Raw genomic sequence first — 56,132 nt, forward strand, 5'->3', positions numbered from 1 at the left:
CATTGCATTCCCGGCGCGATCGCGCCGCGCGATGTACCCTCGCCGCGCCTGGCGCCCGGCGAAGGCAGGCCGCTGCGACTGGGCTTCATCGGCGTCCATGATCCGATCAAGGGTCTCGATACGCTGGCTGCGGCCGCCCATCGCCTGAAAGGACAGGCGGTCGAGTTCCTGATCGCCGGAACCGGGCAGGGCAACTATGCGGCCGCACTGCCCGAACATTTTCCAGAGGAGAACACGCGCTTCCTCGGTTGGGTGCAGCCCGACGCGTTCTTTCCCCAGATCGACGTACTCGTGGTGCCCTCTGTCTTCCGGGAACCCTTCGGACGCGTCGTGATCGAGGCCTTCGTCCACGGCGTTCCCGTCATAGGAGCACGGTCGGGCGGCATTCCCGAAACGATCGAGCCCGGCATCAACGGCGCCCTGTACGCGCCTGGGGACGATGGCGCATTGGCGCAGCACATCACTGAACTCGTGCAGAACCCGGAGCGTATCGCCACGCTTTCCCAGGGAGCCCTCGCAGCGGCGCGGCGCTACGCGCCCGAACGCATCGCTTCGTCCTATGAGGCCGTCTTCGCCGAGTTGCTGCGCGGTGCGCAGCCGGGACGCGTGCCGGTGATTCAGGACGCAAGCCCGTGAAGGCCCTGTGGAGATTGTCCAAGCGGACGGAGGCCAGGCGGTTCGTGTCCGCCTTCTCGTCGCGATTCAGCAGCACCTTGCTGAGCTTCCTTGTCCTGCTGACGGCGAGTCATTTCCTGTCCACGCAGGAATACGGCCTCTATGTCTTCCTGTTTTCGATCGGCAGTGCGCTGGGCCTGATCGCGGTTCTGGGACAGCAGATTCTTGTGGTGAAGCGCTACCAGCACCATGAAGGGTCCAGCCATCGACTGAACCAGGCGCTGGTCGGCGTCAATGCGCGCTGGCTCGCGCTTGGCTGCGGGCTACTGGTGGTTGCAGCCACCGTGTTCTTCATCTTCGCGGATGCGTTTCCGGAACCGTATCGGCATCTCTGGGTGGCCCTGGCCTTTGCAGCGGTCTTCGCGGTCAGTGAGTATCTGCAGAACTATTTCCGCATTCACGGGCGGATCAACCTATCGCTGGTGCCCCGTGAGATCGTCTGGCGCGGAGCCTCGATCCTGTGCATCGCCGCTGCGGGGCTCATCGGCTATAGCGCCGATGGCGAGGTAGTCATGGGCATCGTCACGGTGTTGCTGGGGGCCACGACTTTGTATCAAGTCGTCGCCTTCACGCGCGGCGAAGGCTGGGGCTGGCTGGCACGCCACGATGACGTATCGCGCGAGACCCGTGGGATCTGGCGCAAGGAGAGCCTGTATTTCATCGCCAATGGGATCCTGAACTCATCATCGGCCTATCTGGAAACGATCCTGATCGGCGCGGTGTTGGGGCTGGACAAGGCCGGCTTCTACTTCGTGGCCCTGCGGATAGCGATGCTTCTGACCTTGCCTGTCGCGGCGATCGACACCGTCGGCATCCCCATGATCGCCGCCCGCTTCCAGAAATCCGACAATGCTGGCGCCCAGATCTTGATCGGGCAGCTGTCCTTCGCCAGCTTCTGCATCTCGCTTCTGGGCGCCTTCGCCCTGGTGATGATCGCGCCGTTTGTCCTCTCGATCTTCAATGCGGATTTCGCCCAGCATGCCGATGTCCTGACGGTCCTGTGCGTGCTGTCGGTTTCGCAGGCCTTTTTCGGGCCCGGTTCCTGGCTGTTGATGATCGGCGGCGGCGAGCGCTTCTTCCTGATCGCGCGGGCGGTGATCTTCGTTTTCTATCTGGGACTGCTGTACGGCCTGGCCCAGATTGGTGGGCTGATGGGCATCGCGATCGCCGGGCTTTTCATGACGCTGGCGTCCAATCTGGCCGCCTGGCACTGGATCAAGCGCAAATATGCGATCGACAATATGGCAACGGCGTTTTTCAGACCCTTTATCTTCACGGGGTCGAAGAAGCCAGAGCCACTGCGGCCCGAGCCCGACGGTGGTCGCGCCGACACCGCAGCAAAAACGGTTGTGCATTGAATACGTCGAGGCGGAGCAGGGATATGGGCGCGGCGGCGGCCGAACGGACACCGGTCATGGCACGACGGCAGGATGCGGCGTCCGAGCTTCCGATCGCGCCGGTGTCGTCTCCGATGGCCGCTCCATCATCTCAGGGAACGCCCGCATCTCAGGGCACGCCCGTCGCCTTCTCGGGCACGATGGGCATGCTTTACCCAGGCGCCGCGTCGGTGGCCGTTCTGATGCTGGCTCCGGTCGGCTACGAGGAGCTTTGCCTGCGCAGCACGTGGCGGACACTGGCTGAAGCGCTGTCCCTGGCCGGCATAGCCTGCCTGCGCTTCGACTATCCCGGTGTCGGTGATGCGCTCGATGTCGTCGACCCGTCCGGCCTCGACGACTGGGATGAGACCGTGTGCGCTGCCGCCGGTCTGCTGAGGCAGGCCAGCGGCTGCTCGCGCTTGATCCTGCTGGGACAGGGCCTTGGCGGAACGCTCGCCCTGCGTCTGGCTGGCGCGTTGGCTCCGGTCTCCGGCTGCGTGGTCATGGCGCCGGTCGTCAACGGCAAGCGCTATTTGCGCGAATTATCGGTCTGGACGCGCATCGTTGCCGACCGCATCGGGATCGGCATGGATCCCGACGATGATACGGGCTGTGCCGTGGCGGGCCTTCGGTTGCCGCCGTCGCGCCTCGCCGCCATCGGAAGGCTGAACTTGCTCGACACCGACAGCCGTCCCTGTGACGAGGTGCTGCTTTTGTCCCGTTCTGGCCATGCGGGCGATGCGGCACTCGCAACACATCTGGCCGCACGCGGCACCGCGGTGACGGCCTTGCCCTATCAGGGCTACGAGATGCTGACGACCGATCCGACCGGTGCCAGGCCGCCTTTGCCGACGATCGCGGCCATCGTCGCTTGGGTCGCGCAGCGCGCATGCGCGCCGGAACAGACCGTTCACGCACTCGCTACGGCCAAGCCTAATGAGGGGCGGGTCGCGAAGCTGTTCGGGCCGGGCTTCATCGAGAGCCCCGTCCGGTTCGGTCCGAACGGATCTCTTTTCGGCGTGGTGTGCGAGCCCGAAGGCCGCTCTTCCCGCTCGTCGATCGTGTTCGTCAATGCCGGACGCGACTACCATATCGGCTGGGCTCGCGTCACCGTCGCGCAGGCTCGTGCGTTCGCGGCACGAGGCATCGCGTCGCTGCGCTTCGATACCAGCGGCATCGGCGACAGCCTGCCCGATGAAAACGGTCCCGAGGAAGTGCTCTATTCCGAAGAACAGGTCGCCGATGTCCGGCTCGCCCTCGACGTCATGGATACGCGCGGCTACCAGGATCCGATCCTGATTGGGCGCTGCAGTGGGGCCTATGCCGCCTTCAATGCCGCGGTCGCGGATCGGCGGGTCCGGCAGCTCGTGATGGTCAACAACGAGCGCTTCGTCTGGGACCCTGACGAAAGCGTCGAAGATGCGATCCGGTACGCCCATCGGAGCGTCGGCGACTTCGGCGCGACGCTGAAGCGGAACGGCGGGCTGCGCCGGCTGCTCACGGGGCAGCTTCGCATCGGGCCGGCCGGGCGCTATCTCCTGTTCCGGCTCCTGAAGCAGGTCTCGATCCGGCTCGCGCCTGTGCTGGGCCGCTTGACCAAGCACGGCCGGCTGCGCCGCGAATGCCAACAGCGCTTCGGCGTGCTGGCGGCCCGCCAAGTCGATGTGGCCTTGATCTATGCCGAAGGGGATGTCGGCATGGCCGAGTTCAACACCTATTTCGGCAAGACCGGCGAGGGGCTCTCGGCCTATCGCAACGTGTCATTCGCAACCATTCCCGACGCCGACCACAACTTCACCCATCTCGGTGCCGCGCTTCGGCTGCGGGCCAAGCTGCTGGAGACGGTCAAGCCATGAATGTCTCGACGAGACGGTGGGGCGTCGGCCTGCTGCTAGCGGCCGCCGGCCTGCTGGGCGCCGCAATGCCTGCGCCAGGCGCGGAGACGTGCCTGCGTGGCGTCAATCTCTCCGGCGCCGAATTCGGCGCGGTGCCGGGGCGGCCGAACACCGATTACACCTACCCCGCCGAGGCGGCGATCCGCCGGCTCGCCGGACTGGGTATGACCTCCTTCCGGCTGCCGTTCCGCTGGGAGCGCATCCAGCCCAAACTCGACGGTGAACTTGATGCGGCCGAACTCGCCCGCCTCGACCAAAGCATCGATACGGCCAAGGCCGCGGGTCTGGTCGCGATCCTTGACCTGCACAATTTCGGCTATTACGCCGGCAAAAGACTTGGCTCCCCGACCTTGCCGGCTGCCGCGCTGGGCGATGTCTGGCGGCGGTTGGCAACGCATTATCGCGACCGGACGAACGTGGTGTTCTCGATCATGAACGAGCCCTACGACATTCATAGCGCCGAATGGGCGAAAACCCAGAACGTCGCCATCGCCGCGATCCGCAAAGCCGGGGCGAAGCAGATGCTTCTGGTCACCGGAACCGCCTATGGCGGTGCGCATAGCTGGACGTCGGATCTGCCGGTCGGCAACAACAGCCGCGACCTGCTGGCGATCGAAGATCCGCTGAAGCGGTTCGCCTATGATTTCCACCAATATCTCGACGCCGACTATTCCGGCCGCCAGCCGGAATGCTCGGCGGCGCAAGGCGCTCTCAAGGCCATCGACGACGTCGGCGCCTGGCTGAAGGCCCATGGCCGGCAAGGTTTTCTGGGTGAATTCGCGGCCTCTGATCGGCCCGAATGCGTCGTGGCCTTCAAGCAGATGATCGCGCGGATCGATTCGCGTCCTGAGCAATGGGTCGGCTGGACTGCGTGGGGGGCCGGGCCGTGGTGGCCGCCCGACTATGTCTTCAACCTTGAGCCGACGGCGGCGGGAGAGCGCCCACAGATGAAGGCGCTGATCGAACACTTGAAAAGCAGTGGGCCCCGAAACGCCATGTGTGAGCGGGAAAGGCGGCCATGACCCTGCAGCCGCAGCAGTCGGCGGCATCGACGATGTGCGAGGGAACGCGCATCGTCCATGTGGTGCGTCAGTTCCTGCCCAATCGCGGCGGGCTGGAAGACGTCGTCGCCAATCTCTGCAAAGAGCAATTGCGCGTGGGGTTGGCTCCCTCGGTCGTGACGCTCGATCGGCTGTTCGCCCGGCCAGACGTCCTGTTACCGCGCGAAGAGGTGATCAACGGCATCCCCATCCGACGCATCCCGTATTTCGGCTCGTCGCGCTATCCGCTGGCGCCATCGATCTTTGCCTGTCTGGGAGATGCCGAGGTCGTTCATGTCCATGCCGTCGACTTCTTCTTTGACGCCTTGGCGATCGGCTGGCTGCTCCATCGAAAGCCCTTGGTCGCGACGACCCATGGCGGCTTCTTTCATACCGCTGACTTCTCCGCCCTTAAGAAAATCTGGTTCAACGGCCCGACACGGCTATCATCGCGCGCCTATCGCGCGATCGCAGCTTGCAGCGCCAACGACGCCCGGATGTTTGAAAGCGTTGCAGCCGGAAACGTCCATCTGATCGAGAACGGCGTGGACCTCGACAAATTTGCCGATGCGTCCAGTCCTGTCCCGGTGCGACGGATCGTCAGTATCGGGCGCTTCTCCAAGAACAAGCGTCCCGATCACCTCATCGCGACGATGGCCGAACTGCTGCGCTCGGGAGATGACTGGCATCTCGATATGATCGGCGTGGCGTCCGACTGGTCTGAGTCCGAGCTCAGCGACGCGGTCACTCAAGCCGGGCTGGCAGACCACATCGATCTGCATTTCGAACTTGAAGATGCAGCCGTGCGCGTTCTGATGAGCCAAGCGTCGTTATTCATCTCGGCCTCGGAGTTCGAGGGCTTCGGCTTGGTAGTGATAGAGGCGATGAGCGCCGGACTGATGCCAATCGTTCAACCGAATGCGGCGTTCACGGCCCTGGCCAAAAAGCATCCGGTTATCCGCCTCGCAAATTTCGCCGACCCGGTTGAGGCAGCTGAGACGATCGCCGATGCGTTCAATACGCTATCGAATGGCAATGCAGCGCTGGCGAGCACCAAGGCGGAGCTTTCGGTCTATTCATGGCGCCATGTCGCCCAGAGCTATCAGTCAATGTACAATTCTGTGTTGCGCCGGACGGATAGAAGCGATTTGCCGGTTGGCGATGTGAAAATTGGCCCTAAAACCTGACGCAATAGCTCCAGTCTTCTTGCTGCGATGGCGCGGTTTGCCTGAATGCGGTTGAGGGCCCGCTGTTCCGAAGGCCGTCATCTTTTACTGTAATTTCAACGGATCGCATGGCGGCAGCCCATGTGCCGGCGCAGACCGCTTGTTCGACCAACCCTGCCCTGGCCCCGGCCATGATCGCGCGGGCGGTGGTCGCTGGCACCAGACCGCCAATCGATCTCGACCCGTCCGACATCAGCGGAATCACGATCCGCCAAGCTTGGCCCCAATCGTGCCGACGGCGAGTCGGCCGTCGGCGTGTCGTATCTCAAATGCGCGAGCCTGGATCGCGTTGGCGACGAAGACGTCTTTCGGGTTCAGCACGCCCGGAATGCGAAAATCGGCCGACGGCATGGGCATGGTCGCGGTGAACTCGCCGGCGACTCAGGCATCGACTTGGGCACGGTAATGGCGTCGGCCGGGGCCTTTCGGCGTCGTTTCATTCCCAAAGCAAAACGGCCACCCCGGAGGGTGGCCGCAAGTCCTTGCGTAACAAGGAGGAAAATGGTGGGCGCGACAGGGATCGAACCTGTGACCCCTACGATGTCAACGTAGTGCTCTCCCGCTGAGCTACGCGCCCGTCTGCCGCGTCGGGATATCGTCGCGGCCGCCGGAACAGGGTGTCACCGTTGCCGGCTGACCATGTTGCGAGGTGTGCGGCTATAGCGGCTCATGCGGCGCCTTGCAAGCCGCTTGAGCTGCAAAAACGTCAAGCCGCCAGAAGCTTTTCGACCTCGCTGACGAGCTCGCGCAGATGGAAGGGCTTGGACAGCACCTTGGCATCCTTGGGCGTCTGCGAATCGGGGTTCAGGGCGACTGCCGCAAAGCCGGTGATGAACATCACCTTGATGTCGGGATCGAGCTCGGTGGCGCGCCGCGCCAATTCGATGCCGTCCATCTCCGGCATCACGATGTCGGTCAGGAGCAGCTCGAAGGGCTCTTCGCGCAGGCGGTTATAGGCCGAGAGGCCATTGTCGAACGAGGCCACGTCGTAGCCCGCATTCTGCAAGGCCTTGACCAGGAAGCGGCGCATGTCGTTGTCGTCTTCAGCGAGAAGTATCTTCGTCATGGGCCTGCTATGTCCGTCCCGAAAGGCCTGTCTCAGGATGAAGGCCGCCGGGCGCGGCGGTTTCCATCCGGTCGTATTGTCTGGCGCCTGCGCCATATCCCGGGCCGGCGAGCAGCCGGGTTAGCCGGCCGGCTGCAGGCTTGGAACCATGTCCTTCTATAAGGCATGCGCATGGTAAACAACGCGTGAATCCGGTCTTGGTTAAACAGCCGCGCGGGTAATGCTTCTACAGCGCCGTTTTGTGTGCTTCAGTTCGGCGACATGAGCGCTCCAACCGCCTTCTTCAAAGCCGATCCCGAGGATGTCGTCGCCGAGATCGAGCGGCCCTTCACGCTGCATCAGCCGGCGCTGCAGGTCGTGCCCGTGGTGGTCGACGTGCCCCATGCCGGGCGGCGCTATCCCAAGGCCTTCGTCGAGCGGGCGCGATTGCCGCTGCGCAGCCTGCGCCGCTCCGAGGACGCCTATATTGACCTGCTCTTCGCCCAGGCGGTGGCGCTTGGGGCCCCGCTCCTGGTCGCCGAGTTCCCGCGCGCCTTTCTTGACGTCAATCGCGAGCCCTATGAGCTCGATCCGCGCATGTTCGACGGCCGCCTGCCTGCCTTCGCCAATACGCGCTCGATGCGGGTCGCGGGCGGGCTCGGCACAATTCCGCGAATCGTCGGCGATGCGCATGAGATCTATTTCGGCCGCATCCCGGTCGAGGAGGGGCTGGCGCGGATCGATGCGCTCTACCGGCCCTATCACGCCGGCTTGCGCAGCCTCATCCAGCGCACGCATGGCGCCTTCGGCACCTGCATCCTGGTCGATGCCCATTCGATGCCGTCGAGTGGGCTCGACCGCGACGGGCTCGCCAAGGCCGACGTCATCCTGGGCGATCGCTTCGGCACCAGCGCCTCGGGCTATATCGTCGACATCGCCGAGGAGGCCTTCCGGCGGCTGGGCCTGAGCGTCACGCGTAACCGGCCTTATGCCGGGGGCTTCATCACCGAGCATTACGGCGCGCCGACCTCGGGCGTGCATGCGCTGCAGATCGAGGTCAACCGCGCGCTCTACATGAACGAGGCGACGCTGGAGCCGCATGCCGGCTTTACGGAGCTGGAGCGGGGCGTGACCGCGGCGATGGCGGATTGCTTCGCGCGCTGGAGCGGCTGGCTCGACGAATGGCGCGAGGCGGCTGAATAGAGCATCGGCTACGAAAGCGGGGTGTGGTTTTCGGAACAGGCCGAAGCGAGACAAAAATCCCCGGCGACCGGATTGCTTGCGGCCGCAACCCAGAAAAAAGGGCCGCACACTTGCGTGGCGGCCCAAGTCTAGGGAGGAAACGCCCAAGGAGGGCAACGAAGGCTTGAGGTGATCGCCCCTTCGCAGTGCACAATATGACGGTGCAGCGCAAAAACGCAAGTGGTTTTGCGTAAAGTCTTATGCGCCATGCGTCAGGCGCAAGAAGGATGGCGAATTGCCGGCCGGTTCTCTTGTTTTCCAATGATTCCGCTTGCATGACAGGCTCGTGCCGCACGGCCACGGTCGGGTGCAATGCTGCGCGGCAACAAAATAATGGGAGGCTGGTATATGAGCACTGTCGATTTCGGCGCTTTCATTGCCGAACTGGCGACACAGTCCGGCCAGGCGATTCTCCCGTTTTTTCGCGCCCATCATGCCACCGAGGACAAATCGCTCGGCGGCGTGTTCGATCCGGTGACGGAGGCCGACCGGGCCGGCGAGAACGTGATGCGCCATCTGATCAAGCGCAGCTTCCCCGCCCATGGCGTGCTCGGCGAGGAGTTCGGCAATGAGAACATCGACGCCGAATATGTCTGGGTGCTCGATCCGATCGACGGCACGCGCGCCTTCATCTCCGGCATTCCGGTCTGGGGCACGCTGATCGGGCTGACGCGCGGCGGCGTGCCGGTCTATGGCATGATGCACCAGCCCTTCACGGGCGAGCGCTATTCCGGCGATGGCCGGCAGGCGCGCTATGAGGGGCCCAACGGCCCGCGCGTTCTGCGCACGCGCCAGATCACGAATCTCGGCGAAGCGACACTGATGACCACCTCGCCGGCGCTGTTCAAGGGCGCGGAGGCTGAAGCCTATGCCCGGGTCGAGAGCCAGGTGCGGCTGCCGCGTTATGGCTGCGATTGCTATGCCTATTGCATGCTGGCGGCCGGCCATGTCGATCTGGTGATCGAAGCCGGCCTCAAGCCCTACGACATCGTCGCGCTGATCCCGATCATCGAGGGCGCAGGCGGCATCGTCACCTCATGGGATGGCGGCAGCGCCGCCGGGGGCGGCACGGTCATCGCCGCCGGCAACAAGACGCTGCATCAGGCCGCGCTCAGCCTGCTCGCCGGGTGAGCCGGCCGCGGCATTGTCCTCGCCGGGAATGAAGGCGTCGAAGGCTGCCCAGAACTGGGCACGGATCTCGTCGCTCTCCATCAGGAGCTCGTGGCGCGCGGTCGGCAGGACGAGCGCGGCGCCGGTCTTGAGCCGCGCCGCGAAACGCTCGATCGCCGGGGTGGAGACGATCGGGTCCTGGCCGGCGGCGATGACCAGCGTCGGCACGCGAATCTCGCGGGCGGCGGAGGGCGCGTTCAAGCGCGCCATCAACTGGAAGGCCGCATGCACCCAGGCGATCGTCGGGTCGCCGATGCACAGATGCGGCGCGCCGGCCGAGAGCGCGCTGTTGCGGGCATAGCGGGTGGGGTCGCCGGTCAGCCGGTTGCCCTCGAAGGGTTTGGTCGCGATCGCAGTGTCGCTGCCGCCGGGTACGAAGGATTTGCCCAGACCGAGCCAGAACAGCAGGTTTGCCAGCCGCCGCGCCATATCGGGACGCTCGATCATCGAGAGGCCCAGCATGGGGGCGAGCGCCACCAGCCGCGAGACCGGCAAGGCGTCGCGGCGCGCGGCGTCCAGGCACAGGGCCGCGCCCATCGAATGCGCCAGCACGAAATAAGGTTCGGGCAGCGTCTCGCGCATCTGCGCCAGCGCCAAGGCGAGGTCGTGCTCATAATGTCTGAGCCAGCCGACATGGCCCTTGCGCCGGCGCCGCACGAAGCGCTGCGAGCCGCCCTGGCCGCGCCAGTCGAAGCTGATCACATGGAAGCCGCGCCGGCGCAGTTCGACGATGGTTTCGCTGTAGCGTTCGATGAATTCGGCCCGCCCCTGGACGAGGAGGATGGTGCCGCGCATCGGCTTGACCGTGGGCCGCCAGCTCGCGAAGCGCAGTTGCGCGCTGTCGCGCGTTTTCGCAAACCAGGCCTTGCCATGCCCGGGGACGGGATAATCGGGATGGGCGAAGAGCTGGGCCTCGGCCATCAGGGCAGGACGCGAAACAGGGGGAGGCGATCTTTCGCGTGAGCCATGCTCTGAACCCCAGGTTGACGATCAGGTTTTCGCATGCGGGCATGACAGTCCGCTGGCGACGCGATCGAAGGGCCTCCGAATCGGGCGAACCTTCGCGGCGGCACCAAACTGTTTATGCGCGTCTCGGCGCCCCCTTGAAAAGCCGAAAAGGCGAGACCAGATCATCCCTGCGCAGGCCGAGACCGGCTGCGCGAGCTAAACCAGGTCCGTGCTCATGATGAGGCGGGCTGGACCAGATTTGTCGCTTCCCAGGAGGACATCATGCGTCACTTCGATCTTTCCCCGCTCTATCGCTCGACCGTCGGCTTCGACCGCCTGTTCTCGCTGCTTGACCAGGCCACCAGCGCCGAGGCCGCGCCGACCTATCCGCCCTACAACATCGAGCGCACCGCCGAGAACGCCTACCGCATCAGCATCGCGGTCGCGGGTTTTGGCGAATCCGACCTTGCCATCGAGAGCAAGGAGAATGCGCTGACGGTGCGCGGCGAGAAGCAGAGCACCGAATCCGCTGAAAAACGCGAGGTTCTGCACCAGGGTATCGCTGCGCGCGCTTTTGAGCGTCGCTTCCAGCTTGCCGATTATGTGCAGGTGACCGGCGCCAGCCTCGAAAACGGCTTGCTCCATATCGATCTCGTCCGCGAGATCCCCGAGGCCAAGAAGCCGCGCCAGATCGCGATCGGCGGGGCCAAGCCCGCCAAGGTGCTCGAGGCCAAGGTCGCCAAAGCCGCGTAACGCAGCAAGGCCGCGTAATGCACGCCTGACCTGAAGCCTTGAAACGAATGGGGCGTCCCCGGGTGACCGGGGACGCCCTTTTTCGTGGCCGAGGAGCGTGAAGCTCTCATCTAAGAGTGAGAGCAGGATCAATGCGAAAAACCAGTGCCCACTTTTTCGCATCCTGCTCTCGCGTCAGTCCAGCGGCGTAACCGGAACGGCGGGCGTCTCAGGCTTCGGCGTCGAGGGCGTCGCATCCGGGATCTGGACCGGCGGCAGTTCGACGGGCGCGATCGTGATGCCCGAGGGGTCGGCGCGGGCCAGCGGCGGCTTGCGCTCCGCCTCGTCCGTGCCGCGCACGTCGTTGGGATTGACCAGCTGGGGATTGACCAGCTGGGGATTGACGAGCTGGGGCTTGTCCGCGCCGGTCGCGGGATTGACCGGGCCGGGCGTCGGCAGCGCCGGGGCCGCTGGCGAGCTCGGGGCTGCCGTCGCTGGGGCGCTGGCCGTCGCGGCCGGCTTCTCCGCCGGGTTGAGCGGCTCGGCCGCCTGCGGCGGTGTCGCCGGGCTCGGCGGCAGGATCGTCGCCGGGGCGCTCGCCTGGCCTGGCGGCTTCAGCGCGGGCGGGCGCTCGGGTGGGCGCGGCACCAGCCGCGGCGCCGGCCTGTCGTCGCGCGGATCGACGCGGGCGATATGCGGAGGGGGGGCGGGCCTAGGCCGTGCGTCGGGCAAGGGGATGCGATCGATCAAATCGCCGCTATGAGCGTCGAAGATGAGGCGGGCGCGGCCGCCATTGGCGGTCTGGCCGTCGATCACATAGGAGGAGCCGGTGCGCACCATCCGGTCGACCCGGGCGAGACCGAAGTCGCGCGCGGCGATGCGGCCGATGGAGCGGGGTGGGACCGGAGCGGGAGGCAGCGGCGCGTAGCGTTCGTAATAGCCGCGCGGATAGGCCTCTTCCTCCTCATAGAGGTAGTACTGCGCTGCCGCTCCGCCAACGGAACCTGCGAGCGCGCCGGCCACCGCCAGGCTCGTCAGGACCAGGCGCGAGGGCGCGGTCGATCGAAATACCATGTCGTCTCCTTTGGGCGACTGAACTGGATCTTCAGTCTTCCTTAGGGATTGCGGCGTGCGTGGGGCTGAAATCGGGGGAGAATTCAGCCTTTTGCCGCGGCGAACACATTGATCAGGCGCTCGACATCCACCTCGCGGGTAGAGAACGCCATGACGAAGCGGCCGATGGTCTCGCCCTCCGCGAAGGGGATATCCTTCGGCAGGGCGGTCTGCGACCAGGGCAGGTAGCCGACGCCGGCCGCTTTCAGCTTCGTCTGCAGCTCCGCAGACAGAATCGGAAACACTTGGTTGACCTGGCAGGGCCAGGCGAGCGGGATGTTCAAGGCGATGAGCGCATCGGCCAGGCGCTTGGCCATCGCATTGGCGTGCCGCGCCAGTTCGAGCCAGTGGCCGCCACCGAGCAGGCCCTCGAACTGCGCACCGATCAAGCGGCCCTTGGACAGGGTGTGGCCCGACCGCTTGCGCCGCCACTTCATCTCGGCCGCAGCCTCGGGCTGGAAGAAGATCACGGCTTCCGCCGCCCAGGCGCCGTTCTTGGTGCCGCCGAACGTAAGCACGTCGACGCCGGCCTGCCAGGTGATCGCGGCCGGCGAGCAGCCAAGTGCGACGAGCGCGTTGGTGAAGCGGGCGCCGTCCATATGCATGGTCAGGCCCCGCGGCGCGCCGGCGTCCTTCAGGGCGCGCACCTCTGCAGGCGTGTAGATCTGCCCGCATTCCGTGGCCTGCGTGATCGAGATCGCCTGCGGCTGGACCTGATGCAGTGCGCCTTCGCGCATGCGGGCGAGGGCCTGCGTCACGGGGGCGGGCGAAATCTTGTTGCCGGAGCCCGGCAGGCCGACGAGCTTGGCGCCGTCGCTGAAGAATTCCGGCGCGCCGCATTCATCGTCGGCGACATGGCTTTCCTCATGGGTCAGCACCGCGCCCCAGGGGCGGGTGATGCTGGCCAGCGCCAGGGAGTTGGCCGCCGTGCCACTGGCGACAAGGAAGGCGGCGACCTCATGCTCGAAGATCTCGGCGAAGAGGCGCTCGACGCGGCCCGTCCAGGCGTCGGTGCCATAGGCTGTCGCGGTGCCGTCATTGGCGGCCGCCAATGCTGCCATGACGGGGGCGCTCGCGCCGGCGGTGTTGTCACTGAAGAAGTTCATTTCAAAGGGGTAGCGCCGGGCCATGACGCTGCCAAGCGCGTCGATGGATTGCCGCTCTGCATGCGACGATGGTCGAAACGCGGCGAGGGCTGGAAAACCGGCTGAAAACAAGAAGCGTGCTGGCAATGTTGGGCTTTCGCTCCGGATATGTCTCGGGGGCGAGCGATATCGCAATAAAATTTCGGCCCTGCTCGCAATCGGCGCTTGTGCCGAGATTAGAATTCTGGCAAATTCATCGCAATAGGACAGTGTTGCTGTCCCATTTTCACTGTGCCGACCGTGAGCCGCCTAGCGCTTGCGGCGGTCGATCGCAACGGAGCGGACACATGACGAGGGGTAAGGCCACGACCGCCAAAACCAATCGTACGCGCGCCGCCCGTAAAGCGGCGGCTTAGACAGGCGCGGCAGGGCGACAAGCCCGAGGCGCCTGCGGAGGACGCGGGCGCCCCAAGACAGCGCAAGCCACCCTCCCCAGGAATGACTTGGCCACGTTGGCCCCATCCTTGCTGCATGCCCGATCGGGCTCGGCACGAGGCTGGCGCGGCGAAGGATGGTGTGGACTCGAAGGCGGCTGTTGGCGGAAGCTGGCAGGCAGCGTGAAGCGGGGTTTGACGATGAGCGAAACCAGCAAGTCGAGCGTGGCGGCGGCAGCTGCAGCCTTCCCGGCAGTGCGTGATCCCGCAATGCCCGAGCGCCAGGGGCTTTACGACCCGTCCTACGAGAAGGATTCCTGCGGTGTCGGCTTCATCGCCGACATGAAGAATCGCAAGACCCATGCGATTGTCCAGCAGGGCTTGCAGATCCTGCATAATCTCGACCATCGCGGCGCCGTCGGGGCGGATCCCAAGCTCGGCGACGGCTGCGGCATCCTCGTCCAGATCCCGCATGGCTTCTTCATGGAGGAGTGCGCCAAGCTCGGCATCGAATTGCCGGCGGCCGGTCACTACGCCATCGGCCAGTTCTTCATGCCCCAGGAAGCCGAGGATCGCGCCGTCTGCGAGGAGATCGTGGCGCAGGCCGTCACCGAGGAGGGGCTGATCTTCCTGGGCTGGCGCGACGTGCCGGTCGACTCGTCGGATCTCGGCGAGGCGGTGAAGGAGAGCGAGCCGGTCCATCGCCAGCTCTTCGTCGGCCGCCCGGCCGAGATCACTGACGAGGACGATTTCGAGCGCAAGGTCTATGTGCTGCGCAAGTCGGTCTCCAACAAGGTCTATAAGCGCCAGGATCGCGCCACCGCGACCTATTACCCGGTCTCGATGTCGGCCCGCACCATCGTCTACAAGGGCATGGTGCTGGTGACCCAGCTCGGCTCCTATTTCAAGGATCTGACCGATACGCGCTTCGTCAGCGCGCTCGCGCTGGTCCATCAGCGCTTCGCCACCAACACCTTCCCGTCCTGGCGGCTCGCCCACCCCTATCGGATGGTGGCGCATAACGGCGAGATCAACACGCTGCGCGGCAACGTCAACTGGATGGCGGCGCGCCAGGCTTCGGTCGATTCCGAGCTGTTCGGCCCCGATATCTCGAAGCTCTGGCCGATCTCCTATGAGGGCCAGTCCGACACAGCCTGCTTCGACAACGCGCTCGAATTCCTGGTCCAGGGCGGCTATTCGCTCGCTCACGCCATGATGATGCTGGTGCCCGAGGCCTGGGCCGGTAATCCGCTGATGGATGAGGAGCGGCGCGCCTTCTACGAATATCACGCCGCGCTGATGGAGCCCTGGGATGGGCCCGCCGCGATCGCCTTCACCGATGGTCGCCAAATCGGCGCGACGCTCGACCGCAACGGCCTGCGTCCCGCGCGCTATCTCGTCACCGATGACGGGCTCGTGGTGCTCGCCTCCGAGTTCGGCGTGCTGCCGATCCCCGAGGAACGCATCGTCCAGAAGTGGCGCCTGCAGCCGGGCAAGATGCTGCTGATCGATCTCGAACAGGGCCGCATCATCGGCGACGACGAGATCAAGACGAGCCTGTGCCTCGCCAACCCCTACAAGGACTGGCTGAAGCGCACCCAGATCGTGCTGGAGGAACTGCCCCCGGTCGAGGCGCGTGCGCAGCGCACCGACGTGCCGCTGCTCGATCGCCAGCAGGCCTTCGGCTATACCCAGGAAGACACCAAGCTGCTGATGGCGCCGATGGCCGTGACCGGCCAGGAAGCCGTCGGCTCGATGGGCACGGACACGCCGATCTCGGCGCTCTCCTCGAAGTCGAAGCTGCTCTACACCTATTTCAAGCAGAACTTCGCGCAGGTCACGAACCCGCCGATCGATCCGATCCGCGAGGAGCTCGTGATGAGCCTCCTCTCCTTCATCGGACCGCGTCCCAACATCCTCGATCTGGAAGGCACCTCGCGGCGCAAGCGGCTCGAAGTGCGCCAGCCGATCCTGACCAATGACGATCTCGAGAAGATCCGCTGCATCGGCCATTACGAGGACCGTTTCGACACCAAGACGATCGACATCACCTATCCCGCTCGCGATGGCGCGGCCGGCATGGAGCATGCGATCGAGCGGCTCTGCGAGCGCGCGGAGGCTGCCGTCAATGGCGGCTACAACATCATCATCCTGTCCGACCGGCAGGTCGGCCCGGACCGCATCCCGATCCCGGCGCTGCTGGCGACGGCGGCCGTGCACCACCACTTGATCCGCAAGGGCCAGCGCACCTCGGTCGGCCTCGTGCTGGAATCGGGCGAACCGCGCGAGATCCATCACTTCGCTTGCCTCGCCGGCTTCGGCGCCGAGGCGATCAACCCCTATCTCGCCTTCGAGACGCTCGAGGCCCTGTTCGAGGCCGGCGAATTCCCGAAGGAAGTCGACCGCTACGAGGTAGTGAAGCGCTTCATCAAGTCGGTCGGCAAGGGCATGCTCAAGGTCATGTCCAAGATGGGCATCTCGACCTACCAGTCCTATTGCGGCGCGCAGATCTTCGATGCCGTCGGGCTCAAGACCGAGACGATCGAGAAGTATTTCACCGGGACGATCTCCTCGATCGAGGGCGTCGGCCTGCCCGAGATCGCGGAAGAGACGGTGCGCCGCCACCGCGACGCCTTCGGCGACTCGCCGATCTATCGCGACTCGCTCGATATCGGCGGCGAATACGCCTTCCGCCTGCGCGGCGAGGACCATGCCTGGACGCCGGAGAACATCGCGCTGCTCCAGCACGCGGTGCGCGGCAATGCGCAGGACAAGTACAAGGCCTATGCCGAGCTGGTGAACGACCAGAGCTCGCGCTTCTCGACGATCCGCGGCCTGTTCCAGATCAAGGATGCGGATGCGCTCCAGCGCAAGCCGATCCCGATCGAGCAGGTCGAGTCGGCCGCTTCCATCGTCAAGCGCTTCTCGACGGGGGCGATGTCCTTCGGCTCGATCAGCCATGAGGCGCATTCGACGCTCGCCATCGCGATGAACACGATCGGTGGCAAGTCGAACACCGGCGAGGGCGGCGAGGAGCCGGAGCGCTTCGCGCCGATGGCCGACGGGCGCTCGATGCGCTCGGCGATCAAGCAGGTGGCGTCGGGCCGCTTCGGCGTGACGACGGAGTATCTCGTCAATTCGGCGATGATGCAGATCAAGATCTCGCAAGGCGCCAAGCCCGGCGAGGGCGGCCAGCTGCCCGGCCACAAGGTCGATGCGCGCATCGCCAAGGTGCGCCATTCCACCCCGGGCGTCGGCCTGATCTCGCCGCCGCCCCATCACGACATCTATTCGATCGAGGACATCGCCCAGCTCATCTTCGATCTGAAGAACGTCAACCCGGCCGCCGACGTCTCGGTCAAGCTCGTCTCCGAGCTCGGGGTCGGAACCGTTGCGGCCGGCGTCGCCAAGGCGCGAGCCGACCACATCACCATCTCGGGCTATGAGGGCGGCACGGGCGCCTCGCCTCTGACCTCGATCAAGCATGCCGGTTCGCCCTGGGAGATCGGCCTCGCCGAGACCCATCAGATCCTGGTGATGAACAAGCTGCGCGGCCGCATCGCGCTGCAGGTCGATGGCGGCCTGCGCACCGGGCGCGACGTCATCATCGGCGCGCTGCTCGGGGCCGACGAGTTCGGCTTCGCGACCGCGCCGCTGATCGCGGCCGGCTGCATCATGATGCGCAAATGCCATCTCAACACCTGCCCAGTCGGCGTCGCGACGCAGGATCCGGTCCTGCGCAAGCGCTTCAAGGGCGCGCCCGAGCACGTCATCAACTTCTTCTTCTTCCTCGCCGAGGACGTGCGCGAGATCATGGCGAGCCTGGGCGTCGCCAATTTCGACGACCTCGTCGGCCGCTCCGACTGGCTCGACAAGAAGCAGGCGATCGAACACTGGAAGGCCAAGGGGCTCGATTTCACCCGCATCTTCCATAAGCCCGATGTCGGCCCCGAGGTCGCGATCCGCCATGTCGAATTGCAGCAGCACCCGATCGACACGGTGCTCGACCGCATGCTGATCGCCAAGTCGCAAGGCGCGCTCGAAAAGGGCGAGAAGGTCGTGATCGAAAGCCCGATCCGCAATGTCGACCGCTCGACCGGCGCGATGCTCTCAGGCCAGGTCGCCAAGCGCTACGGCTATGCCGGCCTGGCTGAAGATACCATCACGGTGAAGCTCACCGGCACCGCAGGCCAGAGCTTCGGCGCCTGGGTCACGAACGGCGTCACGCTCGATCTCACCGGCCAGGCCAACGACTATGTCGGCAAGGGCCTCTCGGGTGGCAAGCTGATCATCAAGCCCTCGCCCGATGCCCGGCCGCTGGCCGAGCAGTCGATCATCGTCGGCAACACCGTGCTCTACGGTGCGATCTCGGGCGAATGCTACTTCCGCGGCGTCGCCGGCGAGCGCTTCGCGGTGCGCAATTCCGGCGCGATCGCGGTGGTCGAAGGTACGGGCGACCATGGCTGCGAATACATGACTGGCGGCGTCGTCGTCGTGCTCGGCCAGACCGGCAGAAACTTCGCGGCCGGCATGTCGGGCGGTGTCGCCTATGTGCTCGACGAGGACAAGAGTTTCGCCAAGCGCTGCAACCTCTCCATGGTCGACCTCGAACCGGTCACCGAGGAGGAGGAGCTGATGCAGCGCATCCACCACCATGGCGGCGATCTCGAATTCAAGGGCCGCATCGACGTGATGGCCAATATGTCCGGCTACGACGCCGAGCGCCTGCACCAGCTGATCAGCGATCACCTGCGCTATACCGGCTCGCTCCGCGCCAAGGACATTCTCGACAACTGGGCGGAGTACCTGCCCAAATTCGTCAAGGTCATGCCGGTCGAGTACCGGCGTGCACTACAGGAAATCGAGCAGGCGCAGGCCAGCATGTCGGTCGCGGCGGAGTAAGACGATGGGCAAGGTAACCGGCTTTCTCGAGATCGACCGCCGCGACCGGAAGTATCTTCCGGCCTCGGACCGGATCCGGAACTACAAGGAATTCGTGATCCCGCTCGGGGTCGAGGCAACGCGTGACCAGGCGGCGCGCTGCATGAATTGCGGCATCCCCTATTGTCACAATGGCTGCCCGGTCAACAACCAGATCCCGGACTGGAACGACCTCGTCTACAACGACAAATGGCGCGAGGCGCTGACCAATCTGCATTCGACCAACAACTTCCCCGAGTTCACCGGCCGCGTCTGCCCCGCGCCCTGCGAGGCATCCTGCACGCTGAACCTCGAGGACACGCCGGTCACCATCAAGTCGATCGAATGCGCCATCGTCGACAAGGGCTGGCAGGAGGGCTGGATCACGCCCGAGCCGGCCAAGGTCAAGACCGGCAAGAAGGTCGCGCTGATCGGCTCCGGTCCGGCGGGCCTCGCCGCAGCGCAGCAACTCGCGCGCGTCGGCCACGAGGTGCATCTCTATGAGCGTCAGGCCAGGGCCGGCGGCCTGCTGCGCTACGGCATCCCGGACTTCAAGATGGAGAAGTCCCATGTCGAGCGCCGCGTCCGCCAGATGGAGGCCGAGGGCGTTATCTTCCATTACGGCGTCAATGTCGGCGTCGATATCGATCCCGCCGAGCTGCTCGCGCAATATGACGCTGTCGGCCTGACGGGCGGCGCCGAGAAGCCGCGCGACTTAGCCATCGAGGGCCGCGAGCTCGACGGGGTCCAGTTCGCGATGGACTTCCTGCCGCAGCAGAATCGTCGTGTCGGGGCTGAGGCTGCGACCGGCAACGCCAAGCCGATCCTGGCATCGGGCAAGCATGTCGTCGTCATCGGCGGTGGCGATACCGGCTCCGACTGCATCGGCACCTCGGTGCGCCAGGGCGCGCTCTCGGTGACTCAGATCGAGATCATGCCGGAGCCCCCCGTCAAGGAGAACAAGGCGCTGACCTGGCCGAACTGGCCGCTCAAGCTGCGCACCTCGTCGAGCCATGAGGAAGGCGCCGAGCGCGACTTCGCCATCGGCACGCTGAAGTTCATCGGTGAGAACGGCAAGGTCCGCAAGCTGCGCTGCGCCAGGGTCGACGGTCAGTTCAAGCCGATCGAGGGCACCGAGTTCGACCTCAAGGCCGATCTCGTGCTGCTCGCCATGGGCTTCGTCTCGCCGGTCCATGAGGGGCTGCTGGCGAAGCTCGGCGTCGCGCTCGACAAGCGCGGTAATGTCGAGGCCAACACGCTCGCCTACAAGACCTCGGTCGAGAAGGTCTTCACCGCGGGCGACATGCGGCGCGGCCAGTCGCTGGTGGTCTGGGCCATTCGCGAAGGCCGCCAGATGGCCCATGCGATCGACAAGCACCTGATGGGCGAGACGATCCTGCCAAGGTGAGCCTGCCGCGTAACTCTACTCCGGCGGCCGTCTGACGCGGCTTTCTGCGCTTCCGGTGCTCACGGACATGAAGTCCGCTGCGCTCCGGTTCTCGAAAGCCACGCCAGCCGACTCACCGGAGCGAGTTTCGCGACGGGCTCCCAGGGGTCGGCCAGGATTCAGTCGGCCAGGGTTCAGCGCGGCCATTTGTAATCGTCGAGACGCCCGGGCTTCGGCTCGGGCGCGATGCCTTCGCCGAAGACGCGGTCGAGCTGGGCTGCGGCCTCGCCGCGCCCGCGGGCATCCGTGATCGAGGCCAGTAGCGCCTGTTCGCCCGCGCTCGCCTGTCCGGTCAAAGGCTGGATCGGCCCGGCCAGCGGCTTGACCTGCAAGGCGGTCGGCAGCCCCGGCGCGGCGGGCAGGTTACCGACCATGGCGTCGATCAGGCGCTCGATGCCGCCGGCCTGGAGCTCGGGATCGGTCGGAGCGCCGGTTCCCGGCGCTGCCGGCACGGCGATGAGGCCCGGCTGCGGCTGGTTTTCGATCTGCCGGCGGATCAGCACATCGACGAAATGCGCGGCCTTGCGCGCTCCCGCCGTCGTAAAATGGATGCCGTCGCCGAGCCGCAGCCGCATGGTCTGGCCCGAGACATCCGGCCCCATCGCCGTGTAGCGGTTCTCTGCGTCGACGAAGGCGCCCCAGAGATCGACATATTGCCCGCCGGCCTTCTCGGCCTGCTGGCGGTAGAGTTCGTTGAAGGAGACGAAATCGGCGGAGAGGCGGGGGTTCTGCACGGGCGGCGCGCCGACCCAGATCAGCGGCACGCGCCTGGCCGCGAAGGCGCTGGCGACCGCCTCGATACGGGCCTTGTAGAGCTCGCTCCAGCGCGGGCTGAGCGGCTCGTGCACCGTCTCGCCCTCGCGGATCGCCTGTCGGTCGTTGAGGCCGAGCAGCATCACGCCGAGGCTGATTTTCGAGTCGCTCGCCAGTAGATCGTTGGCGACCTTGGGCCAGTCGTAGAAATCGCTCCTGACCAGGCCGGAATCGGGCTTGGCCTTGTTGACCACCGCCACATCGGGCCTGTCGTTCAAGGCATCGTCGAGCCCGCCGGCAAGGAGCACGGCGAGCGAGTCGCCGATCACCAGGACATGATGGGCGACGTCGACCTTCGGAATGACCGGGTCGTCCCTGACGATGACTGGCGGTGCACGTCGTTTCACCACCGGCGCCACGACACGCGGTCGCCTCGGCACGATGGCGGGAGGGGGTGGCGGCTGCTGCCAGAAGAACGAGAAGAAACTGCGCTGCTGCGGCGGCGCGCCTTGAGCGAGCGAGGATGGGCCGCCAGTCATGAACAGCAGGCTGGCCGCGACTAGCACTGTGACGAGGGAACGCAAACGCATGAGTCTTTCGATCCTGCGCCGTGGCTTCGCAGCCAGTATAGCCCAGGATCGGGACAGCGTCAGCGGGCGTCGCGCATCTTGGCGAGCAGGGCCGGTGTCGGATAGCCATCGGCGATCTCGCCGGTCTTGAGCTGGTATTGCCGCACGGCCTCGCGCGTGCCGGTGCCGATGCGCCCGTCGGCGTCGTGATTGTAGAGGCCGACCGCCTTGAGCCGGCGCTGCACCTCCTGCAGGCCCGTCTTGTCGAGGCGCGGCGCCTGGACCGGCCAGTCGGCCTGGATCGCCGGGCGGCCCATGATGCGGTCGCCGAGATGGCCGACGGCGAGTGCATAGGCGTCGGAGGAATTGTATTTCTTGATGACGTCGAAATTTTCGGTCAGCAGCATGACCGGCCCGCGATAGCCGGCGGGGAAGAACAAGCGTGCCTCGCCGGAGGCGGGCAGGGGCCGCCCATCGGCCCGGCGCACGCCGGCGGCGGCGAAGGAGGAGAAGCTCGCCTTGTTGATGCGGTAGTCGAACCGCTCGGGCAATGTGACCTCGAGGCCCCAGGGCAGGCCCGGCACCCAGCCATAGCCCTTGAGGTAATTGGCGGTGGAGGCGAGCGCGTCGCCGGTCGAGGTCCAGATGTCGGCATGGCCGTCCCCGGTCCAGTCGACGGCGTATTTCATGTAGCTCGACGGCATGAACTGGGTGTGGCCCATCGCGCCGGCCCAGGAGCCGCGCAGTTCGGCGCGCTCGACATGGCCCTTCTCGATCAGCTCCAGCGCGGTCAGCAATTCGTCGCGGAAGAAGTCGCCGCGATAGCGGATCTGCGCCAGGGTCGCGAGGCAGCGGATCGTGTCCTTGTCGCCCTTGAACGAGCCGTAATTGGTCTCCATGCCCCAGATCCCGAGCACGACCTCCTTGGGCACGCCGTAGCGCGCCTCGACCTGCGCCAGGACGGCGGCATTCTCGGCCGCGGCATCGCGCCCGCGCGGGATGCGCGTGCCGCCGAGCGCGCTGTTGAGATAGCCCCAGATCGGCGCGGTGAACTCGGACTGCTTCTTGGTCAGCGCCACGATCGAGGCGTCAGGCGTCACGCCGCGAAAGGCGAGGTCGAAGGTCGCGCGCGAGATGCCCCGCGCCTGGGCCTGCGGCCAGAGCCCCTTCAGGAAGGCATCAAAAGAGGCATTGGCCGGGGCCGTCTTGGCGTCCTTGGCGCGGGCCGCCGAGACGTTGATCGAGCCGGTGGTCTGCGCAAGCGCGGGGGCGAGGCTGATGATGGCCGTGGCGGCGATCACGGACAGACGCATGACGAACCTCGCTCAGGCGGGCTGGTGGGAAACGGAGCTTTCTCCACAGCGCCCGAACAAGATTAACCAAGGGTAAACGGCGCGCAATCGCGCGCCGGTTTCGCGGGTCGTTTACGTGGTTGCAAGCTTATTTGGCGTTGCGCATTTTCAGCTGGTCTTCCCAGGCCAGGGCCTGGCGCACGATCTGCTCGAGATCATCATTCTCGGGCTGCCAGCCGAGCTCGGAACGGATGCGGTCGGCCTTGGCGACGAGCGAGGCGGGATCGCCGGCGCGGCGACCGGAGAGCTTGACCGGGAAATCGACGCCAGAGACGTGCTTCACCACATCCACCACCTGCTTGACCGAATAGCCGCGTCCATAGCCGCAGTTCAGGGTGAGGTTGGCGCCGCCCGCGCGCAGATGGTCGAGGGCGGAGAGATGCGCACGCGCCAGGTCGGTGACGTGGATGTAGTCGCGCACGCAGGTGCCGTCGGGCGTCGGATAATCGGTGCCGAAGACCTCAAGCCCGGCGCGCTGGCCGAGCGCCGCCTGGCAAGCGACCTTGATCAGATGGGTCGCGTTGGGGGTCGACTGGCCCGAGCGGCCCTTAGGGTCGGCGCCGGCGACGTTGAAATAGCGCAGCGCGACATAGGTCAGGGGAAAAGCGCGCGCCACGTCGCCCAGCATCCATTCGCTCATCAGCTTGGAGCGGCCATAGGGGTTGATCGGGTTGAGCGCGATCTCCTCCGGCACGGGGCTGACCGGTGGCTCGCCATAGACGGCGGCCGTGGAGGAGAAGATAACATGCTTCACGCCGCCGCGGACCGCGCTTTCCAGAAGCGCGCGCGTCTTCACCGTGTTGTTGAGATAGTAGCCGAGCGGGTCGGAGACGGAATCGGGCACCACGATCTTGGCGGCGAAATGCGCGATTTCGGTGATACCGTGCTCGGCGATGACGCGCTCGACGAAGGGCTGGTCGCCCATATCGCCCTGGACGAGGGTGGCTTCCTTCGGCACGGCCCACCAGAAACCGGTCGAGAGATCGTCGAGTACGACGACGTGCTCACCACGATCGAGCAATTCCAGAACCATATGGCTGCCGATATAGCCGGCGCCGCCCGAAACCAGAATTGCCATTACACATCCTCATCCGTCACAATCGTTTCGACTCATCTAAGCAAAAGATGTTGACGAGCCATCAAGGTCGTCCTGCTATTTGCCATCATCGGCGGGCTCAGTGAACATGTGAGCCAAGTCGCCACCTCCACCCCAACCGCTACCGTCGTCGCACGGTTAAGCGCGCGAAATGGATCCTTCATGACGAAACGCATTCGCAAGGCCGTTCTCCCCGTAGCCGGGCTCGGCACGCGCTTCCTGCCCGCCACCAAGGCGATCCCCAAGGAGATGCTGACCATCGTCGACCGTCCGGTCGTGCAGCACGTCGTGGACGAGGCGAGGGCCGCCGGCATCGAGCATTTCGTTTTCATCACCGGCCGCAACAAGGGCGTGATCGAGGATCATTTCGACCTTGCCTACGAGCTCGACGACACCTTGCGCAAGCGCAATAAGCTCAAGGAGCTGGAGGCGCTCCTGGCCGATCTGCCGGCCGCCGGCGCGACGAGCTTCACCCGCCAGCAGGCCCCGCTCGGCCTGGGCCATGCCGTCTGGTGCGCGCGTGACATCATCGGCGACGACGAGCCCTTCGCGCTGCTCCTGCCCGACATGCTGCATCACAGCCATGGCAAGGGCTGCCTCGCCGAGATGATGGATGCCTATGAGAAGCATGGCGGCAATCACATCGCCGTGGCACCGGTGCCCGAGGACCAGACCCATCAATACGGCATCGTCGGCGTCGAGGATCGCAACGCCAAGGTGTCCAAGGTGACGAAGATGGTCGAGAAGCCGGCCAAGGGCACCGCGCCCTCGAACCTGCACATCACCGGCCGCTATATCCTGCAGCCGACGATCTTCAACCTGCTGGCCAATCAGGAGCCGGGCGCCGGCGGCGAGATCCAGCTTACCGATTCGATGATCGCGCTGTCGCGGCTGGAGCCGTTCTACTCCGTGCGCTTCGACGGGGACATCTACGACACCGGCTCGAAGATCGGCTTCCTGACTGCCAACATCGCCTATGCGCTCGACCGCGGCGATCTCGGCCCGCAGCTGCGCCAGGAGATCGAGCGGCTGCTGGAGAGTTGATGGTGCGCACTGGCGAGGAGCCGTGCGCGAGGAGCCGTGCTTGAGCGACAACCAGCCCGTCTTCGATCGCGATCTCGGCCGGCTCCGGCTGGCACGGGCGCTTGCGGCCGGCTATCCGGATTTCCTGCTCGCGCGGGCGGTCGAAGATCTGGCTGAGCGGCTCGATGCGGTGCTGCGGCGCTTTGCTCTTGCGGCCGATCTCGGTACGCCTCTGCCGGTTGCGGCCCCGGTGCTCCGGGCCAAGGCGGAGGCGTTGCTGCGCATGGCCGAGGCGGCGGGCGCGGAGGCCGACATCGTCGGCGATCTCGAGCGCCTGCCCTTCGCAGCCGGCTCGCTCGATCTCGCCGCCTCGCTCCTGGCGCTGCATGGCGTCAACGACCTGCCCGGCGCGCTGATCCAGATCCGGCGGGCCTTACGGCCGGACGGGCTGTTCATCGGCTGCCTGCTCGGCGGCCGCACGCTGCAGGAATTGCGGCAGGTGCTGCTGGAGGCGGAGGCGGAAACCTCGGGCGGGGCGAGCCCGCGCGTCGCCCCCTTTGCCGATCTGCGCGACATGGGCAGCCTGTTGCAGCGTGCCGGTTTCGCGCTGCCCGTCGTCGACAGCGAGCTCGTCACGGTGCGCTACCGCGACATCTTCGGCCTGCTCGGCGATCTGCGCGCCATGGGCTGGGCCAATGCGCTGACGCAGCGCAGCCGAACCGGATTGCGGCGCGAAACGCTGGCACGGGCGGCTTTGCTCTATGCGGAGCGCTTCGCTGATGCCGATGGGCGCTTGCGCGCGACCTTCGAGATGGTCTGGCTCTCCGGCTGGGCCCCGCATGAAAGCCAGCAGAAGCCGCTGCGCCCGGGCTCGGCCAAGGCGCGGTTGGCGGATGCGCTGGGCGTGCCCGAGATCGGGGCCGGCGACAAGGCCCTCCGATGAGTGCCCGCGAGCCCCGCCTCTCCCGCGCCGACTTCAAGCTGTTCCGGGCGATTCCGACGCGTTGGCACGACAATGACGTCTTCGGCCACGTCAACAATGTCGTTTATTACGGCTGGTTCGATACGGGCGTGAACGCCTGGCTGGTCGAGCAGGGCTTTCTCGACCCGGCGACGAGTCTGGTCGTCGGCCTGGTGGTCGAGACGAGCTGCACCTATTTCGAAAGCGTCGCTTTTCCCGAAACCGTCGAGATCGCGATTGCCGTGGCGCGGCTGGGCACCAGTTCGGTGACCTACCGGCTCGGGATTTTCCGCCAAGGCGGGCAGGCGGTGGCGGCGCAAGGCCGCTTCACCCATGTCTATGTCGAGCGGGCGACGCAGAAGCCGGTGCCGATTCCGGCCCCCTTGCGTGCGGCGCTGGAGGCACTTTCCGCCTGAACGCGGCCATTGCAGGTCGGGAATGCGTTGTCTCGCGCCCGCAGGCGCGCTATGCCCCGCCCATTGAGGGCCGGCCCTTCTTCATGCCGGACGATCAGGAACCGTCGCGCCGTGATTCCCAACGAGATCAAGATCACCCCGCAGCTCGTGGCCGAACATGGCCTGAAGCCCGACGAATATCAGCGCTTCCTGCATCTGATCGGCCGCGAGCCGACGATCACCGAGCTCGGCATCGTCTCGGCGATGTGGAACGAGCATTGCTCCTACAAATCCTCGAAGCTGCATCTGAAGACGCTGCCGACCAAGGCGCCCTGGGTGATTCAGGGGCCGGGCGAGAATGCCGGCGTCATCGATATCGGCGACGGGCTCGCCATCGTCTTCAAGATGGAGAGCCACAACCACCCCTCCTTCATCGAACCCTATCAGGGTGCGACCACCGGTGTCGGCGGCATCCTGCGCGACGTCTTCACCATGGGTGCACGGCCGATCGCGGTACTCGACGCGCTACGCTTCGGTTCTCCCGATCACCCGCGCACGCGCCATCTGGTCTCCGGCGTCGTCGCCGGCATCGGCGGCTACGGCAACTCCTTCGGTGTGCCCAATGTCGGCGGCGCGACCGGCTTCCACAGCCGCTATGACGGCAACATCCTGGTCAACGCCATGGCGGTCGGCATCGCCCGCGCCGACGAGATCTTCTACGCCAAGGCCTCGGGCGTCGGGAAAGCCATCGTCTATCTCGGCTCCAAGACCGGCCGCGACGGCATCCATGGCGCGACCATGGCCTCGGCGGCTTTCGGTGAGGGTGGCGAGGAGCGGCGCCCGACCGTGCAGGTCGGCGATCCCTTCGCCGAGAAGCTTTTGCTGGAAGCCTGCCTCGAAATCATGGCGGCTGGCCATGTCGACGCGATCCAGGACATGGGTGCGGCGGGCCTGACCTGCTCGGCCGTCGAGATGGGCGCCAAGGGCGATCTCGGCGTGGAGCTGAACCTCGATGCCGTGCCCTGCCGCGAGGACGGCATGAGCGCCTATGAGATGATGCTCTCTGAGAGCCAGGAGCGCATGCTCATGGTGATCAAGCCCGGCCATGAGGAGCCGGCCGAGGCCATCTTCAAGAAATGGGGCCTGGACTTCGCCGTGGTCGGCTACACCACGGATAATCTGCGCTTCGTCGTGAAGCATCAGGGCGAGGTCATGGCCGACCTGCCGATCAAGGAACTCGGCGACGAGGCTCCCGAATATGACCGGCCCTGGATCGAGACGCCCAAGCTGCCGGTGGTCGAGGCCGCCTCGGTCCAGCCGCAGCTGTCGCATGCCGATGCGCTGCTCAAGCTCGTCGGCTCGCCTGATCTCAGCTCCAAGCGCTGGATCACCGAGCAGTACGACACGCTGATCCTGGGCAATTCAGTGATCACGCCCGGCGGTGATTCCGGCCTGATCCGCATCGAGGACGGGCCCAAGGGCCTGGCCATGACCGCCGATGTGACGCCGCGCTATTGCGAGGCCGACCCGTTCGAGGGCGGCAAGCAGGCGGTGGCGGAAGCCTGGCGCAACCTCACTGCCGTAGGCGCGACGCCGCTCGCCGTTACCGACAATCTGAATTTCGGCAATCCCGAGCGCCCCGAGGTGATGGGCCAGCTCGTCGGCTGCATCAAGGGCATCGGGGCCGCCTGCAAGGCGCTCGATTTCCCGGTCGTCTCCGGCAATGTCTCGCTCTACAACGAGACCAATGGCGTCTCGATCCTGCCGACCCCGACCATTGGCGGCGTCGGCGTGCTGGCGGATGTGACCAAGCATGCCACCGTCGCCTTCAAGGCCGCGGGCGAGATCATCATCTTGGTCGGCGAGACCGCGGGTTGGCTCGGCCAGTCGGTCTATCTTGCGACAATCTACGGCCGGGAAGAGGGCGCGCCGCCGCCGGTCGATCTCGCGATCGAGCGCAGGAATGGCGATGCCGTGCGGGCGCTGATCACTGCCCGGCGCGTCAGCACCTGCCATGACCTGTCCGATGGCGGCCTTGCCGTCGCGCTGGCCGAGATGGCGATGGCGGGCGGCGTCGGGGCGACGATCGACGCCCTGCCGGCTGGCCCTGCCCATGCCGTGCTCTTCGGCGAGGATCAGGCGCGCTATCTTGTCACGGTGCCGGAGGCTTCGGCCGCCGCTGTGCTCGCCGAACTCAAGGCGGCTGACGTTCCCGCGCTCGCGCTCGGCAAGACCGGCGGGGATGCGCTTGCCTTTCCCGGCGAGGCGGCGATCGCGGTCACTGCCCTGAAATCCGCGCATGAAACCTGGCTGCCCGCCTATATGGCTGGCAAGGCTGCTTGAGGAGAGCCACGATGGCGATGGATGCGCGCGATATCGAGGCGATGATCAAGGCGGCGTTGCCTGACGCTACCGTCGAGATCAAGGATCTCGCGGGTGACGGCGACCATTATGCCGCGACCGTGACTTCTGCCGCTTTCACCGGCAAAAGCCGGGTGCAGCAGCACCAGATGGTCTATGCCGCGCTCAAGGGAAACATGGGCGGCGTGCTGCACGCCCTTGCGCTGACGACTTCGGTTCCCCAGAATTAGAACGAGACTAGTCCAGCGGGCCTTGAACCCGCCGCAGGAGATCAGATCATGAGCGACGTCAACGCCCGCATCGACGCCGAAGTGAAGTCCAACGACGTCGTGGTCTTCATGAAAGGCACACCGCAATTCCCGATGTGCGGCTTTTCCGGCCAGGTCGCGCAGATCCTCGGCTATCTCGGCGTGCCCTATAAGGGCGTCAACGTGCTCGAGGACCAGGAAATCCGCGAGGGCATCAAGGCCTATTCGAACTGGCCGACGATCCCGCAGCTCTATGTCAAGGGCGAGTTCATCGGCGGCTGCGACATCACCCGCGAGATGTTCCAGGCCGGCGAACTCCAGACGCTCTTCGAGGAGAAGGGCATCACGGTCAAGCAGGCGAGCTGAGGGCTCGTTCTCGTTCACCCAGGCCCGCCTCTCGCCAGTGCGATGCGGGCCACTCGCGGCCTCAAACTGAGGGGCCGTTCAGGCGGACTGCGCAGTTGCACGCATGGCAGGCCTTTGGGCCGTCCTCTCCCACCAGGCCTTGATGGCTGGCTGGTCGGCGAGCAATGGGCCGGCTTCCGGCGCCAGCGTGAAATAAGCGAACATCGGCGCAGCATGCAGATCGGCCAGTGTGAGCGCGGCGCCAGCGAGGCAGGGGCCGCCATCCATCAGCTCGCTGATTGCGCGCAGGCATAGCTGCGCTTTCGGCAGCGCCGCCTGGATGCGTGCCTCGTCAGGCAGACGGCCCTTCCTGGGATTGGACACGCGCTCGACATAGATATCCCAGACCAGAGTGCGGTAGGCGTATGAGTCGAGGATGCTGATCACCTGATTGACCCTGGCCCGCTCGCGCGGAGCGGAAGGCTGCAGGGCCGGTCCCGGGAACGCCTCATCGACATAGCGCTCGATCGCTCCCGCCTCGTACAGCTTGAAGCCGTCATGCTCGAAGGCGGGTATGCGGCCGAAAGGTTGTCTCTCGAGCAAGGAAGCCGGTGGCCCGTTTTCGGCAAAGACATCGATCGGCTCCAGCCGATACGGGATGCCTTTTTCTTCGAGCGCCAACCGGACGGCCCGGACATAGACACTGTACGGCGCGCCATAGAGGACCGGTGCGGAGGTCATCGCGAGTTCCTTGCCCGATCGATCATCCCCATCAGCAGGTGCTGTTCAAGCCGCCGCGCATTCCGGATGCGGCTTCGTCACCCGCTCCTGCGAGGCTGGATATTTTTCCAGCTTGCTTGCCGGCCTGACCGGCCGGCGCACCAGTTCGCCGCCGCAATTCGGGCAGGCGCCGTGGAAGCGCGTATCGGCGCAATCCGCGCAGAAGGTGCATTCGAAGGTGCAGATCATCGCGCCGCGCGTGTCGGGGGCCAGGTCGCGGTCGCAGCATTCGCAGTTCGGGCGCAGTTGCAGCATGGTTATCTCCCTCTCGCGCGGAGAATGCGGCCAGTCGCGGCTGTCTGCCAACGCTTCTTGCTGATGAGTTGGATCACTTCACCAGCAGCCAGTCCTCCACCACCAGCGCGTCGAGGCCGCTCGTATAGAACATCAGGATCGCGTCCTCCGCCGTGTGCAGGATCGGCTTGCCCATGATGTTGAAGGAGGTGTTCAGCACCACCGGCACGCCGGTCAGCGCATGGAAGGCCTGGATCAGCGCGTGGTAGCGCGGATTGCGCTCCGCGGTGACGCTCTGCAGCCGGCCGGTCGCATCCTCATGGACCACGGCGGGCACGCGCTCGCGCATGGCCTGCCTCCAGACCAAAGTGCGTTCCATATAGGGCGCGTCCTGGTAGTTCTCGAACCAGTCCGGCCCGTGCTCGGCCAGGATCGAGGGCGCGAAGGGGCGGAAGGCCTCGCGATACTTCACTTTGGCGTTGAGCAGATCCTTGGCGTTGGCGGGGCGCGGATCGGCCAGGATCGAACGGTTGCCGAGTGAGCGCGGGCCGAACTCGGCCTTGCCCTGGACCCAGCCGATCAGCTTGCCGTCGGCCAGGAGTTGCGCAGTGACGGGGGCGACCTCTTCGGGCGCGAGCTTGCGCAAGCGCGGCTCCCAGGCTGCCATGCGCTCCAGCGGCTCGGTCGAGACGGTGGAGCCGAGATAGGGCGATTGCGGGCCCTTGGGCGCGCGCCAGTCCGGATTGGCCTGCGCATGGGCGAGCCAGGCCGCGCCGATCGCATTGCCGTCATCGGCAGGCGCGGAAGGGACATGGACGTGGGCGAAACCATGGCGACCGACGATCTTGCCGTTGAAGGAGGAGTTCAGCGCGCAGCCGCCGGCGAGCACGAGATTCTCGGCCGGCACCAAAGCGGCGGTTTCCGAGAGCAGCGCCTCCATCATCTCGGCGAAGACATCCTGGCCGCAGCGGGCGAGATCGGCCCAGCCCTGATCGAGCGCATCAGTCGGGCGCAGCGCCAGGATCTTGGCGCTGACCTCGCGCACGGTCGCGGCATCCGCGAAGGAGAGCTTGTGGCCGTCGACCCGGTAGAGCCGGCGCAGCAACGCCATCAGCGTGGCGTCGGCCTTGCCATAGGGCGCGAGCCCCATGATCTTCCATTCCTCGCCCTTGGCCTGGTCGAAGCCGGCAAGGTCGGTGACGAGGCCGAAATAGAAGCCGATCGACTCACGCCCGCGATGGCGCTTCACCTCGGTGATCTTGCCGTCCGCGAATGCGAAGATCGCCGAAGCCCCGGTCTCGCCCATGCCGTCGACGATCAGGCAGGCGGCGTCGGTGAAGGGCGAGGACCAGCAGGCATAGGCCGCATGGCTGAGATGGTGGTCGTAGCGCGTCAGGCCGGTGACATTGGCCTTGCCGAAAGCGCGGTCGAGCCCGAGCAGCGTGCCGAGGCCGGCGCGCTGCTGGCCCAGATGCAGCGAGGCGATCAGCGCCCGCTCGGTGCGCTCGGGCACCAGCGAGCGGTTGAGTTCGGGCGAGAGCTTGAGCAGGGCGTCGAGCGAGAAGGAGCCGGCGCGGCTCATCTGGTCGAGGAAGCCGGTGAAATCCTCGCTCCAGCTCGTCGCGATCCGGACCTCGGCATCCCCGGGAATGTAGCGCTTGAACAGCCCTTCCATGCGTTGAACCGGATCCGGCTCGCAATTGGGAGCGCGCTTATATTGCAGGTAGCGCTCGGTCGCCTCGGCAAAGACGACCTCGCCATCGGGGCCGATGATGGCGAGGGCGGGGTCGTGGAAGGTGGTGGCGAGGCCGATCGTGTAGGTCATGGCCGGCAGCGTATGGCGCAGCTGCAAGCGGGAGGCAATCGACGCAAGCGGTCTAGGTTACCGCTGCCGGTCTATTTTCCGGACGCGAAAGCCACGCTGCCGGCAATCGCCGCGATCGTCGGTTGCAGCTTTTCGAAGCCGATTCCTTCAACGCCCCATCGCGGCTGCGATCAGCGCCTTCGCGTCGGCACTCGCCCAGTCCGCCGGGCCCTGGATCATGCCGAGTTCGCAGCCCTGGGGATCGACCAGCAGGCTCACCGGCATGCCTTCGATCTTCCGCGCAGCGCGCAGGTCCTGGAAGACCTTGGCCTGGGCGTCGGCGTAATAGGGCAGCCGCGTGACCTTGTTTTCGGCGAGCCAGGATTTCGGCTTGTCGAGATTGCGCGTGTCGATATTGATCGCGACCACTGCGAAGTCAGGCCCGCCAAATGCGCCCTGCAGGGCGTCGAGCGCCGGCATCTCCTTGAGGCAGGGCGCGCACCAGGTCGCCCAGAGATTGACGAGCACGGTCTTGCCCCTGAAGGCCGCGAGCGTCGTCGGCTGACCGTCAGGGCCTTCGAAGGCGAGATCGGGTGCCGGCTGCGGGCTCGTCCGAACCTCGACGGCCGCGACCTCGCCCTGCGCCAAAGGCTGCATCTTCGCCGCCCGCGCCACTGCCGCGCCGCAAGAAGCGGAATTGCCGGCACGGCCCTGGCCGGAGTAGAAGGCCGCCATGCCCGCGAGGCCGAGCGCCGCCATGACCCCGAGGGCCAGACCTATCTTCGTTCCAGACGTCATCATGCGTCCTTTGAAATCAGGAAAGACCGCCGTGAGCAATCGCATGTGGGGTGGGCGTTTCGCCACGGGTCCCGACGCCATCATGGAGGAGATCAACGCCTCCATCGATTTCGACAAGCGCCTGTGGCGGCAGGATATCCGAGGCTCGCTCGCGCATGCGGCGATGCTGGGCGAGACCGGCATCCTGACCAAGGACGATGTGGCCGCCATCAGCGCTGGACTCAAGAGCGTCGAGGGTGAGATCGAGGCTGGGAGCTTCACGTTCTCGCGCGCGCTCGAAGACGTCCATATGAATGTCGAGTCGAGCCTGAAGGACAGGATCGGCGCTGCCGCTGGCCGTTTGCACACGGCGCGCTCGCGCAACGACCAGGTCGCGACGGATATGCGGCTCTGGGTCCGCGATACGCTCGACGCTATCGACGAGCAGATGGCCGATCTCCAGCTCGCCTTGGCCGAGAAGGCCGATCTCCACGCTGGTGCAGTGATGCCGGGCTTCACTCATCTGCAATCGGCGCAGCCGGTGACCTTCGGCCATCACCTGCTGGCCTATGTCGAGATGCTGTCGCGCGATCGCGGCCGCGTCCGCGATGCGCGCCAGCGCCTCAACGAGTGCCCGCTGGGGGCTGCGGCGCTTGCGGGCACCTCTTTCCCGATCGACCGCCATATGACCGCCAAGGCGCTCGGTTTCGACCGTCCGACGGCGAATTCGCTCGATTCGGTCTCGGATCGCGATTTCGTGCTCGAGACTTTGTCGGCAGCCTCGATCTGCGCCATGCATCTGTCGCGTCTGGCCGAGGAGATCGTGCTCTGGGCGACGCCGCAATTCGGCTTCGTCAAGCTCTCCGACAAATTCTCGACCGGCTCCTCGATCATGCCGCAGAAGCGCAATCCCGATGCCGCCGAGTTGGTTCGCGGCAAGGCGGGCCGGGTTTTCGGCGCGCTGCAAGCCATGCTGACCATGATGAAGGGCCTGCCGCTGACCTATTCCAAGGACATGCAGGAGGACAAGGAAGGCACCTTCGACGCCCTCCAGACACTCTCGCTCTGCCTGGCCGCCATGGCCGGCATGGTGCGCGATATGGAGCCGGACCTGAAGGTGATGAAGAAGGCGGCGGGGCTGGGCTACGCCACCGCGACCGACCTCGCCGACTGGCTCGTGCGCGTGCTCAAGATGCCGTTCCGCGACGCGCATCACGTCACCGGCCGGCTCGTGGGCATCGCCTCTGCCAAGGGCGTCGGGCTGGAGAAGCTGACGCTCGCCGAGATGCAGGAGGCCGAGCCCAAGATCACCGAAGCCGTCTTCGCCGTGCTCGGCGTGACGCAGTCGGTGAAGAGCCGCGTCAGCTATGGCGGCACGGCTCCCGTCAATGTCCGCCGGCAGGCGAAGTCCTGGCTCAGGCGGCTTGCAAAGGAGCGCGGTTGACGAAACCGTCATGCTCGGGCTTGGACCCTGGCATTTCCGCCAGGGGGCCGGGCCGGCGCGGAGCCTCTCCTTGGGCCGGCCAAAAGGCTGGACCCGAGGGTTCCGCCTGAGAATGAGGTTGCAGCGCCTTCAAAAGCTCGCAACAGGTTGCTCCATTCGCTACAGTCTCCGCCACGCTTCGTCCGAGGGTTTCCTTTCGTGCCGCATTCCAGCCTGAAATTGGGCCGCGCCGTCATTCTGGCCGGCCTGCTCGGACTTGCCTTGACCGCTTGTGGCCGCAGGGGGCCGTTGGAGGCGCCGCCGAAGGCGACCAGCGCACTCGACCTGCCCGACCGCGACATCGGCGGGGAGGAGCAGCAAGTCGAAACCCAGGCCGGCGGCGCGCCCTTCGGCAAACCGCCGAAAGCGGACCGGAACTTCACGATTCCGGAGAAGAGCTTCGCGCTCGATCCGATCCTCTAGAGCCGGATGATTTCAGATGGGATCACACGGTGGTCCGATCTGAAATCTGAATCCGTCTCTCATCAAAGAGTTAGAGCAGGATCGACGCGAAAAACCGGGTCCCAATTTTTCGCATCCTGCTCTAGAACGAAGCGTTTGCAACGCGAGCCCTCGCATTTCGAGACGCTGTTCCGGCCGGAATAGCGCTTTAGCGAGGGCCATCGGCATTCTTGAACAGGCATTTGAGCGTCCCATGCATCATTTCAATTATCGCGACGGTTCGCTTTTTGCCGAGGATGTCGATCTCAGGCAGATCGCTGCCGAGGTCGGCACGCCGGTCTATGTCTATTCCTCGGCCACGATCGAGCGCCATTACCGCCTGTTCGCCGCGGCGGTGAAGGCGAACGCTCCGGCGGGGACGGCCCATGTCTTCTATGCGCTGAAGGCCAACGGCAATCTCGGCGTGCTGAAGACACTGGCCGCGCTCGGGGCCGGGGTCGACACGGTCTCCGAGGGCGAGGTCCGCAAGGCGCTTGCCGCCGGTTTCCCGCCCGAGAAGATCGTCTTCTCCGGCGTCGGCAAGAGCGAGAGCGAGCTGCGCTTCGCGGTCGAGGCTGGAATCTATCAGGTCAATATCGAGACCGAGGGCGAGCTCGATCTGCTCTCGCGTGTCGCGGCATCACTCGGCAAGCGCCAGGAGGCGGTGTTCCGGGTCAATCCCGATATCGGCGCCGGCGGCCATGCCAAGATCACCACGGGCTCGTCCGAGAACAAGTTCGGCGTCTCTTTCGAGGAGGTCGGCAGGCTCTATGCCCGCGCCGCCAACATGCAGGGCGTCAGGATGATGGGGCTCGCGCTGCATATCGGCAGCCAGATTCGCGAGACCGATTCGTTCGAGGCGGCCTATACCAAGATGGTGACGCTGGTCGGGAGCCTGCGCGCGGAGGGGCACCGCGTCGAGCGGCTCGATCTCGGTGGCGGGCTGGGCATCCCCTATGAGATTCCGAAGGATTTCGACTACGGGCCCGATCTGATCGAGGCCTATGCCGCCATGGTCGGGCGGGTCACCAAGGGGCTCGATGTCGAGCTCGGCTTCGAGCCGGGCCGCCTGATCGTCGGCAATGCCGGCATCCTGCTGACGCGGGTCTTGTATCTCAATCCGCGCCCGACCAAGCAGTTCCTGGTGGTCGACGCCGCGATGAACGATCTGATGCGGCCGGCGATGTATGAGGCCTATCACGAGATCTGGCCGGTTTCCGAGCCGGCCGCGGATGCAAGCCGCATCGCCTATGATGTGGTCGGGCCGGTCTGCGAATCAGGCGACACCTTCACGACCGGGCGCGCCCTGCCCGAGCTAAAGCCCGACGATTTGATCGCGTTCATGACCGCGGGCGCCTATGGCGCCAGCATGGCCTCGACCTACAACCAGCGCCTGCTTGTTCCGGAAGTGCTGGTGAAGGGCGGGCAATTCGCCGTGACCCGGCCGCGCCAGAGCTATGAGGAGCTTCTCGGCACGGATCGTGCACCGCCCTGGCTGGCCTGAGCTCTCGATCACGATGCGCTGAGGCCCCTGTGGGCGGAGCGCCTTCGCTCTGGCCTTGCCACATTCACATGTTAGCGTGTGCTGAGTGGCGAAGGTTCAGGATGGTGCCCAGGCAGCTCGGAGCGACGGCATGAATGAGGCTGAACGCCGCAAGGCGTCCGATCCGATCGAGGGCATCCGGCAGCGGCTCGGTCGGCTCACAGCCGCTTCACGCCTGTCGCTTGGCTGGGAGCGGGTCTGGCCGCGGCTCTGGCTCTCGGCCGGCATCGTCCTCGCCTTCCTGGCGCTCTCCTGGTTCGGCCTGTGGACACTGCTGCCCTGGCAGGGGCGCGCGCTCGGCGTCGTGCTGTTCCTCGCCGGCCTGGTAGCGAGCCTCTGGCATGTCGCGACGACGCCGCTGCCGACCCGGCGCGACGGGCTTTCGCGGCTCGATCATTCGCTCGAAGGCAGCCATCGCCCGGCCTCCTCGCTGGAGGACAGCCTTGCCGTCGGCTCCGGAGACCCGGTCTCGCAGGCCTTGTGGAAGCTCCATGTCGAGCGCCAGAGCCGGCAGGTCGCCGGGCTCAGGCTCGCGGCCCCGCATCCGCTCATGGCCGGGCGCGACCGGCTTGCCCTGCGCGCCGTGCCGCTGCTCGCGGCGATTACCGCCTTCTTCGTCGCCGGTCATGAGGCCGGGCCGCGCCTCGGCGCGGCCTTCGACTGGCGGGGGGCTGCCTCGGCCGCGCCCGCCATCCGCATCGACGCCTGGATCGATCCGCCGGCCTATACGCGCCTGCCGCCGATTCTGATCGACTTCGCCAAGCTGGCGAGCCCCAATTTCAGCGCGCCCGAGAAATCCGTCGTCGTCGTCCGCATCGCCGGCAAGTCGGGCATGGATGTCGCGACCACGGGCCGGCTCGATGCGCTGCCGGCGACTGAGGCCAAGGAGGCGAAGCCGGCTGCGGGGACCGCCCCGGCTGTGCTGGAGAAGCGCTATGCGCTGGCCGGCAACGGCACGCTGCGGCTCACCGGCAGCGGCGCGCCCAATACGACGCTGCATTTGAACGCGGTGCCCGACCAGCCGCCGGAAATCAGCTTCATTGAACCGCCCAAGCCGATCACCGGCGCGCAGAGCGGCGGTCTGGGGCTGAGCTATCGCGCCAAGGATGATTACGGTGTCGCCTCAGTTGAGGTTCTGGTCTCGCGGCCGGGCTCGTCCTCGACCGGACGTTCGCTGGTCGAGCCGCCCAAGCAGTCGCTCAGTACACCCTCTTCGCCGACCGGCGAGGAGGAGATGAAGAGCACGGTCGATTTCTCGGCCCATCCCTGGGCCGGCGCCAAGGTCAGGATGACGCTGGTCGCGCGTGACGATGCCGGCCAGGAGGGCCATAGCGAGCCGATCGAGGTCACGCTGCCGCAGCGCACCTTCACCAAGCCGCTCGCCAAGTCCCTGGTCGAACAGCGCCGCAAGCTGGTCATGGATGTCGAGGCCCGGAGCAAGGTCCAGCTCGCCATGGACGCGCTGCTGATCGAGCCCGAACTGTTCATGAAGGAGACCGGCGTCTATCTCGGCATGCGGATGATCGCCGAGCGACTGCGCCGTTCGGCCAGCGACGACCAATTGCGCGACGTCGCCGACCTGATGTGGGCGATGGCGCTGCAGCTCGAGGATGGCGACCTGTCCGACGCCGAGCGCGCCTTGCGGGCGGCACAGGAAAACCTCCAGCAGGCGCTGGAGCGCGGCGCCTCCGAGGAGGAGATCAAGAAGCTCACCGAGGAGATGCGGCGGGCGATGGACCGCTTCATGCGCCAGCTCGCCGAGCAGATGCAGCGCCAGCTGCAGAATGGTGATCAGAAATCGGCGCAGCTGCCGGAGAATTTCCGTTCGGTGACGCCGCGCGACCTACAGAACATGCTCGATCGCATCGAGGAGCTCTCGAAACGCGGCGACATGGCCGAGGCGCAGCGCCTGATGGAAGAGCTCAACCAGATGCTCAACAATCTCCAGATGGCGCGCCCCGGCCAGCAGGACCAGCGCCAGCGCGAGATGAACCAGGCGCTGGGCGAGCTCGACAAGATGACGCGCGAGCAGCAGGGGCTGCGCGACGAGACCTATCAACAGGAGCAACAGCGCCAGAACCGGACCCAGCGCGGGCAGCGCCCCGGACAGCAGCAGGCGCGCCCCGGCCAGGGGCAACGCCAGCAGGGGCAGCAGGGCCAGCGTGGGCAGCGCGGCCAGCAGCCCGGCCAACAACCCGGCGATCAGGGCGAGGGCGAAGAGGGACAGGATGGCGAGGGCCAGCAGGGGCAGGGGCAAGGCCAGAGCCTGTCCGAGCGCCAGCAGGCGCTGCGCGAGCGTCTGCAGGAATTGCAGCGGCGCATGCAAGGTATGGGCGCCCCCAGCCAGAGCGAACTTGGCGAGGCCGAAGACGCGATGCGCGAGGCCGAGGGCCAGCTCGGCCAGGGCCAGGGTGAAGGCGCGCTCGAATCACAAGGGCGGGCCTTGGAAGCCCTGCGCAAGGGCGGCCAGAATCTCGCCCAGCAGATGCAGGGCCAGCCCGGCGAGGGTGACGGCACCGAGGGCGCCTTCGGCGAGCCCGATGGCCGCCCGGCCGGGCGGCCATCGGCGCAGCAGCGTGGCCGTGAGGATCCTCTGGGCCGGCCGCAGCGCCAGCGCGACTGGGCCGATGGCCGCGTCCGCGTACCCGGCGCCGATGAGAGCGCGACGCAGCGCGCCCGCCGCATCCTGGACGAGTTGAGGCGGCGTCTCGGCGACCCGTCGCGGCCGAGCGAGGAACTCGACTATCTGGAGCGCCTGCTCAGGCGGAATTGAGCTCTTCCGGAACCTCGACGCAGAACCCTCTCCACCCCAAGTCGGATGTTTCCGACTTGGGCCACTCTAGCTGCCAATCTCGGGCAAGCCCGAGATTGGTGGGAGAGGGCAGGGTGAGGGGTCGGCCGTTTGACGCTTTGGCCGTGACCTCACCGCTGCGTTGCTGTGAGGACATCACGTAACTGGTCCAGGGGCCTACACCTCACCCCTGCCCGTCTCACTGAACTCGGGCCTGCCCGAGTTCAGCACCTGGAGTGTCGAAGTCGGGTAAACCCGACTTCGATGCAGGAGAGGGGTTCCCCGCGCGCTTTTCTCAAGCGGGGCGCCGTTCCCAGCTCGCCACCAGCGCCCCGACCACGATCAGCAGGCAGGACGCCGCCAAGAGCCAGCTTGCGGGCGCATAGCCGGCGATCACCAGGATGATCGTCGAGAGCACCGGGGCGGCGTAGGAGGCGACGCCGAGCAGGGCGACGTCGCCTTTCTTCATGCCGATGTCCCAGACGACGAAGGCAAGCCCGATCGCTCCGAGGCCGAGCCCGAGCACGCCGCCCCATTCGACTGATGTCAGCGACCACAGGGTCGTCTCAAAGACGAAATGGCAGGCGAAGGCGGGGATCGCGCAGCCGAGCATGGTGATGCTCAGGCTCTCGGAAGGCACGGTGCTGAACCGGCGCGAGAGCACGGAATAGCTCGCCCAGACAAAGGCGCCGAGCGCCGCCAGCCCATGGCCGAGCGAGATGCCGCCGCCGGTGCCGAGGCCGCCCGAGATCAATAATGCGGTTGCTGCGAGCCCGATCAGCGCGCCGATGAGGTGGCGCGGTTTCAATCGGCCGCCCGGCAGCAGGGCGGCGAACAGCACGATCAGCAGCGGCCAGAGATAATGGATCAGGTTGGCCTCGGCCGCCGGCGCGGTCTTCATCGCGGCATAATAGAGCGCCGTGTCGCCGAAGGGCCCGTAGAGCCCGAGCGCGAAGGAGGCCGGGGTCGGCATGACGCGGCGCAGTTCTCCGCGCGCCGCGGCAATAGTGAGGATCAGCAGCCCGCCGATGACGAAGGTCATGCCGACGAGCTGGAATGGCGGCACCCGGCCGGACATGGCGGCGAACAGCGCCAGCGTCGACCAGAGCAGGATGGCGATGAAGCCGGTGAGAGTGGCGCTGCGGGAGGACATGGTTCGGGAGGACATGGCTCGGCGGGACTTGGCTCGGCAAGACTTGGCTGCGGATCGAAGGAATCTTGCGCTCGCGATATCAGCTTCGGCGGCAAATGCCGATGGGGCGGCAAATACTGATGGGAGCCACCGAAGATGGCTCTCTTGCAGCGCAGCACGGCCTGGGCGCGATAGGCGCCATGCTCTGAGCGCCGCGCCGGAATGTTGACCGCGCGCCTGCGCGAGATCATGCGTCAGTCATGACCACGATCCCGATGCCCACTGCTGCTGCGCGGCGCCCGTTGCTTCCGGTGCTGCTGGCGCTGAGCCTGGCCCATCTGCTGAACGACCTCGTGCAGTCGATGATCCCGGCGCTGTATCCGTTGATCAAGGAGGCCTACCAGCTCGACTTCCTCCAGGTCGGCTTCATCACGCTGGCCTTCCAGGTGACGTCGTCGCTGCTGCAGCCGCTGCTCGGCTACGTAACCGACCGCAAGCCCTGGCCCTATGCGATGGTCGCCGGCATGTGCGGGACGCTGGTCGGGCTGCTGCTGCTCTCCCATGCGCACAGCTATACGGTAGTGCTGATCGGCGCTGCGCTGATCGGGCTTGGGTCCGCCGTGTTCCACCCCGAGGCGACGCGCATGGCGCGCCATGCGGCGGCCGGCAGGCAGGGGCTGGCGCAGGGCGTCTTCCAGGTCGGCGGCCATATCGGGTACGCGACCGGCCCGCTGCTGGCCGCGGCCATCGTGGTGCCGCGCGGGCAGGAAAGCCTGTCCTGGTTCTCCGGAGTAGTGCTCGTCGCCATGCTGGTGATGGGCTGGCTCGGCGCGCGCTATTCGGCGCTGCGTCGCGACCAGAAATCGTCCGAGGACCATGCCGAGGATATCGCCAGCCACGGCCTGCCGAAGGCGAAGGTCATCCTGGCGATGACGATGCTGATCGTGCTGCTGATGTCGAAGAACGGCTACACCTCGGCTTTCAGCTCCTATTACACCTTCTACCTGATCGAGCGCTTCGGCATCGAGATCCAGCTCTCGCAGATCATGCTGTTCCTCTATCTCGTCGTCGGCGCGCTCGGCGTGATCGTCGGCGGGGTGATCGGCGACAGGATCGGTCGCTACCGCGTGATCTGGCTCTCGATCCTGGGCTCGCTGCCCTTCGCGCTGATGCTGCCCTATGCCGATCTGTTCTGGACCGGCGCGCTCAGCATCGTCATCAGCTTCATCATGGCGAGCGCCTTCTCGGCGATCCTGATCTATGCGATCGACCTCGTGCCGCACCGCATTGGTCTCGTCGGCGGGCTGTTCTACGGCCTCTCCTTTGGCCTGGGCGGCATCGCCGCGGCGGGGATCGGCGCACTCGCCGACCAGATCGGCATCGTCAGGGTGTTCGGTCTCTGCGCCTGGCTGCCGGCTGTCGGGCTGCTCGCCATGTTCCTGCCGCGTGCCCGGCCGGCGGTTGCCTGATCGCCGCCGTGGGCAAGCGAGCCCGGATTTGTAAGCCGTCTCGCCGGAGCCTTCAGCGTAGGCAAACCGTCACGCCACCTGCGGCCGCCAGGCGATGACGCCTTCCGTCCGCGCCCGCACCTCGGGCGAGGCCAGGCAGGTCGCGACGGCTTCAAAGCCCGGTGCGCCGGGATAGGGGGCGACGCGGCTCGGCGGGCTGTGATTGGCGGGGCAGAGGATGATCGCCTCATCGGGGCCGATAGCGGCGAGATCCAGGATCGCGCGGGAGCGTGTGAGCAGGAAGAGCGGCCTCCCGCTTGGGCCACGCCGGCGCAGATGGGTGCTCAGGGCCTCCTGCGTGGCCTGGTCCAGCCCCTGCTCGATCATATCGACGACCAGGACGGCCGGGCCCTCGGCTTGCAGCCCGGCGAGCAGGGCGATGAGAGCGTCCGACAGCAGGGCGCCATCCTCGGCGAGCCAGGCCAGGGCCTGGTCGACCCGCCGCTTCAGGGCGGGGTCGGCGTCCAGCCGGGTGTGGGCCGCTGCGCCGCCATCGGCCAAGCGATCCAGGCCGAGGAAGGCGGCGCCAGGCAAGGTCTCGGCCAGACGCAGGGCCAGCCTCGTCTTGCCGCTGCCCAGCGGCCCGATGATGTAGTTCAGCGGCCGAATGTCGCGCAATTCGAAGCGCTCTCCGCCCCAGGGCCAGGGAAGGGGGAAGGCGACGCTGAGTTCGGGAGCCGGCCCAAGCAGGCGCGCTAGCTCTCCGGCGACCGAGGCCTTGCCCTGGGCGAGGTCGCTGCGCAGCTCGTGGACCCTCGCGATCGCCCCAGTGAGCTGGCGGATCCGGTCTTCGAGCGTTGCCTGATGCGCGGCGAGCGCCGGCTCCAGGCCCTGCGGGTCGCCGCCCAGCACCCGCGCCACCTGGGCGAGGCTGAGGCCGAGCTTGCGCAGCGCCGCGATCTCGGCGGCGCGGGCCATCTGATCGGGGCCATAGACCCGCCAGCCGGCGGCGCTGCGGATGGGAGAGACCAAGCCGCGCTGCTCGTAGAGCCGCAGGGCCTTGGTGGAGACGCCGAGCCGCTCTGCGGCTTCGGAGGCGGAGAGGAATGGGGCGGAAACGCTCACGAATCACCTCGCTGTTGCGGACAGCCATGCTTATCGAGGCGGTCCCAGGGGCCGGGTCAACCGGCGGTGGCGCTTGTGACTGCCGCCGGCGCTCCATAAAGATCGTAGTCCCGCGACGCCTTAGATTCCGGAGCAACGGCCAGGTGACGATATCGACAGAAAGCTATGCACCACCGTCGGACGGCGACGTCTGGGACAGCCTTCCGCCGGCGCAGGCAGGTTTCGACGCTGCCGGCCTTGCGGCTGCCGTCGATTTCGCCAAGGCGCATGAAAGCTCCTGGCCGCGCAGCCTGTATTATCCCGATGGGCGCTATGTCGGCCTGGTCGAATGGAATGAGAGCGGGCCCTGGAGCGAAATCGTCGGCCCGGTCGGCGAGCGCGGCGGGCCGGCCGGGCTGATCGTCAAGGGTGGCCGCATCGTCGCCGAATGGGGCGATACGGCCCGCACCGACATGACCTTCTCCATCGCCAAGAGCTATATCGCCATCCTGGCCGGGCTTGCTGCCGCTGACGGGTTGATCGGCGATGTCGACGAGCCGGTGGCGAAGACAGTCGCCGGCCCCTGGTTCGAGAGCGCGCATAACCGCGCGATCACCTGGCGCCATCTGCTGCAGCAGTCGAGCGAGTGGCAGGGCGAGATCTTCGGCAAATCCGACCAGGTCGACCATAACCGCCAGATCGGGCCCGGCGCCGACAACAGCCGCAAGGGCGAGAAGCGCGCCCTCCAGCCACCCGGCAGCTACTACGAATACAATGACGTCCGGGTCAATCTGCTGGCCTATTGTCTGCTGCAGCGTTTCCGTCGGCCGCTGCCGGAGGTGCTGCGCGAGCGCATCATGGACCCGATCGGGGCCTCGCAGGGTTGGCGCTGGCAGGGCTATGACAACGCCTTCGTCGAGATCGACGGGCGCCGGGTCCAGTCCGTGCCGGGCGGCGGCCATTGGGGCGGCGGGCTCTTCATCGGCGCGCGCGACCATGCCCGGGTCGGCCTGCTGGTGGCGCGCGGCGGGGTATGGGGCGGCCGCGAATTGCTGTCGCCGGCCTGGATCGAGGCGATGCTCACGCCCTCGCCGACGCTCGCCAATTACGGCTATCTCTGGTGGCTGAACCGGGGTGCGGCGGCCAAGCCCGGCGTGCCGACAACGGCGGTCTTCGCGCTCGGCGCCGGGGTCAATGCGATCTGGCTCGACCCGGCGCAGGATCTCGTCGCGGTGCTGCGCTGGATAGACAAGACGGCGCTCGACGGCTTCGTCGACCGCCTCATCGCCGCGATCCGGTGAGCGGACCAACAGAGCAGTTTTGTGCGTTTTCGAGTGAACCGGTATCCATTTCGCTCGAAAACGCTCTAATCGAAGGTTTTTCGGCATGGACCAGTCTTCACGGCGTTTCGGGCGCTACGATATCGCCATCCTGCACGATGGCGTTTTCCAGGCACCGGCGGATGTCCTGATCCATGCCGGAGGCGACGAGGCGCGAAAGCACGCCCTCGCAGGCTGGGGCAAATCCGCCCTTAGCGTCGATGTGAACTGCTTCCTGCTGCGGGATGCTTCTGGGATCACCCTCGTCGATGCCGGAACAGGCCCCTCCTGGGGCGATGCTTTCGGCCATGCCCGCGCGGCGCTCGAAGCTGCGGGTGTGACGCCGGACCAGGTCCAGCGCGTCCTGATCAGCCATCTCCATGGCGATCACGCGCTGGGTCTCTTCGACGGGGACGCGCCCTATTTCCCACAAGCCGAGATCTGGGTTCCGCAGGTCGAGCTGGCCTTCTTCACCGACGAGCAGGCGCGCGAAGCGCTGCCGGCGTCGCGGCGGAGCGGCTTCGTGATCGCGGCGAAGCTGCAAAGCCTTTATGGCGGTCGCATCCGCAGCTTCGACGAAGGCGAGATCCTGCCGGGCATCGCCGCGCGCACCTTGCCGGGACACACGCCCGGCCATACCGGCTTCATCGTGCAGGATGCGCAGCACAGCCTGCTGCTCTGGGGCGATCTCGTGCATGTTGAGGATCTCCAGCCCGGAGATCCCGATGTCGGGCTCGTCTACGACCTCGATCCGGCGGCGGCCGCCCGCAGCCGTCACATCATCCTGAAGGAGGCGGCCCGAGACGGCTGGATCGTCTCGGGAGGGCATATAACCGGTTTCCAGCGGTTGGAGGCTGTTGGAGACAGCTATCGGCTCGTGCCGGCCTGAGCCCGAGGGCGTACCTGGCTTGAACCGAGCGCTAGCTTCCCATGGGAGGCCGCGCTTGCCGCAGTGCGAGCCAGCGCGGCATAATCAAAAGCCTTGAACCCCGATGATGGTCCCGCTTCATTGCCAAGTGACACGCCCGTTCCGCGCGCCCAGAGACCGACTTTCCTCGATTGCGAGGCCGTCACCATCGATGCCGTGCCGCGAGGCGCGATCGCCGTGATCGGCCTTCCCGGTGCGACGCCCTATGCCGGGAATGGCGCCCATAGCGCGGGCGCCCCGGCGGCGATCCGGGCAGCGAGCGCACGCCATGCCGCCCGCCGGACACATTACGATTTCGATCTGGGCGCGCCGCTGGTGGCGCCGGACACGGTTCTGGTCGATTGCGGCGATCTTGCCTTCGACGATACCGATTTCGGCGGCAATCGCGCGAGGATCGAGGCGGCTTTTGCGACGCTGCTAGGCCGTGGCGCGCGGCCCCTTCTGCTGGGTGGCGACGACAGTGTCCAGATCCCTGCGCTGCGCGCTTTTGCTGCGCATGGTGGGATCACGCTGTTGCAGATCGATGCGCATATCGATTGGCGCGACGAGGTCGAGGGGGAGCGCTTCGGGCCCTCGAGCACGATCCGACGGGCCTCCGAAATGGCGGGCATTGGGGCAATCGTTCAAGTCGGAGGCCGGGGTATCGGTAGCGCCCGGGAATCGGATGTGGCAGATGCCGTCGCGGCGGGAGCGCGACTGGTCGATATGCGTACACTACGCGCCAAAGGGCTCGCTTATGCCGCCGAACAGGTGCCGGAAGGCCAACCGATCGTTGTGTGTTGCGATGTCGATGGGCTGGACCCCACGGTGATCCCCGGTGTTGTCGGTCGGGCGCCGGGCGGGCTGGGTTATGGCGACATTGTGGAGCTCCTGCACGGTGTCGCCGCTCGCGCGCCGATCGTCGGCTTCAACCTCGTCGAGTTCACCCCTCAACACGATCTCGGCGATCTCGGAGCCAGGACCGTCTGCCGCCTGGCGATGCTGGGGGCGGGTTTTCTGGCTATGAGCGAACGGGCACGATCGCCGCGATGATAGGCGACTGTGCCGCACCGTCACAGCGCGTGCTTCAGAATCGCCGCCGCCGCCCCGGCAAGGATGAGCGCCAGCGTCGTCGTGAGCGCCATGCCGCCGAGATAGGCGCCCAGGGCTTGCGCGGCGGGCACTTGCGCGGCGGGTAGACCATCCCGCTGCGGCCCGGCCATGCGGCTGAACGGTGCCGGCCCCCGGCCGGTGGTGCGGATATGAGAGCGGGCGTTCATAGCGCTGCTGCTTGCGGCAGGCTGTCGAGCAGCGGCCGCGCGAGATGCAGGATCTCGTAGCTCGTGCCGCCCTCGTTTCCGCTCGGCTCCTGCTCGGACAGCAGCAGCCGGGTGAGCGTCCAGTTTGCCGTATCGACGCCGATTGTGGCCGCGACCGTGCCGGGCCGGCTGGCGAGAGCCCGGTTCAATTCGATCTCTCCAGTGAAAATCGCGGTGAGGTCGGCATCGGGCGGGATGAGAAGATCCTCCCGGTAAGCGAAGCGGGCCTCGCGCCCGGTTCCCTTGCGGGCGTCGAGGGCAAAACGCGTCTGGATCTCGGCGCGCCCAAAACTCTCGGTCACGACCTTGTAGCGGCCGCTGACGAGGAATTCGCGGAAGGCCTCGTCCTGACGCCAGAGATAGAGCGAGGAGTAGTTGTTCGCGATCGCGCCATGGCGGCCTGCCTCACGCAGCAGGAAGCCCTTGAAATAGAGCTCGGGCACGGCGTCCCAGAGCGGACCGCGCTCCCTGGCTCTGGCGCGGATCAACCCGATGTCATGGTTGGCCGGCAGGCGATGGGTGTAATGCGCGATGATCATCACGGGGCTCCTTCTTGATCTCCGGAAGGTAGCGAGGCCTTGATGACAAGAAAATCATATGAGATCATATTTCAATGATTTCACTTTGAAATGCATATCCGCATGAAAGCCCTCGATCTCGAAGCCGTTCAGGCCTTCGTCCTGATCGCCGATCTGAAGAGCTTCACCCGCGCCGCCGAGACGCTGGAGACGACGCAATCGGCCGTGAGCCTGAAGATCAAGCGGCTGGAGGACAGGCTCGGGCGGCGCCTGTTCGACCGGACGCCGCGCCTCGTGCGGCTCTCGGCGGAGGGCAACAGCTTTCTCGATGCAGCCCGCAAGCTGATCGCGGCCCATCAGGGTGCGCTGGGTTCCTTCACGGTGCAGCAGCAGCGACTGGTCGTCGGCATCAGCCACCATATCGTCGGCTCGGAATTGCCCACTTTGCTGCGTCGCATGAAGGATGCCGAGCCGGGCCTCGTGATCGAGATGCGCCTTGGCTCGTCGCGGCAGACCCTCGATGATTTCGATCGCGGCGCGCTGGATGCGGCGATCGTGCTGCGCCACGACAACAAGCGTCGCGATGGCGACGTCATCTTCGAGGAGGCGTTCGGATGGATGGCGGCGCCCGATTTCGCCCATCATGCGGGCGAGCCGCTGCGGCTTGCGACCCAGGCCGAACCCTGCAGTGTCCGCAGCATGGCGGTGTCCGCGCTGGCGGAGGCCGGCGTGCCATGGACGGAGGTTTTTGTCGGCGGCGGCATCGCGACGATCGGGGCCGCAGTCTCGGCCGGCCTTGCCGTGGCGGCGCTCGGCCGGCGCGTCGCTCCCCCCGGTACGGTGGATGTCGGCAGGCCGCTTGATCTGCCGCCGCTCCCGGCGCGGGATGTGGTGCTCTATGCCAATGTCGCAGGCGCACAGGCGCGCGCCTCGCTGCGGAATTTCGTCGCCGTCATCCGCGCCTCGGCGGGCGCGCCATTGGCGTCACGGAGACCGTAGATCTGCTGTCTGAACTCGGAGCCTCCCGGCCATTCCGGGCTCAGGCCGGCGGCCTGAGCCCGGAACGACGCTGGGGCTTCCGTCTGAAGCCTCAGGCCATGTATTGCCCGCCATTGACGGCGAAGGTCGCGCCTGTCGCGAAGGCACCGTTGTCGGAGGCGAGGAAGACGACCATCTGGGCGATTTCCTCCGGCTTGCCGAGACGGCCGACCGGGATGCCGGCGACGACACGCTTCAGCGCTTCCTCGGGCATCGCGGCGACCATGTCGGTGCCGATATAGCCCGGCGTGATCGCGTTGACGGTGATGCCCTTATTGGCGTTCTCCTGGGCCAGTGCCTTGACGAAGCCGATATCGCCGGCTTTGGCGGCGGAGTAGTTGACCTGGCCCATCTGGCCCTTCTGGCCGTTGATCGAGGAGATCACGATGATGCGGCCGAAATTGCGGGCGCGCATGCCCTCGATCACGGGACGCGTCATGTTGAAGAGCGAATCGAGATTGGTGCGGATGACGGCCGACCACTGGTCCTTGGTCATCTTGTGGAAGAAGCCGTCGCGGGTGATGCCTGCATTGTTGACCAGGATGTCGATGGGGCCGAGCTCGGCCTCGACGGTGGCGATGCCCGCGGCGCAGGCGTCATAGTCGCCGACATCCCATTTATAGACCGGTATACCGGTCTCGGCCTTGAATGCGGCGGCAGCCTCGTCATTACCGGCATAGCTCGCCGCGACCTTGTGGCCGACCTCTTTCAAGGCCTTGCTGATCGCTGCGCCGATGCCGCGCGTGCCCCCTGTGACCAAAGCGACCTTCGACATTCCTGTCTCCTCCCTCTTGGCGGCGTGAGCGCCGCGCTATTGTTCTGCAAGCTTCATGTCGGGCGAATAGGGCCCGTCGACATCCTTGATGATCGCTTGCCCGCAGATCACGCGTCCTTGCGTTGCGTCAAAGGCCAGGGTGGGGTGCCCGTAGAGCACCCAGCCTTGGCTTAGAGCCTCCGAGACCCGATGACAGAATGCGGCGTCATCGGGGCCGGTGAGATAGCGGTAGAGCGTCGTCTGCCTCGCCATGCGCAGGGCTCAGCGCTCGACCGCGAGCGCCACGCCCATGCCGCCGCCGATGCAGAGTGTCGCCAAGCCCTTCTTGGCGTCGCGCTTGGCCATTTCGTGCAGCAGCGTCACCAGAACGCGCGCGCCGGATGCGCCGATCGGATGGCCGATCGCGATCGCGCCGCCATTGACGTTGACGATGTCGGTGTTCCAGCCGAGGTCCTTGTTGACCGCCAGCGCCTGCGCCGCGAAGGCCTCGTTGGCCTCGACGAGATCGAGATCACCGACGCTCCAGCCGGCCCGCTCCAGCGCCTTGCGCGTCGCCGGGATCGGACCCGAACCCATGATCGCCGGGTCGACACCTGCGGTCGCCCAGGAGGCGATGCGGGCGAGCGGCGTCAGGCCGCGCCTGGCGGCTTCCTTGGCGCTCATCAGCACGAGCGCGGCGGCGCCGTCATTGAGGCCCGAGGCGTTGCCGGCGGTAACGGTGCCCTCCTTCGAGAAGGCGGGGCGCAACTTGGCCATGGCTTCGAGCGTCGCGCCATGGCGGGGATACTCGTCGTCGGAGACGATGATGTCGCCCTTGCGGCCAGGAATGGTGAAGGGAACGATCTCGTCCTTGAAGCGGCCGGCCTTCTGGGCGGCCTCGGCCTTGTTCTGCGAGCCGACGGCGAACTTGTCCTGCTCCTCGCGGCTGATCTGCCATTTGGTCGCGACGTTCTCGGCGGTGGTGCCCATATGGTAGCCGTGGAAGGCGTCCCAGAGCCCGTCCTTGATCATCGTGTCGACGAACTTCATGTCTCCCATCTTGGTGCCGTTGCGCAGATGCGCGCCATGCTGCGACATCGACATCGATTCCTGGCCGCCGGCGACGATGATGTCGGCATCGCCATTGACGATCTGCTGCAGGCCGATGGCCACTGCGCGCAGGCCGGAGCCGCAAAGCTGGTTGAGGCCCCAGGCGGTCGCCTCCTGCGGAATGCCCGCCGCCATCGCGGCCTGGCGGGCCGGGTTCTGGCCCTGACCGGCGGTCAGGATCTGGCCCATGATGACCTCGTCGACCTCGGCCCCATCGACCTTGGCGCGGGCGAGCGCTTCCTTGATCGCGGCGGCGCCGAGCTCATGGGCCGGAGTGTTGGCGAAGGCGCCGTTGAAGGCGCCGACGGCGGTGCGCGCTGCGCCGACGATGACGATGTCCGTATCAGCCATGGGAGAGATCCTCGCTGTTGTCGGACGGTCCGCTCTCACGCCGGGCCGCCTGGTTCGTCGAGTACCTTCGAAGCCTGTCGCGCTTGCGTCAAGTCAGGCGAAAGGCGCGCTTGCCGGGATTCGACCGGTCCGTCACGCTCCGCCTGCTGCAAAGACGGGCAGAACCGTCATGCTTTAGTCTTGTTTTTGCGCTGCACGCTCAAAAAACTTGCGACAAACCACTGAGCGGCTATCGTCAGGAGGAATTCGTTCCGTTTGGTCCGCTGCGGGTTTCGCGGCAGGAGCCGAACCAACGTCATGTAGGGTACTGATGGCTAGCGAAAAAGAACCGACCGTCATCAAGAAATACGCCAATCGGCGACTCTACCATACCGGTACGAGCTCTTACGTCACGTTGGAGGATCTGGCCGGCCTCGTGCGCGGCGGAGAGGATTTCGTCGTCTATGACGCGAAGTCCGGCGAGGACATCACGCGCTCCGTCCTGGCCCAGATCATCTTCGACGAGGAGGCCAAGGACGGGCAGAACCTGCTGCCGATCGCCTTCCTGCGGCAGCTCATCCGCTTCTATGGCGACAGCATGCAGGCGCTGGTGCCGCGCTATCTCGAATTCTCGATGGACCATCTGACCAAGGACCAGGGTCAGTTCCGCGAGCAGATGACCAAGGCCTTCACGGGCGGGGCCTTCGGTACCGGTGCGATGGATGCGCTCCAGCAGCAGACGCGGGCCAATATGGCGCTGTTCACCGACGCCTTCCGCATGTTCAACCCCTTCGCTGCCGCGGCAGCCGCCGCCAAGGCGAAGGAGGAGGGCACTGCCGCCCCGGCCAAGGGCGACGATCTCGGCGACCTCAAGCGCGAGCTCGGCGAGATGCGCGAGCGCCTGGACAAGCTCACCAAGTCGAAGTGAGGCGGACTTAGAGTATCGGCCCGAAAAGTGGGAACCGGTTTTCGGGACATGCCGATGCCAAGTCAAAGCCCTAAAGCATCAGACCGGATACCGTATCCGGTCTGATGCTTTAGGGCCCGCGCTCAGCCGGCCACGCGCTTGGGCGACCCAGCCTGGGCCTTCGGCCGGATCTCGGCCTTGCCGATCAGGTGACCCTGCAGATAGGTCACCCCCCAATCAGTCAGCATCGTCGCCTGCAATTCGTCATCGACCCATTCGGCGACGGTCTCGACGCCGAGATGGCGGGCGAGGTCGATCAGCGTGCGCACATAGAAGCGATCGTCGGTCGAGCGGCGCAGATTCTGGGTGAAAGCGCCGTCGAGCTTGAGGATGTCGATCGGGAAGGCGCGCAGGTGCCTGAGCGAGGTGTGGCCCGCGCCGAAATCGTCGATCGCAATGCGCGCGCCCTGATCCTTGATCTTGCCCAGCAGCTTGGTGATCCGCACGGGGTCCTCGATCGTCGCCGTCTCCGTAACCTCGACGATCAGGCGCTTGGCCACGCCGCGCGCGGCATTGGTGCAGGCAAGGAAGGCGTCGAGCCATTCCGGATCGGCAAGCGAGCGCGGCGAGACATTGACCGAGAGCGACAGCTCGGGATCGCCGACGAGCATGTCGACGGCAAGCTCGAGGACGCGGTGGTCGAACAGGCGGATCAGGCCGCGGCGCTCCAGCAGCGGAATCAACTCGGCGGGGGAGAAGAAGAGACCGTTCTCGCCTTGGCCGACCCGCAGCAGCGCCTCATGGAAGGCGGTGTCGCGCTGGCGGGCGCGGACGATCGGTTGCAGCGCAAGCTGCACGCGCCGTTCGTTCAGGGCGGCCACTGCCTGCAGGTCAAAACCCTGTTGCGCCACGGCGGGTTCACGCATGTCGCTGCGCTTGGCGATGACGGCGGTGTCTATCGCGCCGGCCTTGGCGTTGGCGAGCGCATTCTCGGCGCCGGCGACCAAAGGTCCCGCATGGCTTGAGAGGGTGGGCGCAATCGCTGCGCCGACGCGCAGGCGCACCAGGGCGATTCCGCGCGCGGTCTCGATGGCTGACTGGGCCACCGCCTTGATGAAGCGGCGTGCCGCCGCCTCGACCTGATTCTGCGGGCAGCCGGTGAGCAGGATGGCGAAGCGGTTGCCGGAATAGCGCACGAGGTGGTCGCGCCGGCGCATCACCGAGCGCAGGCGTTCCTGCACCACGCTGATGATCTCGTCGGTCGCCTCATGGCCGAAATCGTCGTTGAGGCGGGTCAGTTCGTCGATCGCCGCGATGAGCACGACGACGACGCGCTCAGCTGGCAGATGCTCGGCCAGAGCCTGTTCGACGCGCTCGACCAATGAGGTGCGGTCGCAGAGTTCGCCATTGCTGGCGCCGAGCTCTTCAGGCTTCACCGCGCGCTCCAGGCGCAGCACGCCGCGCGCGCTGGCAGGGCGGCCATCGATGCCGGCGAACCAGCGGCCGGCATCCTCGATCCACATCTTGCGGCCGGCGAGGTCGGCGGCGTAGCGGGTGCGGTAGACCACGCCGTCGCCCTGGTCCTGGCCGCTGGCGGAGAAAATCGCATCGTAGCGGCTGCGTCCGCTTCCGGGCTCGACCAGGCCGGCGAAGGAGAGGCCGCGGTTCATGACCGCGTCGGAGACGCCGGCGAGAACTTCATGCGCATTGGGGCCCCAGGTCAGGGCGTCATGGACGATGTCCCAAGCGTAGACGACCTCGCCGATCGAGGAGAGCAGGCTGCGCGGATCGATGTGGCAGTCGTCGCGGGGGCTGAGGATCGACGGCGCAGGCATCGGACGGGGCCTCAATGGGGCTGTTCGAACGATGCGGAGCGATGCCGTCTCGTCCTGGCCCGGGCGGATCGGGGAAATGTTTCGAAACGATGCGGCTTTCAGCCTTAACGCGCCGTTAAGTTTGGCTGTAACTTTGCAAATTCAGCTCCAAGACTGGGCCCAATGTTTCGGAGCGGGACATGACGGATTTCGACGATCATAGCCGCAGCCGCGCCCCGTTCGCGGTCGATTCCGCATCCGATCTTGCCATGGTGCTGCTGCAGCTCGCGGCCTGCCGGGCCGAGATCGGCCCCTTCGCCCGGTCCGGGCGGGAGACGCCGCAAGAGGCGGCGCGCGTCTATGAGGCGGCCCGAACCTCCAAGGCGACCCCGATTTTCAGGGATCGCAGGCCGATGCGCCTCTGACCGCCGAGTTCGTATTCCCGAGTTCGTATTCCAAAGAAAAAGCCGGCCTCGCGGCCGGCTTGTTTCGTTAGCGTCGGGCGCAGGGCCGGGCGCTTGGCATTGAGGCGATCAGGCCTCGGCCTTGACCTTCAGGACCTGGCGGCCGCGATACATGCCGCTCTTCAGATCGACATGATGCGGGCGGCGCAGTTCGCCGGAGTTCTTGTCTTCGATATAGGTGGGCTGCTTCAGCGCGTCGGCCGAGCGGCGCATGCCACGCTTCGACGGCGACGTCTTTCTCTTCGGAACGGCCATAGTAATCTCCATCGTGCCGCCGTCCGGAAGCGCTTGGCTCAAGGCCGCGCTGCCGTCACGACGACGGATCAATCTCGTGAGGCGTTGCCCATACACGCTGCGGCGCGCGCTGGCTAGAGCGGGATGTGAAAAAGTCGCGAGTCCGCCTGTGAATTTGAGTCCATAGCCTCCGGATCAGTCCATGTCCTCCTCGCCCTCGGGCACCGCGCAGTTGGCGAGCGCACCCAATTGTCCGACGCGGCGCTGCACGCGCGCCGCCCCTGCCTGCAGGCTGCGGCTCGGCCGGCCGGGGTCGCGCGCGCTCGGATTCGGCAGGGCGGCGGCGAGCCTGGAGGCCTCCGACCCGGTCAGCCCTGCCGCCGATTTCTTGAAATAATGCTGTGCCGCGGCCTCTGCGCCGAATAGCCCATCGCCCCATTCGGCGACGTTGAGATAGACTTCGATGACGCGTTGCTTCGGCCAGGCGAGGTCGATCGCCAGCGCCAGCGGGATCTCCAGCGCCTTGCGGATGTAGGAGCGGCCGGGCCAGAGGAAGAGGTTCTTGGCGGTCTGCATGGTCAGGGTCGAAGCGCCTCGGCTGGGCCCGTCCTCATCGTCGAGCACGGTGTTGAGCTCGATCCAGTCGACGCCGGAATGGGCGCAGAAGCGCTGGTCCTCGGCGGCGATCACGGAGCGGATCAGGGCCGAGGAAATCTGATCGAGCGGCACCCATTGCCGTTCGACCGGCTGCAGGGTCAGCCAGCGCGCGATCATCAGGGTCGATGGCGCCGGGATGAAGCGATAGAGCAGGAGACCGAGCCCCAGCACGATCAGCAGGCCGAGGACGAGCCGGCTGATCCAGCGAATCAGGCGCGCGAAAAACCCGCGCCGCGCCGTCCGCTCTCCTGCCGCCATGCGCTTATGTCCCCTTGGTTTGCTGTCCCTTGGCTTGACGGTGCCGGCCGGCTCCGGCAATCGAGGCGCTCATCACTTGGTAAGGGCAGGCTTCATGCGAGACACCGGTTGCCGCCGTCCCGCATCCCGCGCTCGCGGCGAATGCGAGATCCGCGCATGAGTTCCGCCCTGCCCATCGCCGAGACCGGCGATCTTGCCTCCAGCCTCGCACGGACGGCGCAGGCGATCGAGTCCCTGTTGGACGCGCTCCTGTCGGCTGCGCCACGCGAGAGCGAGATCGCCCGGCCGGAGCCTTTGCTCTCGGCCATGCGCCATGGCGCGCTCGGCGGGGGAAAGCGGCTGCGGCCCTTCCTGACGGTCGAGACCGCGCGGCTTTTGCGTGGCGATGCGGGCCAGGCGTTGCGGGCGGGTGCGGCGGTCGAGCTCGTGCATTGCTACTCGCTGGTCCATGACGACCTGCCGGCGATGGATGACGACGATACGCGTCGTGGCCGGCCGACCGTGCACAAGGCCTATGACGAGGCGACTGCGATCCTCGCCGGCGACAGCCTGCTGACGCTGGCCTTCGATGTGATGGCGGATGAGGCGACGCATCCTTCGGGCGAGGTCCGCGCGGCGCTCGTGCTGGCCTTGGCGCGTGCCTCAGGGTTGGGAGGCATGGCGGGCGGGCAGATGCTCGACCTCGCGGCGGAGGGGCGCTTCGATGGCGGCCGGCCGCGCAGCCTCACCGAGGCGGAGATCCGCCGGCTGCAGGCGATGAAGACCGGCGCCCTGCTGGCGGCGAGCGTCGAGATCGGTGCGCTGATCGCAGGCGCGGCGCCCGAGGCGCGCGCCGCGCTGATCGGCTACGGCCGGGCGCTGGGCGCCGCCTTCCAGGTGGCCGACGACATCCTCGACATCGAGGCCACGCCCGAGGCGCTCGGCAAGGCGACGGCGAAAGACCAGGACAAGGGCAAGGCGACGCTGGTTTCCGTGCTGGGGCTGGACGCGGCGAAGCGCGAGCGCGACCGCTTGAGCGCCGACGCGATCGCAGCACTGGCCGGCTTCGGGCCGGAGGCGGACATCTTGCGCGCGGCGGCGCGCTTTGCGGCTGAGCGGACAAGCTAGCGCTGGAGATCAGGCGCGGAACCACCCGTCGTCCTGGGCGGCCTATGCCGTGTGTCCGGGATGACGCTGTGTTTCTGCGTAAAATCACCAGGCTTTAGGATATGGCTCGCTTTGTCATGGGGTGCCCATACTGATTGAGGGGATAACAATGCCAACAATCGACAAAGAGACGGCGATCCAGTTCGACAAGAGCATCAACCTTGCTCTTCGATACCTTTTCATCGCGGGCAATGATGTGAGGGGGCGAATCGACCCCAAATACTCCCAGATTTTCGACAGGGCTATTGCGCGTGCATCCGGTGAACTGGACGGGAGTGTGCTGGAACTGGTGTATCGGGCACACCCCGACTTGAGGCCCGATTTTCTGGGCGGAACGAAAGCGCCGCACGATTTTGAGAGCGACGAATG

Annotated in this window: 51 protein-coding genes and 1 tRNA gene (2 of these 52 cut by a window edge); 29 read left to right on the top strand and 23 right to left on the bottom strand. The window is 66.2% G+C overall.

Features of this window, described 5'->3' with window-relative positions; translation table 11 throughout:
* The 5 genes from BMZ97_RS22940 to BMZ97_RS22955 all read left to right on the top strand — a co-directional run.
* Positions 1-636, top strand: partial view of a glycosyltransferase gene (locus tag BMZ97_RS22940; protein ID WP_092175142.1) — the 3' portion only. The gene continues 591 nt to the left of window position 1, outside the view; only the last 636 of its 1,227 coding nucleotides appear in the window; the start codon falls outside the window, past its left edge; it ends in the stop codon at positions 634-636.
* Positions 633-2,033: a lipopolysaccharide biosynthesis protein gene (locus BMZ97_RS22945; protein WP_092175144.1), complete on the top strand. Its 1,401-nt coding sequence runs from the start codon at positions 633-635 to the stop codon at positions 2,031-2,033. The genes BMZ97_RS22940 and BMZ97_RS22945 overlap by 4 nt, the downstream gene beginning before the upstream one ends.
* A 56-nt stretch (positions 2,034-2,089) precedes the next feature.
* Positions 2,090-3,907 (top strand): alpha/beta fold hydrolase, encoded by a 1,818-nt coding sequence (locus BMZ97_RS30845; RefSeq protein WP_175525684.1) that lies wholly within the window; start codon positions 2,090-2,092, stop codon positions 3,905-3,907.
* Positions 3,908-4,038: 131 nt separating this feature from the next.
* Positions 4,039-4,968, top strand: a complete 930-nt coding sequence (locus BMZ97_RS22950; RefSeq protein WP_175525685.1) for a glycoside hydrolase family 5 protein — start codon at positions 4,039-4,041, stop codon at positions 4,966-4,968.
* Positions 4,965-6,173, top strand: coding sequence for a glycosyltransferase family 4 protein (locus tag BMZ97_RS22955; protein WP_092175150.1), 1,209 nt, complete (start codon positions 4,965-4,967; stop codon positions 6,171-6,173). Before BMZ97_RS22950 ends, BMZ97_RS22955 begins: the two co-directional genes overlap by 4 nt.
* A gap of 240 nt (positions 6,174-6,413) precedes the next feature.
* Here BMZ97_RS22955 and BMZ97_RS31360 read toward each other — a convergent pair whose 3' ends face one another.
* From BMZ97_RS31360 to BMZ97_RS22965, 3 genes are all read right to left on the bottom strand, one after another.
* Positions 6,414-6,563: a hypothetical protein gene (locus tag BMZ97_RS31360; RefSeq protein WP_175525686.1), complete on the bottom strand. Its 150-nt coding sequence runs from the start codon at positions 6,561-6,563 to the stop codon at positions 6,414-6,416.
* Positions 6,564-6,714: 151 nt separating this feature from the next.
* Positions 6,715-6,789, bottom strand: a tRNA-Val gene (locus BMZ97_RS22960).
* Between the two features lie 129 nt (positions 6,790-6,918).
* A complete protein-coding gene (locus BMZ97_RS22965; protein ID WP_054143348.1) occupies positions 6,919-7,278 on the bottom strand; it encodes a cell cycle two-component system response regulator CpdR in 360 nt (119 codons plus the stop codon).
* A 261-nt stretch (positions 7,279-7,539) separates the two neighbouring features.
* Between BMZ97_RS22965 and BMZ97_RS22970 the strand changes: the two genes are divergently transcribed.
* Positions 7,540-8,460, top strand: coding sequence for an N-formylglutamate amidohydrolase (locus BMZ97_RS22970; RefSeq protein ID WP_092175153.1), 921 nt, complete (start codon positions 7,540-7,542; stop codon positions 8,458-8,460).
* A 387-nt stretch (positions 8,461-8,847) separates the two neighbouring features.
* Entirely contained in the window at positions 8,848-9,630 is a 783-nt protein-coding gene (gene hisN, locus BMZ97_RS22975) for a histidinol-phosphatase (protein WP_092175410.1), read from the top strand.
* Here hisN and BMZ97_RS22980 read toward each other — a convergent pair.
* Positions 9,535-10,590 (bottom strand): alpha/beta fold hydrolase, encoded by a 1,056-nt coding sequence (locus BMZ97_RS22980; protein ID WP_244546555.1) that lies wholly within the window; start codon positions 10,588-10,590, stop codon positions 9,535-9,537. The genes hisN and BMZ97_RS22980 overlap by 96 nt on opposite strands.
* 309 nt (positions 10,591-10,899) lie before the next feature.
* Here BMZ97_RS22980 and BMZ97_RS22985 point away from each other — a divergent pair, with 309 nt between their 5' ends.
* Complete coding sequence (locus BMZ97_RS22985) at positions 10,900-11,370, top strand: Hsp20 family protein (protein WP_092175156.1); 471 nt, start codon at positions 10,900-10,902, stop codon at positions 11,368-11,370.
* Positions 11,371-11,544: 174 nt separating this feature from the next.
* Here BMZ97_RS22985 and BMZ97_RS22990 read toward each other — a convergent pair whose 3' ends face one another.
* Together BMZ97_RS22990 and BMZ97_RS22995 are read right to left on the bottom strand one after the other, a co-directional pair.
* On the bottom strand, positions 11,545-12,423 hold the full coding sequence (locus BMZ97_RS22990; protein ID WP_092175158.1) for a hypothetical protein: 879 nt from the start codon (positions 12,421-12,423) through the stop codon (positions 11,545-11,547).
* An 83-nt stretch (positions 12,424-12,506) separates the two neighbouring features.
* A complete protein-coding gene (locus tag BMZ97_RS22995; protein ID WP_092175416.1) occupies positions 12,507-13,568 on the bottom strand; it encodes a threonine aldolase family protein in 1,062 nt (353 codons plus the stop codon).
* 614 nt (positions 13,569-14,182) lie between these two features.
* Between BMZ97_RS22995 and gltB the strand changes: the two genes are divergently transcribed.
* Both gltB and BMZ97_RS23005 read left to right on the top strand, forming a co-directional pair.
* Complete coding sequence (gene gltB / locus BMZ97_RS23000; protein WP_092175161.1) at positions 14,183-18,883, top strand: glutamate synthase large subunit; 4,701 nt, start codon at positions 14,183-14,185, stop codon at positions 18,881-18,883.
* 4 nt (positions 18,884-18,887) lie between these two features.
* Positions 18,888-20,309 (top strand): glutamate synthase subunit beta, encoded by a 1,422-nt coding sequence (locus BMZ97_RS23005; protein WP_092175164.1) that lies wholly within the window; start codon positions 18,888-18,890, stop codon positions 20,307-20,309.
* A 173-nt stretch (positions 20,310-20,482) separates the two neighbouring features.
* Here the strand turns inward: BMZ97_RS23005 and BMZ97_RS23010 are convergent, their stop codons facing one another.
* The 3 genes from BMZ97_RS23010 to galE form a co-directional block, all read right to left on the bottom strand.
* On the bottom strand, positions 20,483-21,691 hold the full coding sequence (locus BMZ97_RS23010; protein WP_092175166.1) for an SGNH/GDSL hydrolase family protein: 1,209 nt from the start codon (positions 21,689-21,691) through the stop codon (positions 20,483-20,485).
* Positions 21,692-21,750: 59 nt separating this feature from the next.
* The gene (locus BMZ97_RS23015; protein WP_092175169.1) at positions 21,751-22,983 is read right to left on the bottom strand and encodes a lytic murein transglycosylase; all 1,233 of its coding nucleotides are present in this window, start codon (positions 22,981-22,983) and stop codon (positions 21,751-21,753) included.
* Positions 22,984-23,110: 127 nt separating this feature from the next.
* The gene (gene galE / locus BMZ97_RS23020; RefSeq protein WP_092175171.1) at positions 23,111-24,100 is read right to left on the bottom strand and encodes a UDP-glucose 4-epimerase GalE; all 990 of its coding nucleotides are present in this window, start codon (positions 24,098-24,100) and stop codon (positions 23,111-23,113) included.
* Positions 24,101-24,280: 180 nt separating this feature from the next.
* Here galE and BMZ97_RS23025 point away from each other — a divergent pair, with 180 nt between their 5' ends.
* From BMZ97_RS23025 to grxD, 6 genes are all read left to right on the top strand, one after another.
* The gene (locus BMZ97_RS23025; protein ID WP_092175174.1) at positions 24,281-25,162 is read left to right on the top strand and encodes a UTP--glucose-1-phosphate uridylyltransferase; all 882 of its coding nucleotides are present in this window, start codon (positions 24,281-24,283) and stop codon (positions 25,160-25,162) included.
* Positions 25,163-25,202: 40 nt separating this feature from the next.
* Positions 25,203-26,084 carry a methyltransferase domain-containing protein gene (locus BMZ97_RS23030; protein WP_092175177.1) on the top strand — a complete coding sequence of 294 codons (882 nt, stop codon included), beginning with the start codon at positions 25,203-25,205 and terminating at the stop codon, positions 26,082-26,084.
* On the top strand, positions 26,081-26,518 hold the full coding sequence (locus tag BMZ97_RS23035; protein WP_092175179.1) for an acyl-CoA thioesterase: 438 nt from the start codon (positions 26,081-26,083) through the stop codon (positions 26,516-26,518). The genes BMZ97_RS23030 and BMZ97_RS23035 overlap by 4 nt, the downstream gene beginning before the upstream one ends.
* A 111-nt stretch (positions 26,519-26,629) precedes the next feature.
* The gene (gene purL / locus BMZ97_RS23040) at positions 26,630-28,840 is read left to right on the top strand and encodes a phosphoribosylformylglycinamidine synthase subunit PurL (RefSeq protein ID WP_210188315.1); all 2,211 of its coding nucleotides are present in this window, start codon (positions 26,630-26,632) and stop codon (positions 28,838-28,840) included.
* 11 nt (positions 28,841-28,851) lie between these two features.
* The gene (locus BMZ97_RS23045; protein WP_092175183.1) at positions 28,852-29,088 is read left to right on the top strand and encodes a BolA family protein; all 237 of its coding nucleotides are present in this window, start codon (positions 28,852-28,854) and stop codon (positions 29,086-29,088) included.
* Positions 29,089-29,136: 48 nt separating this feature from the next.
* Positions 29,137-29,472: a Grx4 family monothiol glutaredoxin gene (gene grxD, locus BMZ97_RS23050; protein ID WP_092175186.1), complete on the top strand. Its 336-nt coding sequence runs from the start codon at positions 29,137-29,139 to the stop codon at positions 29,470-29,472.
* A gap of 78 nt (positions 29,473-29,550) precedes the next feature.
* Here the strand turns inward: grxD and BMZ97_RS23055 are convergent, their stop codons facing one another.
* From BMZ97_RS23055 to BMZ97_RS23070, 4 genes are all read right to left on the bottom strand, one after another.
* Entirely contained in the window at positions 29,551-30,192 is a 642-nt protein-coding gene (locus tag BMZ97_RS23055) for a glutathione S-transferase family protein (protein WP_092175188.1), read from the bottom strand.
* A 45-nt stretch (positions 30,193-30,237) separates the two neighbouring features.
* Complete coding sequence (locus BMZ97_RS23060) at positions 30,238-30,486, bottom strand: DUF1272 domain-containing protein (RefSeq protein WP_092175192.1); 249 nt, start codon at positions 30,484-30,486, stop codon at positions 30,238-30,240.
* A 73-nt stretch (positions 30,487-30,559) separates the two neighbouring features.
* Positions 30,560-32,290: a carbamoyltransferase family protein gene (locus tag BMZ97_RS23065; protein ID WP_092175422.1), complete on the bottom strand. Its 1,731-nt coding sequence runs from the start codon at positions 32,288-32,290 to the stop codon at positions 30,560-30,562.
* A 147-nt stretch (positions 32,291-32,437) separates the two neighbouring features.
* Positions 32,438-33,067: a thiol:disulfide interchange protein TlpA gene (locus tag BMZ97_RS23070; RefSeq protein ID WP_244546556.1), complete on the bottom strand. Its 630-nt coding sequence runs from the start codon at positions 33,065-33,067 to the stop codon at positions 32,438-32,440.
* Between the two features lie 31 nt (positions 33,068-33,098).
* Here BMZ97_RS23070 and argH point away from each other — a divergent pair, with 31 nt between their 5' ends.
* The 4 genes from argH to BMZ97_RS23090 all read left to right on the top strand — a co-directional run bounded on the left by argH (position 33,099) and on the right by BMZ97_RS23090 (position 39,286).
* On the top strand, positions 33,099-34,490 hold the full coding sequence (gene argH / locus BMZ97_RS23075) for an argininosuccinate lyase (protein WP_092175197.1): 1,392 nt from the start codon (positions 33,099-33,101) through the stop codon (positions 34,488-34,490).
* A 198-nt stretch (positions 34,491-34,688) separates the two neighbouring features.
* Positions 34,689-34,952: an LPS translocon maturation chaperone LptM gene (locus BMZ97_RS23080; protein ID WP_139221294.1), complete on the top strand. Its 264-nt coding sequence runs from the start codon at positions 34,689-34,691 to the stop codon at positions 34,950-34,952.
* 232 nt (positions 34,953-35,184) lie between these two features.
* Entirely contained in the window at positions 35,185-36,474 is a 1,290-nt protein-coding gene (gene lysA / locus BMZ97_RS23085; protein WP_092175204.1) for a diaminopimelate decarboxylase, read from the top strand.
* 130 nt (positions 36,475-36,604) lie between these two features.
* Positions 36,605-39,286: a TIGR02302 family protein gene (locus tag BMZ97_RS23090; RefSeq protein WP_092175207.1), complete on the top strand. Its 2,682-nt coding sequence runs from the start codon at positions 36,605-36,607 to the stop codon at positions 39,284-39,286.
* Between the two features lie 313 nt (positions 39,287-39,599).
* Here the strand turns inward: BMZ97_RS23090 and BMZ97_RS23095 are convergent, their stop codons facing one another.
* A complete protein-coding gene (locus tag BMZ97_RS23095) occupies positions 39,600-40,457 on the bottom strand; it encodes an aromatic amino acid exporter YddG (protein ID WP_092175210.1) in 858 nt (285 codons plus the stop codon).
* Between the two features lie 239 nt (positions 40,458-40,696).
* Here BMZ97_RS23095 and BMZ97_RS23100 point away from each other — a divergent pair, with 239 nt between their 5' ends.
* Complete coding sequence (locus BMZ97_RS23100; RefSeq protein ID WP_210188316.1) at positions 40,697-41,905, top strand: MFS transporter; 1,209 nt, start codon at positions 40,697-40,699, stop codon at positions 41,903-41,905.
* Between the two features lie 69 nt (positions 41,906-41,974).
* Here BMZ97_RS23100 and BMZ97_RS23105 read toward each other — a convergent pair whose 3' ends face one another.
* A complete protein-coding gene (locus BMZ97_RS23105; RefSeq protein WP_092175213.1) occupies positions 41,975-43,009 on the bottom strand; it encodes a MerR family transcriptional regulator in 1,035 nt (344 codons plus the stop codon).
* A 143-nt stretch (positions 43,010-43,152) separates the two neighbouring features.
* Between BMZ97_RS23105 and BMZ97_RS23110 the strand changes: the two genes are divergently transcribed.
* The 3 genes from BMZ97_RS23110 (at position 43,153) to BMZ97_RS23120 (ending at position 46,267) form a co-directional block, all read left to right on the top strand.
* Positions 43,153-44,289, top strand: a complete 1,137-nt coding sequence (locus tag BMZ97_RS23110) for a serine hydrolase domain-containing protein (protein WP_244546557.1) — start codon at positions 43,153-43,155, stop codon at positions 44,287-44,289.
* Between the two features lie 85 nt (positions 44,290-44,374).
* Positions 44,375-45,196: an AidB family quorum-quenching N-acyl homoserine lactonase gene (locus tag BMZ97_RS23115; protein ID WP_092175218.1), complete on the top strand. Its 822-nt coding sequence runs from the start codon at positions 44,375-44,377 to the stop codon at positions 45,194-45,196.
* Positions 45,197-45,316: 120 nt separating this feature from the next.
* Positions 45,317-46,267: an arginase family protein gene (locus tag BMZ97_RS23120; RefSeq protein WP_175525688.1), complete on the top strand. Its 951-nt coding sequence runs from the start codon at positions 45,317-45,319 to the stop codon at positions 46,265-46,267.
* A gap of 20 nt (positions 46,268-46,287) precedes the next feature.
* Here BMZ97_RS23120 and BMZ97_RS23125 read toward each other — a convergent pair whose 3' ends face one another.
* Positions 46,288-46,494, bottom strand: a complete 207-nt coding sequence (locus BMZ97_RS23125) for a hypothetical protein (protein WP_092175223.1) — start codon at positions 46,492-46,494, stop codon at positions 46,288-46,290.
* Positions 46,491-47,072, bottom strand: a complete 582-nt coding sequence (locus BMZ97_RS23130) for a DUF4865 family protein (protein WP_092175225.1) — start codon at positions 47,070-47,072, stop codon at positions 46,491-46,493. Before BMZ97_RS23130 ends, BMZ97_RS23125 begins: the two co-directional genes overlap by 4 nt.
* 102 nt (positions 47,073-47,174) lie before the next feature.
* Between BMZ97_RS23130 and BMZ97_RS23135 the strand changes: the two genes are divergently transcribed.
* Positions 47,175-48,050: a LysR family transcriptional regulator gene (locus BMZ97_RS23135; RefSeq protein ID WP_092175428.1), complete on the top strand. Its 876-nt coding sequence runs from the start codon at positions 47,175-47,177 to the stop codon at positions 48,048-48,050.
* A 91-nt stretch (positions 48,051-48,141) separates the two neighbouring features.
* On the opposite strand, the gene phbB is transcribed toward BMZ97_RS23135, so the two are convergent.
* The 3 genes from phbB to BMZ97_RS23150 are packed head-to-tail and all read right to left on the bottom strand — an operon-like array spanning position 48,142 to position 50,304.
* Positions 48,142-48,864, bottom strand: a complete 723-nt coding sequence (phbB, locus tag BMZ97_RS23140; RefSeq protein ID WP_092175228.1) for an acetoacetyl-CoA reductase — start codon at positions 48,862-48,864, stop codon at positions 48,142-48,144.
* 36 nt (positions 48,865-48,900) lie between these two features.
* Positions 48,901-49,116, bottom strand: a complete 216-nt coding sequence (locus BMZ97_RS23145; RefSeq protein ID WP_092175231.1) for a DUF1737 domain-containing protein — start codon at positions 49,114-49,116, stop codon at positions 48,901-48,903.
* Between the two features lie 9 nt (positions 49,117-49,125).
* Positions 49,126-50,304 carry an acetyl-CoA C-acetyltransferase gene (locus tag BMZ97_RS23150; RefSeq protein WP_092175233.1) on the bottom strand — a complete coding sequence of 393 codons (1,179 nt, stop codon included), beginning with the start codon at positions 50,302-50,304 and terminating at the stop codon, positions 49,126-49,128.
* Positions 50,305-50,614: 310 nt separating this feature from the next.
* On the opposite strand from BMZ97_RS23150, the gene phaR reads away from it, so the two are divergent.
* Positions 50,615-51,211 (top strand): polyhydroxyalkanoate synthesis repressor PhaR, encoded by a 597-nt coding sequence (phaR, locus tag BMZ97_RS23155; protein WP_092175236.1) that lies wholly within the window; start codon positions 50,615-50,617, stop codon positions 51,209-51,211.
* 122 nt (positions 51,212-51,333) lie between these two features.
* On the opposite strand, the gene BMZ97_RS23160 is transcribed toward phaR, so the two are convergent.
* Positions 51,334-53,025, bottom strand: a complete 1,692-nt coding sequence (locus tag BMZ97_RS23160) for a bifunctional diguanylate cyclase/phosphodiesterase (protein WP_092175239.1) — start codon at positions 53,023-53,025, stop codon at positions 51,334-51,336.
* Between the two features lie 179 nt (positions 53,026-53,204).
* Between BMZ97_RS23160 and BMZ97_RS23165 the strand changes: the two genes are divergently transcribed.
* Positions 53,205-53,429 carry a hypothetical protein gene (locus BMZ97_RS23165; RefSeq protein ID WP_092175242.1) on the top strand — a complete coding sequence of 75 codons (225 nt, stop codon included), beginning with the start codon at positions 53,205-53,207 and terminating at the stop codon, positions 53,427-53,429.
* A gap of 108 nt (positions 53,430-53,537) precedes the next feature.
* Here the strand turns inward: BMZ97_RS23165 and rpmF are convergent, their stop codons facing one another.
* Positions 53,538-53,723: a 50S ribosomal protein L32 gene (gene rpmF, locus BMZ97_RS23170; protein ID WP_069688448.1), complete on the bottom strand. Its 186-nt coding sequence runs from the start codon at positions 53,721-53,723 to the stop codon at positions 53,538-53,540.
* A 174-nt stretch (positions 53,724-53,897) separates the two neighbouring features.
* Positions 53,898-54,617, bottom strand: coding sequence for a monofunctional biosynthetic peptidoglycan transglycosylase (gene mtgA, locus BMZ97_RS23175; RefSeq protein WP_092175245.1), 720 nt, complete (start codon positions 54,615-54,617; stop codon positions 53,898-53,900).
* Positions 54,618-54,773: 156 nt separating this feature from the next.
* On the opposite strand from mtgA, the gene BMZ97_RS23180 reads away from it, so the two are divergent.
* Both BMZ97_RS23180 and BMZ97_RS23185 read left to right on the top strand, forming a co-directional pair.
* On the top strand, positions 54,774-55,724 hold the full coding sequence (locus BMZ97_RS23180; RefSeq protein WP_244546558.1) for a polyprenyl synthetase family protein: 951 nt from the start codon (positions 54,774-54,776) through the stop codon (positions 55,722-55,724).
* A 148-nt stretch (positions 55,725-55,872) separates the two neighbouring features.
* On the top strand, positions 55,873-56,132 hold the 5' portion of the coding sequence (locus BMZ97_RS23185) for a hypothetical protein (RefSeq protein WP_139221295.1). Its footprint extends 1 nt past the window's final position; the window shows 260 of its 261 coding nt (coding positions 1-260); it begins with the start codon at positions 55,873-55,875; its stop codon straddles the right edge of the window (only 2 of its three bases are visible, at positions 56,131-56,132).

This window comes from Allobosea sp. OK403, from assembly GCF_900113835.1.
Taxonomy (GTDB): Bacteria; Pseudomonadota; Alphaproteobacteria; order Rhizobiales; family Beijerinckiaceae; genus Allobosea.

Bases quoted from the DNA above. Each gene is read 5' to 3' on its own strand.
- BMZ97_RS23100 (WP_210188316.1), top strand. From the start codon at position 40,697: ATGACCACGATCCCGATGCCCACTGCTGCTGCGCGGCGCCCGTTGCTT.
- BMZ97_RS22970 (WP_092175153.1), top strand. From the start codon at position 7,540: ATGAGCGCTCCAACCGCCTTCTTCAAAGCCGATCCCGAGGATGTCGTC.
- BMZ97_RS23045 (WP_092175183.1), top strand. From the start codon at position 28,852: ATGGCGATGGATGCGCGCGATATCGAGGCGATGATCAAGGCGGCGTTG.
- grxD (WP_092175186.1), top strand. From the start codon at position 29,137: ATGAGCGACGTCAACGCCCGCATCGACGCCGAAGTGAAGTCCAACGAC.
- BMZ97_RS30845 (WP_175525684.1), top strand. From the start codon at position 2,090: ATGGCACGACGGCAGGATGCGGCGTCCGAGCTTCCGATCGCGCCGGTG.
- BMZ97_RS23125 (WP_092175223.1), bottom strand. From the start codon at position 46,494: ATGAACGCCCGCTCTCATATCCGCACCACCGGCCGGGGGCCGGCACCG.
- BMZ97_RS23015 (WP_092175169.1), bottom strand. From the start codon at position 22,983: ATGCGTCTGTCCGTGATCGCCGCCACGGCCATCATCAGCCTCGCCCCC.
- BMZ97_RS23130 (WP_092175225.1), bottom strand. From the start codon at position 47,072: ATGATCATCGCGCATTACACCCATCGCCTGCCGGCCAACCATGACATC.
- BMZ97_RS23145 (WP_092175231.1), bottom strand. From the start codon at position 49,116: ATGGCGAGGCAGACGACGCTCTACCGCTATCTCACCGGCCCCGATGAC.
- BMZ97_RS23180 (WP_244546558.1), top strand. From the start codon at position 54,774: ATGAGTTCCGCCCTGCCCATCGCCGAGACCGGCGATCTTGCCTCCAGC.
- BMZ97_RS22965 (WP_054143348.1), bottom strand. From the start codon at position 7,278: ATGACGAAGATACTTCTCGCTGAAGACGACAACGACATGCGCCGCTTC.
- phbB (WP_092175228.1), bottom strand. From the start codon at position 48,864: ATGTCGAAGGTCGCTTTGGTCACAGGGGGCACGCGCGGCATCGGCGCA.
- lysA (WP_092175204.1), top strand. From the start codon at position 35,185: ATGCATCATTTCAATTATCGCGACGGTTCGCTTTTTGCCGAGGATGTC.
- BMZ97_RS23035 (WP_092175179.1), top strand. From the start codon at position 26,081: ATGAGTGCCCGCGAGCCCCGCCTCTCCCGCGCCGACTTCAAGCTGTTC.
- BMZ97_RS31360 (WP_175525686.1), bottom strand. From the start codon at position 6,563: ATGCCGTCGGCCGATTTTCGCATTCCGGGCGTGCTGAACCCGAAAGAC.
- BMZ97_RS22990 (WP_092175158.1), bottom strand. From the start codon at position 12,423: ATGGTATTTCGATCGACCGCGCCCTCGCGCCTGGTCCTGACGAGCCTG.
- rpmF (WP_069688448.1), bottom strand. From the start codon at position 53,723: ATGGCCGTTCCGAAGAGAAAGACGTCGCCGTCGAAGCGTGGCATGCGC.
- BMZ97_RS23005 (WP_092175164.1), top strand. From the start codon at position 18,888: ATGGGCAAGGTAACCGGCTTTCTCGAGATCGACCGCCGCGACCGGAAG.
- BMZ97_RS23095 (WP_092175210.1), bottom strand. From the start codon at position 40,457: ATGTCCTCCCGCAGCGCCACTCTCACCGGCTTCATCGCCATCCTGCTC.
- BMZ97_RS23090 (WP_092175207.1), top strand. From the start codon at position 36,605: ATGAATGAGGCTGAACGCCGCAAGGCGTCCGATCCGATCGAGGGCATC.
- BMZ97_RS23010 (WP_092175166.1), bottom strand. From the start codon at position 21,691: ATGCGTTTGCGTTCCCTCGTCACAGTGCTAGTCGCGGCCAGCCTGCTG.
- BMZ97_RS23065 (WP_092175422.1), bottom strand. From the start codon at position 32,290: ATGACCTACACGATCGGCCTCGCCACCACCTTCCACGACCCCGCCCTC.
- BMZ97_RS22955 (WP_092175150.1), top strand. From the start codon at position 4,965: ATGACCCTGCAGCCGCAGCAGTCGGCGGCATCGACGATGTGCGAGGGA.
- BMZ97_RS23160 (WP_092175239.1), bottom strand. From the start codon at position 53,025: ATGCCTGCGCCGTCGATCCTCAGCCCCCGCGACGACTGCCACATCGAT.
- BMZ97_RS23055 (WP_092175188.1), bottom strand. From the start codon at position 30,192: ATGACCTCCGCACCGGTCCTCTATGGCGCGCCGTACAGTGTCTATGTC.
- BMZ97_RS23070 (WP_244546556.1), bottom strand. From the start codon at position 33,067: ATGACGTCTGGAACGAAGATAGGTCTGGCCCTCGGGGTCATGGCGGCG.
- phaR (WP_092175236.1), top strand. From the start codon at position 50,615: ATGGCTAGCGAAAAAGAACCGACCGTCATCAAGAAATACGCCAATCGG.
- BMZ97_RS23150 (WP_092175233.1), bottom strand. From the start codon at position 50,304: ATGGCTGATACGGACATCGTCATCGTCGGCGCAGCGCGCACCGCCGTC.
- BMZ97_RS22995 (WP_092175416.1), bottom strand. From the start codon at position 13,568: ATGAACTTCTTCAGTGACAACACCGCCGGCGCGAGCGCCCCCGTCATG.
- BMZ97_RS22985 (WP_092175156.1), top strand. From the start codon at position 10,900: ATGCGTCACTTCGATCTTTCCCCGCTCTATCGCTCGACCGTCGGCTTC.
- gltB (WP_092175161.1), top strand. From the start codon at position 14,183: ATGAGCGAAACCAGCAAGTCGAGCGTGGCGGCGGCAGCTGCAGCCTTC.
- BMZ97_RS23165 (WP_092175242.1), top strand. From the start codon at position 53,205: ATGACGGATTTCGACGATCATAGCCGCAGCCGCGCCCCGTTCGCGGTC.
- BMZ97_RS23115 (WP_092175218.1), top strand. From the start codon at position 44,375: ATGGACCAGTCTTCACGGCGTTTCGGGCGCTACGATATCGCCATCCTG.
- galE (WP_092175171.1), bottom strand. From the start codon at position 24,100: ATGGCAATTCTGGTTTCGGGCGGCGCCGGCTATATCGGCAGCCATATG.
- BMZ97_RS23025 (WP_092175174.1), top strand. From the start codon at position 24,281: ATGACGAAACGCATTCGCAAGGCCGTTCTCCCCGTAGCCGGGCTCGGC.
- BMZ97_RS23135 (WP_092175428.1), top strand. From the start codon at position 47,175: ATGAAAGCCCTCGATCTCGAAGCCGTTCAGGCCTTCGTCCTGATCGCC.
- mtgA (WP_092175245.1), bottom strand. From the start codon at position 54,617: ATGGCGGCAGGAGAGCGGACGGCGCGGCGCGGGTTTTTCGCGCGCCTG.
- BMZ97_RS23060 (WP_092175192.1), bottom strand. From the start codon at position 30,486: ATGCTGCAACTGCGCCCGAACTGCGAATGCTGCGACCGCGACCTGGCC.
- hisN (WP_092175410.1), top strand. From the start codon at position 8,848: ATGAGCACTGTCGATTTCGGCGCTTTCATTGCCGAACTGGCGACACAG.
- BMZ97_RS22980 (WP_244546555.1), bottom strand. From the start codon at position 10,590: ATGGCCGAGGCCCAGCTCTTCGCCCATCCCGATTATCCCGTCCCCGGG.